We start from the raw sequence: 57,671 nt of genomic DNA on the forward strand, positions 1-57,671 counted from the left end.
ATCAAATCGCGGAAAAACTGGAAGCCATGATTGCCCGGGGCAGCCTCAAGCCGGGCGAGAAGCTCCCGGCCGAGCGTGAACTGGCCCACCGGCTGGAGGTATCACGACCGTCACTGCGGGAGGCGATTCAGAAGCTCAACAGCAAGGGGCTGCTTGAAACCCGGCACGGCGGCGGTACCACCGTCTGCGAATCACTGGAGCCGTCGTTTGTCAGTCCGCTGATTGCCCTGCTACGGGAGATGCCGGAATCACGCTTCGACGTGCTGGAGACCCGCCATGCCCTGGAGGGGACTGCCGCCTACTACGCGGCTTTACGCAGCACTAACGAGGACAAGGAGAAGATCAGACGCTGTTTCGACATAATGATCAGGGACCACGGCAACCCCGACCCGATGGACGAGGCGCGCGCCGATGCCGCCTTCCACCTGTCCATCGTGGAGGCGTCGCATAACCTGGTGCTGCTGCATGTGATGCGCGGATTGTTCACCCTGCTGCAGAGCAGTATTTCGCACAACCTGGACAAGCTTTACACCCTGCCCCGGGTGTTCGAGCCGCTGAGTCACCAGCATGAACGGCTGATGAACATGGTGATTGAAGGCGATGCGGAGAAGGCACGCCAGGCGGCCCAGGAACACCTGGTGTTCGTGGAGGAGTCGTTGCAGCAGATCGACCGCGAGGAGGTGCGCAAGCAGCGCTCATTGCGCGGTCTGTCAGCGTGAGATCTCAACTGTTTGGCAGTTGTTGAATAAACAAGCTACACGTTGGAGATGGTCCATTGTGCCTACCCTCTCCGACGATAGCGTGAGTTAACTTTTTTGATTCAAAATATTCAGGAGTCACTATGTCTCTGGCGAAGCACTACCCGGACAGGCCGGATAAGGTCTATTACTTCGGCACCTGCCTGATCGACCTGCTCTATCCCCAGGCCGGCCTCGCCGGCATGCAATTGATCAAGCGCGAAGGCGTCCAGGTAATCTTTCCACAGGATCAAACCTGCTGCGGACAGCCGGCGTGGAACTCCGGCTTCCGCGAACAGACCCGGGCAGTGGTACTCAATCAATTACGCTGTTTTCCCAAGGATTATCCCATTATCGTCCCCTCCGGCTCCTGTGCCGGCATGATGCGTCACCACTATCCGGAAGTGTTCAAGGGCTTGCCGGAAGAAGCCCTGGTTAACGACTTTTCCCAGCGGGTGTTCGAGCTGACCGAGTTCCTGGTCCATGTGCTGAAGATAGAGTTGCAGGACCTGGGGGAACCCACCAAAGTGGCCCTGCACACCTCCTGCTCCGCCCGTCGAGAAATGGGCGTCGCCGATGAGCACGAAACGCTGTTGCGCCAACTCGGCAATGTGCAGTTGGTGGAACAGGCACGCAAGGCCGAGTGCTGCGGTTTCGGCGGCACCTTCGCCGTCAAGCATCCGGACATCTCCGCCGCCATGGTGGCGGATAAGGCCCAGGCCATCACCGATACCGGCGCCGACCAACTGGTCAGTGGCGATTGCGGTTGCCTGATGAACATCACCGGACATCTGCAACACCAAGGCATCGGCCCCCAGGGCCAGCACATCGCCAGTTTCCTCTGGGAGCGTACCCATGCAGCAAAAAGCTGAATTCGACCAGCGCGTGCAGAAAGCGCTGAACAACCCGCAACTGCGCAGTAATTTCCGCATCGCCATGGATGGACTGATGGAGAAGCGGAGCAACGCCTTTCCGGACAAAGCGGCCCTGGAAACGTTGCGCATCACCGGATCAAAAATTCGCGCCAATGCCCTGGCCAAACAACCGGAACTACTCGAGCAGTTGGAAGCCAACTGCACCCGCAACGGTATTCAGGTGCACTGGGCCGAAACCCTGGAACAGGCCAACCGGATTGTGCTCGACATCATGGAGCGCCACCAGGCCAACCGCATGATCAAGGGCAAATCGATGGTTTCCGAGGAGATGGAGTTGAACCACTTCCTCGAGGCGCAGGGAAAAAACTGCATCGAATCCGATCTGGGCGAATACATTATTCAGTTGGACCACGAAACCCCTTCTCACATCATTGCCCCGGCGATTCACAAGAGCAAGCAGGAGATCGCCCGGCTCTTCAAAGAGAAACATCCTGATATCCCCTACAGTGAAGATATCGAGACCATGACCCGTAGTGCGCGAAAAGTCCTGCGCAGCAAATTCTTCGAAGCCGAAGTGGGGCTATCCGGGGTCAACTTTGCCGTGGCCGAGACCGGCACCCTCTGCCTGGTGGAGAACGAAGGCAACGGTCGTATGTGCACCACCGTACCGCCGGTACACATCGCCGTGACCGGCATCGAGAAAGTGGTGGAAAAGCTGGCCGACGTACCGCCACTGCTAAAACTGCTCACCCGCTCTGCCAGCGGCCAACATATCTCCACCTACTTCAATATGATCAGTTCACCGCGCAAACCGGGCGAACGGGACGGCCCGAAAGAGGTGCACCTGGTGCTGCTGGACAACCAGCGCTCCAAGATCTACGAAGATGAGGAACTGTTCGACAGCCTGCGTTGCATCCGCTGCGGCGCCTGCATGAACCACTGCCCGGTCTACACCCGTATCGGCGGCCACGCTTACGGCTCCCTCATTCCCGGGCCGATCGGCTCGGTAATCGAACCACAGAAATTCGGTCTGGACAACTTTGGGGTACTGCCCACCGCCTCCACCCTGTGCGGTGCCTGCGGCGAAGTCTGCCCGGTCAAGATTCCGTTGCCGAAACTGCTGCATCGTCTGCGCTATGAACAGGTGCGGGACGACCATACCGGTGCCACCAATGGACAAGGCTCACAGCGCTCCGGCAAAGAGGCACTGATCTGGAAACTCTGGAGCTGGGCCCATGCCAGCCCCACGATCTATCGCTCCGGCACCAAGCTGGCCACACTGTTGCGCGGTGTCGTCCCCAATAAACTCGGTCCCTGGACCCGTGTACGCACAGCCCCGAAGATCGCACCCAAATCGTTACACCAGCTGGCCCGTGAAGAGGGTTTCGACAATGAGTAAGGCACGTGACAACATCCTGGCCCGCCTGCGTGCCAAAAGCGACGAAAAAGCGCCGATTGACCTGGATCGTTCGTTGACATCCCCCGACTGGAACCGATCGGAGCGCATCGACCACTTTTGCCAGGCCATGCGCTCGGTGAGGACCGAAGTGCATCGGGTGAGCGAAGCCGATTGGGCAAAAAAGCTGGCTGAACTGGCGAAAGAGAAACAGTTGCGCAACCTGCTCTATGCACCGGCCGGACCGTTGGCGGAAAAGATCGAGGCGACCTGGAGAAACGGAGATGACCTACCGGAACTGGTCACCCGCGAAGTGGAGGTGGACGGCTGGAAAGAGGAGCTGTTTTTCGATATCGACGCCGCCATCACCTCGACCCGTAGCGGCATTGCCGAAGTGGGGGCGATGATTCTCTGGCCGACCCCGGAGGAACCGCGCACCTTTTCCCTGGTGCCGCCGGTACATATTGCGGTAGTGGAAGCGGACAAACTGCACAACACCTTTGCCGATGCCATCGCCGCCGAAGAGTGGGCGGCCGGCATGCCCACCAATGCCCTACTGATATCCGGTCCGTCCAAATCGGCCGATATCGAACAAACCCTGGCTTATGGGGTACACGGCCCGGTCGAGCTGATCGTGCTGTTGGTTGAGTAGATCGGTTTATCCATACGCCACCGTCCGGATCGGACGTGGCGTATCCGCAAGGCGGGCAAACGCCCGCCACGATTTTCACAAGGGCGATGCCATCCTGCACCGGATGGTGTAATCTTCGCGGATGCTCGAGACCGCACTAAGACAGGAAGTGGAAGCACTGACCTACCGATTACTGGCCACCGCCGGCGATCATTACCACAAAGATCCGGACCAGGTGATCATACAGTTCAATCTCACCGGCAAAGCGGCGGGGATGGCCCTGTTCCCACACCGCAGTACGCCCGTCATCCGTTATAACACGCTGCTTTTGATTGAAAATCAGGAAGATTTTCTGCGGCGTACCGTACCCCACGAAGTGGCCCACGTCGTTGCCCGCCGGTTTTTTGGTCAGAAGATCAAACCTCATGGCGCGGAATGGCGCGAGGTGATGCAACTGTTTGGAGCCGAGGCATCTCGCTGCCACAACTACGATATCAGTCGTGCCAGTCGCCGCCGACTGAAACGTTTCAACTATCGTTGCGACTGCCGCACCCATCGACTCAGCAGCATCCGCCATAAGCGGGTACTGCAGGGCCAGCAGTATCTCTGCATCGACTGTAAGCAACCGTTAGTGGCGTCTGTAGATCCAGAATAAATCGCATCACCCGGAATTCAAATCCACGCCATTCATAAAACAGTAACAACCAACACTTAGCCTTGCGCCTGTCAAAACAAACGACAGGTTAGAAAACAACGGCTATGCAATACTCCCTGGAAGAATACCTCTACCGAATCATACGCGAACGCTCACTGACCGTACTGTTCCAACCCATCGTTAATAATAAGAAGCAGGAAATTTTCGGATATGAAGCACTGATTCGCGGCCCTTCCGATACACCATTACATTCTCCAGTCACACTGTTTGAGACGGCGGCACGTTACGGCCATCTGGTCGAGCTGGAGGTGCTGTGTCGTGAGGTATCGATCCAACAGTTCGTGCGCCTCAACCTGGATGGCAAGCTGTTTCTCAATACCAGTCCGGAAAGCCTGTTTCAGCCAAACTTTCGCACCGGCTCCACCCTGGACATTCTCAAACACGTGGGGTTGCCGCCGGAAAAGGTGGTTATCGAGCTGACCGAGCAGTTCCCGACAGAAAACTATGAAGCGATCCGCGAAGCCAAACACCACTATAAATCGATGGGGTTCGAGATCGCCATCGATGATCTGGGGGCCGGATATGCCGGATTGCGCATGTGGTCGGAACTACGCCCCGATTATGTGAAGATTGATCGTCACTTCATGCAGGACATCCATGAAGACAGGGTCAAGCAGGAGTTTGTGCGCTCTATTAAAAATATTGCCCGCGGACTCAATTGCAAGGTTGTAGGAGAAGGCGTCGAGACCGCCGACGAGTTCCGCTGCGTGGCCAAACTGGGTATTGAATTCTTCCAGGGTTACTATTTTGCACGACCGGCACAAATCCCTGTCACCACCCTCGCCAAGAGCGCCTTCACTCAAACGCCGCACGACTTGCTACAGACAAATCGCCGCAGCTTTTTCACCACTACCATCAGCGACCTATTGCAGAGCGTTCCCGGCATCGCCGCTACCACCAGCATCGAGGAGAGCGCGCAAATATTCCAGATGGCCCCGCAATTGGAGAGTCTGCCGGTGGTGGACAACCAACAGCCGCTCGGACTGGTTAGACGCAACAACCTGATGAATCTCCTGCTTACCCGCTATGGCCGTGAATTGCACGGCAAAAAGCCGATCGTGCAATGTCTCGATCACAACACCCTGATGTTGGAGACAAGCTTACCGATCGAGCAGGCAAGCGGCCTGATCAGTGAACAGATGAAACAGAACAAGGAGTTGGAGTTTATCATCACCGAGAACGGGAGTTACCTCGGCGTCGGTTCGGTTATTGATCTGCTCAAGGTTATCACCGAGATGCAGGTACGCAGCGCCCGCTATGCCAACCCCTTGACCCTATTGCCTGGAAACGTACCCATCTACGAAGAACTGGATCATCTGCTGCGCGAACAGCAGGAGTTCGTTGTCTGTTATTGCGACCTGGACAATTTCAAGCCGTTCAACGACAAGTACGGTTATGAAAAAGGAGACCAGGTAATTAAGGACCTGGCTGACATCTTGCGATCAGAGGTCAAACATGAGCAGGATTTTATCGGTCATATCGGTGGCGATGATTTCATCCTGATTTTTCAAAGCGACAATTGGCAAACCCACTGCCAAGCCATCTTGCGCCGCTTTGAAGAGAGGGCCCCCGTCTATTACAGCCGCGAGGATATTTCTCAGCAAGGTATCTGGTCCCAGGATCGGGTCGGAAAATACCGTTTCTTCCCACTCCTGACACTCTCTATCGGCAGTGTGGTGCCCGATCCCGCCGCCTGCAAAAGTCACCATGATGTGGCATCGCTGGCCAGTTGCGCCAAACGTGAGGCAAAGCAGTTGCAAGGAAACAGCCTGTTCATTGAACGTCGCCGCCGTCCCAACAACCCACATCTACATCATGCTGTGGCTTGAACGACACCACGCCGGATACCCATCGATCCGGATATAAATCGGCAATCACGGTAATGCCCTTGTCACAGGCCACCGCTATAACTAACCCCGTATCACTCACCACAACTCCGCTTTGGAGCACGCTATGAATCGCTTTAAAAATCTCACCTTGCGTTTTCGTTTGATGGCCGGACTCGCCTCCATTGTCACCATTATGGGGGTAGTGGTTCTGATCAATATTATCCAGATCAATCGCAATCAAACCCTTACCGAACGGATGGTGGAGACCCAGGCGCCGCTGGTTCAGGCCAGCCTGAAATTGAAAGCGGGTATCGATGCTTCACTCGCCTCGCTGCGCGCCTGGATGCTACTGGACGACCCGCAATTCATCGCGGTGAGAAAAAACGTGCTCTCGGAACAGATCAACCCGGCCCTGGAAACACTGCAAACACTGGCATCAGGCGAGGATCCGGTCATGCAGGAACAATTGGACGGCATCAACCACCAACTCGATCTCTTGATGGAGATACTTGGGCGGATCGAATCGACCGCCCACAGCGCCGAAAATATCCCGGCCCTGAGTAAATTCAAGGAGGAGGCGGAGCCGTTGGCGGATATCATGTCGGATAAGATCGCCAGGATGATCGATCTGGAAAAATACATGGAATCGAGCAAGCTGCGCAAACAGGTGTTGGCCAACATGGCTGAAGTTCAAGGCAGTCTGGTATTGACCCTGGCTAACATCCGCGCCTTCCTGCTCACCGGTGATAAAAAATTCAGCGACAAAATTGAAGTTTACTGGCAACGCAACACCACCCGCTTTCAGGAGTTGGGCATGGCGGACGTGATGTTCAATGCCGAGCAAGCCGAAGAGTGGAAGGCATACCTCAAGGCTTATCGCGCGTTTCGTTCACTCCCTGATGAGATCATCGAGCTACGTCGCAAGAAGACCTGGAACCAAGCCAACTACTGGATGAGTCACGATGCCATTCCGGCCCAGCATGCGCTGGAAGCACAACTGAGCGCCCTGTCCCAACGACAAGAGCAACTGCAGTGGGCGGGTACCGCCCAGGTAATGGAAAACAGCACGCAGATGGTAACGACAAACTGGATCCTGTTGGTGCTCGGTGCCCTGCTGGCGTTACTGGTCGGCGTGTCGGTCAACCGTAGCGTACTAGGTTCGATTCGTCGGCTCTCCGATACCATTCTGCAAGTGGAACAGTCCGGTTCACTCTATCTGCGCGCTGCCGACGACAGCCGGGATGACATCGGTGCGGCGGCCAAGGCGTTCAACAGCCTACTTGACTCTTGGCAGCAGGTGATTATTACGGTTAACGGTTTTGTTGAGCATCTGGTCAGTGATATCGCCCGCTCATCCGATACCAATAACCGTACGCTGGAAAATATGAGCGAACAGCGGCAGAAGTCCAAATCCATCGCCTCGGCGCTCACCGATCTGCAAGGCAAAATCGATCAGGTGACGGAAAACGCCGAACTGGCCGCCTCTGTCAGCGGTCAGGCGGACCGCGATGCGGTCGAGAGTGTCGCCATTATAGAAAAAACACGTGAAGTGGTGGTCGATCTCTCCAATGAGATGGCACAAGCCCATGATGAAGTGAACAAGCTATCCAAGGATAGCGTCGAAATCGAAAACATCCTCAAAGTGATTCAAGAGATAGCCGAACAGACCAACCTGCTCGCCCTGAACGCCGCCATTGAGGCGGCCCGCGCCGGAGAGGTGGGACGAGGCTTCGCCGTGGTCGCCGACGAAGTACGCACCTTGTCTAAACGCACTCACGATTCCGTCCATCTGGTACAGAACACCATCAATAAGATCCAAAAACGTATTGTTACCGTGGTCGGATCCATTGACCGGAGTCAGCAGCGCATGACGCAGGCGGTGGAGCAGACCGGCAGTACCGAAGCGTCACTCAGACGTATCGCCACCGGCATCGCGACTCTATCGTCCATGAACAGCGATATCCTCGACGCGGTCACCCATAAACAGGCCGTCGCCGCCGTGATCAACCACGATGCCCTGGATATCTCCCGTTTCGCCGACCAAACGGTGGATCAGGCGCGCCAGGCGGTTGAAGCCGGCACCAGTCTCGCCAATCTCTCCTGGGAGCTCAAGCGACTGGTCGCCGGATTTTCAGTCGGCAGCCAACTGGAAACCGCCAGCCCGGTGATTCGATTAACCGGGAACGGTTCGGCCGATTCTGAAGCGGAACCCTCGGAACACCCCGATACAGACGAACTGTTCGACTACCCGTCCACCCGGCTGTCGGCTTAACCTGTCAGTCTGTCACAAACCCTTATGAAACCTGCCTCCCGCCTGATACAACGCGTTTGACACTCCGGCTCATTCGGCTATAGTCGGCGTCTGGAGTGAGTCTCATACCGTCCATCCGGTGGAGTCAGACCGCGTGAGAATGCAAAACAAATTGACCGTGACCTTACTGATTGTCGGTTTGCTGAGCGCCGGCACGGTGGGCGGTGTCGCCTACATGATTCTCATGCGCGGTTTCGAACAGGCGATCATGGACCAGGCCTACGTCAATTTCAGCAGCGATATCCAAGACTATCTGGAAAAATATGGCAGCTGGGAGAACGGAAGCCGCCAGGAAAGATTTCCAGATTTCGTTCGCCAAAAGCGCAACGTGCCCCGATTACCTCCGATGCCTCCATTTCGTAGACCGGCATCAGAACCGTTCCAAACAGCTAGCGATCAGCGCAACAGCCCCCCATTCCCACCGCTTCGTGGACCGGCGCCAGAACCGTCCCCGCCGGTTATCGATCGGCGCAACCAACCCCCCTTCCATTTTCTGGTCCTGGATCCATCCGGTATCGTACTCACCGGCTGGGAGGATTATCCGACCGGCTCACAGGCGCCGCCAGCCGTCGTGAAGCTTACCCGCCCCATCAAGGTCCGGGGAGAGGTGCGCCTGCTGATTGCCCCCCTCGGAGAACCGATATTGACGCCAAGCGACCACGGTTATCTCGAAGCAATGCGGCAGGCACTGCTCATCGGCATCACTGTGGCCTTTATACTGGCACTATTGATTGGCGTTATCACCGGAAACCGTATCAGCCGAACACTGCGTCTGCTCACTTCGGCTATCCGTTCGATGCGTAAAGACCGAGAGGCCGAGCACCCGGTACCGATCACCTCCGATGATGAGCTGGGTGAACTGGCCCGCGCCTTTAACCAAATGAACAGTGAACTCAGCCGGGCGCACCGGGAACTGCGTGAATCATCCGAACTGGTACAGAAACAGGCCGATGCGTTACGCGAACTCAGTATCAAAGACCCACTGACCCATCTGTTCAACCGGCGCCATTTTGACGAACAGGCACATAAACTATACGAGCAATCCCGGCGTTACGGCCATCCCATGACGGTCATGGTGGGCGATCTGGATCACTTTAAGCAAGTCAATGACCGGCTCTCCCACGCTGTGGGTGATGAAGTCTTGCGCCAGGTGGCCAAGCTGATAGGCAAAGGCGTTCGAAAGAGCGATGTGGCCGCCCGTTACGGCGGTGAAGAGTTCGTGATACTTTTCCCGAATTCAACCCTGAAACAGGCCGCACACTGTTGTGAAGCGCTCAGACACAATATCGAAAGCCATCCTTGGCACGACATCGATCCCGGGCTGAAAGTAACCATTAGCATGGGCTTATCAGACGATCTGACCCTGAACAGTGTTGAAAAGATGATTGCCCAGGCCGATGAGCGGTTGTACGCGGCCAAGCATGGCGGGCGCAATTGCATCATCCCGGTCATCGCCGCCGCCTAAGTTACTCGACCGAACGGACACAACGGGCGTAATTGCGGATACGCACCTGATCCTTTTGCCCACCCAACCCCTCGCTGTATCGAGCCGGATCACCGCTTTTCGGGTCACTACGCTGAGCCCCGGCACCGTGCACATCGACACCGTCCACCGATATACATTTGCCAAAACAGAGATAGATGGCCTGGCGGGTATTCTCTCCGTGCGTCGTGGAAGTCCAGAACCAACCCTTTCGATCCTGCTGCCGAAAAAATGCCGGATCGATGGCCGGGTCGTGATAACGGTAATCAACAATACTCTGCAGCTCCTTGGCATTCGGCAATCGCCAATCCCGATATCCGGCAAACGATAGATTCTCGCAATAGGCCAGCGAATCTTTCCAGAGACGCGGCTTACCGTCATCCTGCTGCTGCCACATCAGCCCGGAGGCTTGATCCGTTACGGTGCCATTCCGGTTATCCTGCAGTCGATTGGCGCCCCACTCCTGGCCCCGTACGCAACGATAAAACAGCCCCTGTCGTCCAGCCGTCGGAGCCTGCTTGATGCGTCCATCCAGGAAATTGAAGAAGAAAGCGGCCTCCACCCCTTTACGATCCCAGTGATCGCCGGTATATCGGGTCACCGACCAGGTCTGCCCCATCATGTCGGTATGGTGGGTGGCGGCAAAGCGATCATGCTCAAGCAACGAAGCATCCGGCTCATGGATTTCAAATAACGGATCAAGAAATGGCCGGCGTCCGGTGGCGCCAGCAAAATCGGCGATGGAGTACAGCTCTTTGATATTGGGCAGTCGCCAGTCGGTGTGTCCACCCAGATTGAGCGATTCACACTGCGCCTTGGCCGACGACCAGCCAAGGCGTTTGGCATGGTGTGCCTGCTGCCAGGTCAGGCCGGTAATGGGGTCGGTGACAGTGCCATCGCCATTATCCCGGTAGCCGAGTCTGACCCCACTGTAGTGGGCATCCTGGCCGTAGAACGGCTCACCGGGTGCAGGACAGGGAATGACGCCCTGGTTGTCAAAACAACTGCCCTGGCCGGTATCCGGGATACGGCTCTTGACCGATACGGCAGCGGCATATTCCCGGTCAATATCGACTGTCTCCGGCAATGGCATCATCCCCCGACGCCCACCCCTATCCTGGGTGGGCGCCCGCCCGCCCGGCGGTCCATCCTTCGGCACACACACCAGCTGCGGCTCCCTCATCTGCCGACAGACACCGCTGACGGTGCCATGAGGAGCGGTAAAGCGGCAGGCCTCCCCGCTCTGCGCGCTGCTGCAAGCCGTCAAGGCTTCCGGCGGCGGGCCACCACGCATCGGCTGTTGTGCTGAGGCGGAATGCATCACTATCCATAAAAAGCCAAGACCCATTATTCTTTTCATTTTTTAAATCCGATTATTTTATTTGAAAACCAACAGCCATCCGGTCATCGATACCCCCTGTGCCATCTTAGAGACGGATGCCATCTATACTGTTCAGTTAAGGGAATCACACCGTTGTCTCCTCACAGGGATTATTATCGAAAGGCATGATGACTGGAACCGGCACACACATCTCTTCGCCCCTACTGGCACTGTTGGCACTGCTCCTTCAAATAGGACTCGCGACAGCTGATGACACGGACATTGACCAAGTCGAAATCCGTCGCATGCTGCAGGAACAGCTTATTGCCGGCGAATTGCAACAGATTCAACCCACACCGGACTGGCTTAAACTGCGGCAGATTTACCACAACTACGGGGGCCAGCTACTGTGGCATGCCGCCTCCGGTCAGATCAGTCTCGCCGGCGCCGAACTGCACCGTTTTATTGCCGAGTCGGCCACGCTGGGGTTGGAACCACACCTGTACCATGCCACAGATTTTTCCGATCAGCCATTCACCACGTCTCGACAAGTAGTGCTCAATGACCTGCTACTGACTGATGGTTTCCTCAAATTGAGCGAAGCCCTCGCCCAAGGGCAGCTCGATCCGGGCAGGGTGGACCCGCTATGGAAAATACCGGTCGAACGGATCGACAATATCAAACTGCTTGACCAGGCGGTCATCGACTTGAATCCATCCGCCGTACTCAACTCCCTGATGCCACAAGCCCACGGCTATCAACAGTTGTTGCAAGCGCTGTCAGACTACCGCCACCTGGCCGATCAGGGAGGCTGGTCGACGCTACCCGATGCCCCACTGATACGCCCGGGAGATCATCACGATCTGGTTCCACTACTGCGCCAGCGGCTGGTTGCCTCGAATGAACATGGGGATGAAATACCTGATGATCCCCGCTTCTATGATCCCTCACTGCAGCAGAGCATTGAGCGTTTTCAACGCTCTCACGGCCTCAAGATGGATGCCATCATCGGCCCGCACACCCGGGCGGCCATGAATGTCTCCGTCGAGCAACGGATTGCCCAGATCGCATCCAATCTGGAGCGCTGGCGTTGGTTGCCGCAGCAGCTTGGCGATCGCTATATTCTGGTCAATATCGGCGGTTATCTGATGCAACTCATCGAGAATGATCAAATACGACTGGAAAAAAAGGCCATCATCGGCCGACCGAAACGGACAACCCCCTCATTCGCCACCCGGGTCACCCACTTGGTGTTGAATCCGACCTGGACCGTACCAAGACGTATCGCCGTGGAGGATCTCCTGCCTGAACAGCGCCGCGATTCCGAATATCTACTGCGCAAAAACATACAGATCCAGCAGCGGGAGGGAGATCAGTGGGTCGAGCAAGATCCGGCCATGATCGACTGGGGTCAGTACAGCAAATACCACTTCCCGTTCCGGCTACGCCAAAGCCCCGGCGACGGCAATAGCCTGGGACGAATCAAATTTCACATGCCCAATCCGTACGATATCTATCTGCACGACACACCGGCACAGGGACTGTTCGCCTACCCCGTCAGGGATTTCAGTTCCGGTTGTGTACGGGTGCATGAAATAAGCGATCTCGTTCACCAACTCATACCGGAAGATGACATCGACACGACAGTACAAATCGCCGAGCAGTTGGAATCGCGGGAAACCCAATACGTAAAACTTGCGCACCCCATCGATATCTTCCTGGTCTATTTCACCGCCTGGGTGGATACCACCGGACAAATACAGTTCCGTCCGGACATCTACGATCTGGACCGGCCACTTATTCTCGGCCTGCAACAGCTGCACTTGCAGCAGGCGAGTCAATTGGCCCACCATGATCCGGAAAAAAACACCCTCTCCGATTGACCTCCATTCCTCGATCAGCCTCCCATCCCGACCGTGACGCCCCTCACACGGCTGGTAATAAGCCTCGGTTTCATATAGCATTTACCGAATTTTTTGGATATAAGCCTGGGAAGTCAGCCGTATTCGATTGGGGAACCCGGCAATACAATGCAGCTAAAAACGGACAACAAAGAACACCGCACACCTACACTCAGTCGACGCGGCTTCCTTAGAGGCTGCGCGGCAGCGGCCGCCACCTTTGTCTTGCCCGACGCCTTTGCCAGCATCAATAAACATCCGGAACGCCGTTTGACACTGCACCACCTGCACACCGGTGAGCGAAGCCGCATCACGTACTGGGCCGACGGATCCTACGACCGCCAGGGACTTAAAGAGATCAACCACCTGCTGCGCGATCACCGAACAGGTGATCAACACACCATGGATCCCCACCTGTTCGACTTGCTCTATTCCATTCAGGACCGCATCGGCTGCCGCGGTGAATTCCAAATTATTTCAGGCTACCGCTCACCCAAAACCAACCGGATGCTGCGCAAAAACAGCAGCGGGGTAGCCAAACACAGTCTGCATATGGATGGCAAAGCTCTCGATATACGTCTTGCCGGTTGCGATCTGAAACATCTTCACCGTGTCGCCAAATCGCTCAAAGCCGGCGGCGTCGGTCTCTACGCCCAATCCAACTTCGTGCATGTGGATACCGGGCGGGTACGCTACTGGTAAGCCGGGCTTAACAATCCGGTTTCCCGATCACTTTTCCGAAAGCCCGTCCCCATACAGCCGTATCAGTTCCCGTACGCGTTGTTTGTTAACCCCCGCATCGCTATAGCCGACCCGTGAAGCGGACCGAATATGAATCTGCCTCTGATCCCTGTCGACGCGGATTTCCAGGTCATCCACAAAGCGGAATACGGCTGAGATAAAAGTTACCGCCAGATAACTGTCTTGCTCGGTCTGTATCGCCCCCCCCATCTTACTGATGATATTTTTTAACCGGGGCAACGGATCGAACACATCGGAAGTGATGGAAATGGGTTCAATATAGTGCTTACTGTCTGCGGCATATTCGCTGCAGACACAGTTTGGTTTATCCGGGCATCTGGAGAGTCTTCCATTTGCCAATCCAGCCGCCGTCCCAGACCCGGAGATAATACCCAGGATGAAAAAGAATACGATACCGGCGACGACCAGTGACAGCAGAATTATCAAGGTTGTTTTCATATCGATCCCTGCTGAACGCCGGGCCTGGCCTACTACTAATTGAATCTCTGCGCCCGTGCTTTGCCACCAGCCTACGCAACTCTCATATATATATCCATCCGCTCAATCCATGTCGTTAACCGAGATAGCTTCCCAAATACGACAGCGGCATGACACGGATGTCATGCCGCAATAAATGCTGAACAGCCAAGATCGGGGAACCAGATCCGCCCAACAACTTGGGCGGACACTCTCGCTAAACTATTTCTTATTCACGTGTCCATTGGCCTTCCCCATCGTTCCTGCAGCCGCCGTATTGGAAACCGTTGCCGAAGAACCGGCTGCACTGCCGGGGATATAGCCGTTTTTATTGGCGGCGGACGCATAACTATTAGCACTTTTACCGGAGAAAGCTTTGCCGTTTTGTTTGCCATGGCTAGCTTGCTGAACCGATCCACCATTGGCGGTTACAATACCACTGCCCTGCCCCTTGCCACTGGATATATAGCCATTGCCCCGCGATTGAACACCAACGGAAGTGGATTTGGGTGGATGGGAGGGGATATAGCCATTGCTCTTGACCGCGGATGATTCCGTTGTGGCGGGTAGCGTAGTGGCAACCTTTCCTTTGCCCATCAGCTGTCCGACTGACATATCGTACTCACGGGCGATCTGCCCCCACCCCATACCCTCGGCACGCATTGCCAGGATACCCTCTACCGGTTGACCATTGATTTCGCCCCCGACCAATACCGCGGAAAGCTCTTCGTTGGTGGGCTGGGTAATGCCCATCTGCTTCAACGTGGACTCGGCCAGACTCAACGTCAGTTTGACATTGCCATACCCCATGGTCCCGGTGGGGGGCTCTATCTGGGTAGCGGTAGTTTCCGCATCGGATGAGAGACTGAAAGCGGTGCCCTGACGTAAACCGGAAACCACTTCTGCGGCCTGCTCTTCGCTACCGAGAAACTCGGAATACCGCTGACTCAGTGCCCCTTCGGTCTGGGAAGAAGTGCCAACCGTCGTGGAGGCATCCGCTGTATCAACCGTCGTCTCAATAGTAGTGGTTGTGTCAGTAGTGCTGGTGTCAGTAGTGGTCGTCTCATCAGCCAACAGTGGGCCTGTCACGACAAAAAACGAAGCAAGTGTGAAAAAATGGATGGAATGTTTCAACCGCTTATTCATAATTCATCTCCTGGATTAACCACCGGACAACACACGCTCTGTTTGCAAAACGATTTCGGTGGCCGTTGCGCTGTCTTTTAAGACACCTTCACTGGCTACGGCACGCATCTGCGTGGTTCGCTTTGTCAGCGGCTCAAGTCGCACTTCGATATCACGCTTATTGGCCGAAGCCAAAATGATCCGCTCACCCTTTTCATTGGTACTGCGGCTATCCACTTTGATTCCCATATCCTTCATGGCGCGCACCGCCGCCGTTTCAACCGACTTCATGGGGGCGGTGAACGTCTTATAAATCATCCCGCCCAAGGTATGGTTAACGCCGACGCCCGCACCAATGGAAGCCGCCGTCAGGGTGATAGGGTCACACCCGTTAATCCCGAAAGCACAAACAAGTACAATTGCGGGTTTGGTAATTCGTTTAAGTAAGTACAAGTCACTACACCTTATCAATCTGGTTGGATTACAATTTAACGCTTATCTCTATAGCCTATCACTATATTGGTAGCCATTATTTTTACATTGTGTGAAATAGCTACGATTCCTGATAATAAACGCGATGTGCCCGTAAAAACCGTCATCCCCCCGCTCCGGCACCTCTGATTCCATTTCCGGCTATTATAAATATCGTCTTAATCGCTCTACGGGCGGTGAGCCCACTAAAATCCAGCCAGACCACTTCTACATAACCAATTAATTTAATTATATTTTTTATTTCGCCCAGCCCGGCTTCATCTGCTAACATGCTGTTAATGGGAACGCGCTGCGGGTTTGCAGTACCTTCTTGGAATTTCTGTTTTTCACCCGGGACGTTATATGTCGTGGCAACGATTTATCCTGGATAATGAGATCTTCATCCGTCTCGGATGCTTTTTTGGCATACTGCTGTGGATAGCCCTGTGGGAGATTCGCTCGCCACGCCGAAAACTCAGTCAACCCAAAGCACGGCGTTGGCTGCACAATCTCGGACTCACTGTGCTCAATTCGTTACTGTTACGTTTGCTGTTCCCGGCTGCGGCGGTTGGCATAGCGGTTATTGCCGAACAAAAGGATTGGGGGCTGCTTAATTACTACCCCGTCCCACCGCTGCTTTCAGTGCTCCTGAGCATCATACTGATGGATGGGGTGATTTATCTACAACATGTGATGGTACATGCCATCCCCCTGCTGTGGCGGCTGCACCGGGTACATCATGCCGATCTGGATTACGATGTCACCACCGGTGCGCGTTTCCACCCGCTGGAGATTATCCTCTCCATGTTGATCAAATTTGCCACTATCCTGTTGCTGGGCCCCCCAGTGGTGGCCGTCATCCTGTTTGAGGTGTTGCTGAACGCCACCGCCATGTTCAACCATGGCAATCTGCGGTTGCCGGAAAAGGTCGACCGGATTGTTCGGTTGTTTTTGGTCACACCGGATATGCACCGGGTGCACCACTCCATTGAAGACGATGAAACCAACAGCAATTTCGGTTTCAGCCTGCCCTGGTGGGATCGCCTGTTCGGCACCTATAAAGCACAGCCGAGGGCCGGACACGAAGGGATGACCATTGGTATTGAACGATTCCGCGACCCCGCCAAGGTGGAACGGTTGCCCGGCATGCTCATGCTGCCGTTTTCCGGTGACAGCACCGGTTACACGATCAATCGGCGCAGTTGGAAAAAAGAACCCTAGACGTAGGCTACTGTTCCAACGCCTGCAGGATGTCACCCTGCAAGTCGGCGACATCCTCAATCCCCACCGAGAGGCGTAGCAACCCGTCACGCACACCCATGTCGGCACGCTGTGCCGGGCTCAGGTGGCGGTGGGACGTGATCGCCGGCGCACAGATACTGCTCTCCACGCCACCCAGGCTCAAGACGGGCGCTATCAGCTTGAGGTTGCGTTGAAAGCGTAGCGAATCGATCGCATCGTCCGCCAGTTCGAACCCCAACATGGCCCCGTAACCGTTCATCTGGGAGCGGGCGATGGAGTGACTTGGGTGACTCGGCAGGCCCGGATAATAGACGGCGGATACGGCATCCAGTGATCCCAGAAACTCAGCCAGCGTCGCGGCATTTTGTGTCTGTCGCTCAACCCGCAAAGCCAATGTCTTCAAGCTGCGCTCCAGCAGCACCGCATCCTGGGCATTGAGGCAACCGCCAAAGTTAAGGGCTAAGGCTCGGATACGGTCGACAAGTGCCTGCGAGCCCAGTACCGCACCACAACTGAGATCGCTGTGCCCGGCCAGATACTTGGTACCGCTGTGGATCACCAAGTCGATACCAAGAAGAGAGGGATTCTGGTTGATCGGTGACGCGAAGGTGTTGTCGACGACCGTAACCATACCGCGCCGTTTCGCCGTGGTGGCAATCGAACGCAGATCCACCACCGTCAAAAGCGGATTAGTGGGCGACTCCAGATAGATCACCCGGGTATCGTCGCGAACCGCCGCAACGATGGAATCGGCATCCGAGGCGGCCAGGGTATAGCGGATGCCCAGTCGCTCAAACTCCTTCATTACCAAATTGAACGTGCCGCCGTACAGCTGATCCTGCAATACCACATGGTCGCCAGACGAAAGCAGGGAAAAAAGCGTGGTAGAGATCGCCGCCATGCCGGAGCCAAACAACAACCCCGCTTCCGTCTGCTCCAATGCGCAGAGCTTGGCCACCACGACATCCTGATTCGGTGTATTGAAATAGCGTGGATAGGGTTGCTTGTCGGAATCGAGATAATGATACGCGGTCGACGTGTAGACAGGGGTATTGATCCCCGTCACCTCGATCGCCCCACCGCTTCCTCCGTGTACACACTGGGTATTCTTATTCACGTCGGCACTCCTTTATCCGTAGTTAACTAACGGTATGTCAGCGTAGCTGATTGCTGTCGAGCTGTTGTGCCAGGGGTAATGAGCGTCTCCAAAAACGACGCAATCCCCCTCGGTCCACCTGATAGCGGTATCCGTTGCAGGGATAGAGTTGCAGGGCGTGGAGCCGTTTGGCCTTGATAGCATCGGCCAGCGGCTGCATCCAGTTTTCAAACTGAAGCACCTGATCTTTCCACCCAAAGGGATCGGCACAGAGCACTGAACGCTGAAGACGATCGTAACAGACCAGCAACTCGCCGTGCCGATCGAGCAGTTCCTCTGACCGCTCAGGCAGCGGTAGAGGGGGTGACCCGGCATACATGGCCAAACCCCGCAACAGAGGCGTATCGCCATATACCGTGGTTAAATGGGTCTGCACCGGTTGACTGAGCTTCCCACCACCGGACAACCAAAGTCCGCTAACCGGTCCCTTTCCCGCGTCTTCACGGCGGCTATTGATATCCGCCGCGTAGAACAGCATCTGGATCTCATTCAGTACGCCGTGCCAGCGGATCCCTTGCTCGCCTTCGGGTAAGAACATATCCATGTTGCGGCCAAATACATCGGCCAGTTCGTAGGTCTTCAGGCTGGGTGTGGATGGGAGTGAAAAATACCAGCGATGGGGATGCCGCACCTCTACCTGCCACCCCTCCTCGGTAAAATGGCTGTTGAAGAGTTGAGCAAACGCCTGCGCTTCTTCCGCGGTCAATTGCAGGTCTTCTGCATCAAACAACAGCAGACGGTCCTGATCGGGGCGCAGATAAACCGGCGTCAACTGCAACCAGTAACGGTCATCCGCATCGCCACCATCGCCCAAACGGCGATAGGCAGCCGTGGGTAAATTTTCCCGCTCCTCGACGGTGATGCCAAACAGTCCGCAGAGTACGGATTCAACATCGGTGCCGCCATAACTTGTAACCCGGCTACGACTGAGCAACCGCTCAAGGATCGGACATGGCAGCGGATCACCCAGCTGACTGAAGGTCGGCATCGGCCCCAACAGACCGGGAACCACCAGATGGATTGTGTGTAGATCTGTAGCCATAGCGGTTAACAAATTAAAAGGCCGTGGATCAACGTCGAATGCAACGTCCTATCCACGGCTGCAAAGGGAACCGAGATTCTCAGCCTTCGAGTTGCTCCATGCGAATACGCATGACCGGGCCGGTTACCGAAGCCAAGTCTTCGATTCGGCAAATCGCCTCATTCATCTGCCGCTCCAGCACTTCGTGGGTCAGCATAATGAGCGATACCTGGGTATCCCCCTCGGCCGGCTCTTTCTGCTGAATGGCCTCGATACTGATGCCACTGTCGGCCAAAATGCGCGTAATCTCCGCCATCACGCCCAACTTGTCGGCGACTTGCATACGCAGATAATAAGCGGTCTCCACATCCTCCATACCCAGGATCGGCAGGTCGGAGAGCTCTTTCGGCTGGAATGCCAGGTGGGGCACTCGATTCTCCGGATCGGTTGTCAGGGCCCGCACCACATCCACCACATCGGCCACCACGGCCGACGCAGTCGGTTCCGAGCCGGCACCGGCGCCGTAATAGAGCGTCGGCCCAACGGCATCTCCCTTCACCAGCACTGCGTTCATTACCCCGTCCACATTGGCGATCAGTCGCCGCTCCGGAATCAGCGTCGGATGCACCCGCATCTCGATGCCCTTGTCCGTTTTATGGGCGATGCCCAGATGCTTGATCCGGTAACCCAACTCGCTGGCGAACGCCACATCCTGACGCTCGATACGGGTGATCCCTTCGGTGTAGGTTTTATCAAACTGCAGAGGAATACCGAAGGCGATGGAACTCAGTATGGTCAGTTTGTGGGCTGCGTCGATCCCTTCCACATCAAAGGTGGGATCGGCTTCGGCATAACCCAGTGCCTGAGCCTCGGCCAGCACATCTTCGAAGTCCCGGCCCTTGTCGCGCATCTCACTGAGGATAAAGTTGCCGGTTCCATTAATGATGCCCGCCACCCACTCGATCTGGTTGGCCGCCAACCCTTCACGGATAGCCTTGATAATAGGAATACCACCGGCCACCGCCGCTTCGAACGCCACGGTAACCCCTTTTGCCTGGGCGGCGGCAAAGATCTCATTGCCATGCAGGGCGATCAGCGCCTTGTTGGCGGTCACCACATGTTTGCCGTTCTCGATCGCCTGTAATACCAGCTCCCGGGCCGGCGAATAACCGCCAATCAACTCAATGACAATCTCGATATCGGGGTTGTTTACCACCGCAAAGGCGTCATCCGTCACATCGATCTGATCCAATCCGTCGATCACCTCGGCATTGTATTCACGGGCCGCCGCCTGAGTGATCTGGATACCCCGTCCGGCCCGCCGGGCGATCTCCGCCGCATTGCGGGTCAGCACGTTGACCGTACCGCCACCGACCGTACCCAGACCCAATAAACCTACTTTGACCGCTTCCAAACTCTCTCTCCCAATCTTCTGTTCACTTCCCGACAGACCACTGCCTGGAAAACGCTTATTCTACCGTTTCTCTGGCGTCCTTGCGGATCATCTCTCGGATGCCGCGGATCGCCTGCCGAGTTCGATGTTCATTCTCGATCAAGCCAAACCGTACATAGTCGTCTCCGTGCTGGCCAAAGCCGATGCCGGGAGCCACCGCTACCTTGGCGTCCTTGAGCAGTTTTTTGGAAAACTCCAGCGAACCCATGGCCAGGTACTGTTCCGGAATCTTGGCCCACACGAACATGGTCGCCTTGGGGCGTTCTACCGGCCAGCCAGCCGCATTCAGACCGTCGCACAGCACATCGCGACGCCGCTGATACATATCGCGAATCTCTCTCACGCACTCCTGCGGGCCTTCCAGCGCCTGGATCGCCGCGACCTGGATCGGCGTGAACATGCCGTAGTCCAGGTAGGATTTCATACGCGCCAGCGCCGCTACCAGAACCTGGTTGCCGCACATGAAACCGACACGCCAACCCGGCATATTGTAGCTCTTGGAGAGCGAGAAGAATTCGACGGCAATCTCTTCCGCCCCTTTTACCTGCAGAATGGACGGGGCCACATAACCGTCGAAAGCGATATCCGCATAAGCCAAATCATGCACCACCCAGATATTGTTCTGGCGTGCGATCTCGATCACCTTCTCAAAAAAGTCCAGTTCGACGCACTGGCCGGTCGGATTGCCGGGAAAATTAAGCACCAGCATCTTCGGCTTGGGCCAGCTATCGGTGATCGCCTCCTCCAGCTTATCGAAGAAATCGACCCCCGGTACCAGCGGCACATGGCGGATATCCGCACCGGCGATGACAAATCCGTAGGGGTGGATCGGATAAGCCGGATTGGGCACCAGCACCGAATCCCCCGGTCCCAGACAGGCCAGCGACAGATGGGCCAGCCCCTCTTTCGAGCCAATAGTGACGATCGCCTGGGATTCCGGATCGAGTTCTACGTCGTAGCGCTGCTTATACCACTTGGTAATCGCGCGCCGCAGCCGGGGAATGCCCCGGGACATGGAGTAGCGATGGGTATCCTTGCGCTGAGCCGCCTCCACCAGTTTGTCCACAATGTGTTGCGGGGTGGGTTGATCGGGATTGCCCATACCGAAGTCGATAATATCCTCGCCCCGCGCTCGCGCCGCGGCTTTCAAATCATTGACGATATTGAAAACATAAGGCGGCAGGCGCTTGATTCTGGGAAACTCTTCCATCTCGGGCGTTGACACAGGGACCTCGTATACTTCAATGATAGGGTGGCTGGAAAAAAGGGTTTAACGTAACCGAGCGGTTACAGCCATGTCAATGTAATAAACCGACGGCAAATGAGAATTTATTCTTTTTGCAGGGAGACCGACAGACTGTTATCTTTCCCGCATGAAATTCTCCGTCGCAGACCAGTCAAACGGCAATACCATTCACGCTTACACCGATGAGAGCGTGGTAGTGAATGGGGTTAGCTTCTCCAGCAGCCTGGTGATCATGGCCGACCGCATTATCCCCGACTGGCGCCCGGACTCCTTCCAATCGCTGTGTGAAGAAGATTTTCAAGCCTTTGTCGAGATGGGCCCCGACCTGATCGTACTGGGCACCGGACCGCGCCAACAGTTTCCCGATCCGCGTCTTTATCGTTCACTGATCGATGCCGGCATCGGAGTTGAAGTCATGACCACCCCGGCCGCCTGCCGTACCTATAACATCTTGACTTCGGAAGGTCGTAAAGTGATCGGCGCCCTGCTGTTCAGTTAGCGCCGCTGAGACGACTCAGCCACCACCCCTCTATTTCGGATCAGGAGTCCTGATGAATCAGATCTTCTTTGAACAACAGCCGGTCACGCCCTCCAAAGTGATCTGTATCGGCAGAAACTACGTTGACCATGCAAAAGAGTTGAACAATGAGGTCCCCACCTCACCGGTCATTTTTATCAAACCCAACTCCGCCATCAGCCAAGAGCTGTATGCCGGTGCCGGTTCACCGCTCCATTACGAAGGTGAAATCGCCCTGCTGATCATGAACGGCGGCATCGCCGGCGTCGGGTTTGGCCTTGACCTGACCAATCGGGAGATCCAGGGTGAGTTGAAAGCCAAGGGCTTGCCGTGGGAACGGGCCAAAGCGTTTGACCGAGCGGTGGTATTCAGTGAGTTTGTCAGCCTCTCCGACCCAATCGAGTCGCTACGCCTGGAGTTGCACATCAACAACCAACTAGTGCAACAAGGGGGTTATGAATTGATGATCTTCAAACCGGATTTTCTCCTGCAGGAGATCGCCCGCAGCTTTACCCTGGAGGATGGCGATATCATCATGACCGGGACCCCGAAAGGGGTCGGTGCCTTTCACCGGGGGGACCGCTTCAAGGCCACCATCCTGGCCGGCGATAAGCCGCTGGTTTCGCGGGAATGGACCGCCCTTTAGCAAGTGATCCTGACATGCCATCTGACGACATAATAGAGCGTTATCCGCTACCGGGTATCCAGGCAATTCTGGAAAAGCTGCCACATATCGAAGCATTGGGACTGAAGACCATTGAGTTGAACCGGGGTTCATGCCTGTTCGAGATTCAATATGCCCCCCACCTGGTGGGCAACCTGGAGACCGGTGTGATCCACGGTGGCGTTATCACTACCCTCATGGACAGCGCTGGCGGCGCGGCCGCTTTTACCGTGGCACCGGCCGGCGCATCGGTCGCCACACTGGACCTGCGCATCGATTACCTAACCCAGGCGGAGCCGGAAAAATCCATTCGCGGTTATGCCGAGTGTTACCGTCAAACCAAGCATGTGGTATTCGTAAAGGGACACGCTTATCACGACTCACCGGATGAACCGATCGCCCATTTTGTCGCCAGCTTCATGGTTGGTTCAGTAGGATTTGCGCCTGATGCACAGCAGTGAAACGCCCCTGTTTGAACAAGTGATGGCACTGAAAGCGGCCGGTGAATTCGCCGCCATCAGTGCCCTGATTCCCTACAGCGCCTTTGTCGGTTTTGAACTGGTCTCGGATGGACAGGGACTGCTCACCATTCTGCGCGGCAAGCCGAGTAATATCGGTAACACCACCATTCCGGCGGTACATGGCGGCGTAGTCGGGGCCATGCTGGAGCACGCCGGGGTGATGCATATCATCCACGAGTGCGACATCCGTCGTTTTCCCAAAATCATCAACATCTCGGTAGACTATCTGCGCCCCTGTATCGGCAACCGGGATACCTTTGCCCGCGGTTACCTGATCAAACAGGGAAAAAGTGTCTCCAACGTTCGGGTCGAGGCTTGGCAGGATGACCCCCAGCGTCCGGTGGCGGCCGCCCATGCCCATTTCATGATGGGATGAGATTTATTGCGCCAGGTCCGCAGGTCGTCACCTGGGGTGGGCACACTTTGTGCCCAGGCGGAAGGTGCGGCGCGGTGTAAAAAAGGTAGGTACAGACTAGGCGCCCATCCTACCAAACGCCGTTACTGATTGTTGTGCAGGCCAATCACCACATCGGCCGATGAGCTCTCGCCCTGTTTGGCCGTATCATTGCGGATCAGCTCCAGCTGTTCCAGATATTGGGGACTGACATCGCCGGTCACATACTGGCCGTCGAAGACCGCCGTATCGAATCGTTTGACCACCGACTTGTCCTCTTTCTTGACCGCCGAGATAAGATCTTCGATATCCTGGAAGATCAACCGGTCAGCACCGATGATCACCTGTACCTCTTCCACGGTACGATTGAAGGCGACCAATTCATGGGCCGACGGCATATCGATACCATACACATTGGGGTGCTTGACCGGCGGCGCGGCTGAGGCGAAATAGACCTTGGCAGCGCCGGCCTCCCGCGCCATCTGCACGATTTGCTGCGAAGTGGTGCCACGAACAATGGAATCATCCACCAACAGCACCCGTTTACCCTTGAACTCGGAATCGATGGCATTCAGTTTCTGCCTGACCGATTTTTTACGCACCTGCTGTCCAGGCATGATGAAGGTACGGCCGATATAACGATTCTTGATAAAACCTTCGGCATACTCCACGCCCAGCGCATTGGCCAAAGCCAGGGCCGCCGTACGGCTGGTATCGGGAATGGGAATGACCACATCGATATCGTGATCGGGCCAGATGCGTTTGATCTTGCCAGCCAGCTTGGTCCCCATGCGGGAGCGTGCCTTGTGGACAAAGATGTTATCGATAATGGAATCGGGTCGGGCAAAATAGACAAATTCGAAAATGCACGGGGTGTGCTCGGTATGGGCGGCACACACGCAGCTATGCAGTTTGCCGTTCATATCGATAAATATCGCCTCGCCGGGGGCCAGGTCGCGGACCCGCTCAAAATCCTGAGAATCCAGCGCCACGCTCTCGGAGGCGATCATGTACTCGGTGCCGTGGTCGGTCTCCCGCTTGCCGAACACAATCGGACGGATTCCGTTGGGATCCCGGAACGCTACCATGCCATAACCGATGATCATGGCCACGGCGGCATAGCCGCCGCGTGAACGTCGATGTACCGCGGCCACCGCTTTGAATACGTCCTTTTCATCGATGCGCAGTTTACCCAAGCTGTGCAATTCATGAGCAAATACATTCAACAGCACTTCCGAATCGGATGAGGTATTGATATGACGCAGATCTTCGCGGTAGAGATCCCCCTTGAGTTCATCGGCGTTGGTCAAATTGCCGTTGTGTGCCAGGGTGATGCCGTAGGGTGAATTGACGTAGAAGGGTTGCGCTTCGGCGGAGGAGGAGCTGCCGGCGGTGGGATAACGGACATGACCGATACCCATATTGCCTTTCAGGTTGATCATGTGTTCGGTCCGGAACACATCGCGAGCCAATCCATTGTCTTTGCGCAGATGGAGTTTCCGGCCATCCATGGTCACGATTCCCGCCGCATCCTGTCCACGGTGCTGTAAAACAAGCAGAGCCTCATAGAGCGCCTGGTTTACCGGGTTATAGCCAAAGATTCCGACAATACCGCACATGATCTATCTACCCTTGAGAGTCGTCATGATCGCTGATCAGCGACCTAAATAAATTTAAACTTCTCGCCAATATCCGCAGGCAGCAACTGTTTCAACCAGACTGCAAGCTCCTGGAAATATCCGATCAATTGTGACTCCTTCCACCAGGGATCGTTTGGAAAAGGGGTTAACCCTGCCAAAAGTACCAGTATCGCTACCAGTATAGCTCCCCGTGCTGCTCCAAACAGAATTCCGATGAGCCGATCTGTACCGCTCAATCCGGTCTTGTCGACCAGCTGTCCCACCAGAAAATTAACCAGCGCCCCAAGCATGAGGGTCGCGATAAAGAGAATCAGAAAGGCGGCGCCCAGACGTACCGAAGGCACGGTAAACCAGTCGAGCTGCAACGCCAACTCACGAAAGAAGGTCCAGGCGACCCAGAAAGCGAGCACCCAGGCGGCCAGTGACAGCGCTTCCCGCACAAAGCCACGGATCAGACTGATCACGGCAGACAGGCCGATGATGCCGAGAATGACGAAATCAATCCAGATCATTCAGCGGGTCACACGGCGGCTGGGTCGAGACGTTAAATTCATAGAGGAATTTTGTCTTTGAAAACGCGCGATTTTATCAGAGGTGCATGGGTATCAGAAGCGATTAATACCCGGATCACTAATGATATGCCGGCCGATCACGGATAGGAAATAACCTTACCTTTTAAATTCAGCGACTTAAGATCTTTATTTAAACTGAGCAACATCTTGTCCGCAAGTTTGCGATCCACTTCCGGACCGACCTTAACCCGAAACAGGGTCTTACCGTCCACCTCTGCCTGCTCCATGAAAGCGGCATATTTCATCTCGCGAATCTGCTGCACCAGTTTTTCCGCATTCTCCCGACTGGAGAAGCTGCCGACCTGTATGACCCAGGCGGTGAGCCCCACTCTCGGTTCCACAGGCGTCGGTTTGGATTCAGCCATACCGCTATCCGCGGGTTGTGGTGAAGACTCGGTCTTGGCGGTGACCGCCGGGGCGGGCGGTGGCTTCAGCGGCACAATCTCCTGACGGTGCGAAGCCGGGGGTACGGAAAGCTTCTCATCTTCGGCCGGCACCACCCGGGAAGAGAAGTCGCGTTCGGGTTTGGGCGGAATATTGGTTTTGTAAATACCGGTTTCAATGACCGGTTCATCTTCCAATAACATCGGCACAAAGATCACCACCAGCGATACCAGTACCGTCGCCCCCACCAAACGTTTTTTCAATCCTTCATCCACGTCGCATACCCTTTGCCGATCCCGAGGTAGGTTCCATTATAGGGATGGATACAGTCACCATTCCAGACCTTGAAACGAATTGTCCGCTTCCCATTATTGATTACCCCTACTCATACCAATGGCAATACACCGCCGACCACATAGAAGGAACCGAATGCGACAATCCGGTCTCCTTCTCCGGCAACCGCTTTGGCGGCGGCAAATGCGGCCGTAGCGCTGTCAAAACAGTACCGATGCGCCTCCGCAATGCCTTGCTCCTGCAAACGCTGCTCCAGTTGCGGCAGAGAAGCGGCACGCGGTGCATCCAGCGCAAACAGATACCAGTCATCGATCCGCGGGGCCATAATCTGTACCACCTGATCGATCTCTTTATCCGCCAGCATGGAGAACAGAGCGATAGTCCGGCCATGACAAAACATGTCCCCCAGATTGGCCGACAACGCCCGAGCCGCCTGGGCGTTATGCGCCACATCCAGCACCACCTGCGGATCGCGACCGATTACCTGATATCGACCGGGCAGTTGGGCCTCTTGTAACCCGATACGCACGGCACGCTGATCCAGTGGCAAGCGATCACGTAATGTCTCCAGTGCCATCAGGACGGCCGAGGCGTTCTGCAATTGGAAATCGCCGCGCATAGTGGGTAACGGCAGGGAGTGGCGCGGATGTGTCGCATACAGCCAATCCCAGCCCTGATCCTGCCGACGCCATTGGTAATCCCGGCCGGCCAGCAGCAGTTGCGCCCCCAGTTGCGCTGCGGTCTGCCGGATCGAGTCCGGCATATCACTGCCTGCGAAGACGACCGGTCGACCGGCGCGCATGACACCGGCCTTTTCCCGACCGATCTCTTCCCGGGTACTACCCAGCCAATCACCATGATCGATATCCACGGTGCTAATTAGGGCGACATCGGCGTCGATGATATTGACCGCATCCAGTCTTCCGCCAAGCCCGACCTCCAGCACCACCACATCCAGCCCGGCAGCGGCAAAAAGATCCAGCGCGGCCAGGGTGCCAAATTCGAAATAGGTTAGCGTGGCATCGCCCCGGGCTTGATCAACCCGCTCAAAGGCGGCACAAATCTGTTCATCGGACACCGGCTCGCCATCTATGACGATACGCTCGTTGTAACGCACCAGATGGGGCGAGGTATAGCAGCCCACCCGATAACTGGCTGACCGCAATATCGCCTCCAGGAAGGCGACACAGGAGCCTTTGCCGTTTGTCCCCGCAACGGTGATTACCGGACACGTCAACGGCTGGGACTGCAGCCGTTGCCAAACGGCGGTAACCCGCTCCAAACCCAGCTCAATCTCTTGGGGGTGCAGCGTATTCTGCCAGTTCAGCCAGTCTTCGAGATTATCAAAACGCATAGGGATATCTGTCTGTAAACGGTTGCGGAGCGGGATGAAATCTGAACCGCCAAACTGTAGCTTGGGATAAGCCTGCGCCCCCAACGGGTGGCATGTGTCTATGCCAGGATGCTGGTGGCGTTCCTCACGCCGATCTACGGTCTTCTCTACTCTTCCGTCCCGACCGCCACCTCGGTGGCTTCGCTCTTGGCCACCGGTTTTGGTTGATGTGTCAGGATACTCAACAGATCAGCCAACTTGTCGCGCATTTCCCGCCGGTCAATGATCATATCCAGTGTACCGTGCTCCAGCAGGAACTCACTGCGCTGAAAGCCTTCCGGCAACGTTTCCCTTACCGTCTGCTCAATCACCCGGGGACCGGCAAAGCCGATCAGGGCATTTGGCTCGGCCACGTTCAGATCACCCAACATGGCAAAACTGGCTGAAACGCCGCCGGTAGTGGGATCGGTCAATACCGAGATATAGGGGATGCCCTGTTCCCGCATCTTGTGCAGCGCCGCGCTGGTCTTGGCCATCTGCATCAGCGAGAACAGCGACTCCTGCATACGGGCACCACCGCTGGCTGCAAAGCAGATAAAGGGGATACGCTGTTCAAGCGCCACATTCACCCCCCGAACGAACTTCTCACCCACCACGGAGCCCATGGATCCCCCCATGAAGCTGAACTCAAAGGCAGCCGACACTACGTCCAACCCCTTCAGGGTGCCCTGCATCACGATCAACGCATCCTTTTCACCCGAGCTCTTCTGCGCCTGGGTGATGCGATCCTTGTACTTTTTGCTGTCCTTGAACTTTAACGGATCGGTCGGCGACAGATCCGCGGCGATCTCACGACCGGACTCCGGATCCAGGAAGGCCGCCAAGCGTTTGCGGGCACCGATCCGATTGTGATGGCCACACTTGGGGCAGACATCCAGGTTGCGCTCCATCTCAGCACGATAGAGGACGGCCCCGCAGCCGGGGCACTTGGTCCACAGCCCCTCTGGCACAGCACGCTTGCTACCGCCTTCCGTACGGATACGGCTCGGCATCAATTTTTCAAACCAACTCATGGTTATATCCCGTTTGTTCTCTTGAATCCTGCCGATCGGTCAGTCGTGCTCGACTCCGCGGCTTTTCAGTTAAATCAGATCAATCGCGTGCCGCATCGAGGAGAGGATCTGGGCGATGGCCGGTGCAATTTCTTCCGGCGTCTCACGTAGCTCTTCCATCCGCTTGACCAACACGCTGCCAACAATCACCGCGTCCGCCACCTGCGCCACCGCCTGCGCCGTATTGGCATCCTTGATGCCAAAGCCGACTCCGACCGGCAGGCGGGTGTGCTTGCGAATCTGGGCAACCTTGGCCGCCACTTCACCTACCGCGAGATTGGCGGCACCGGTAATCCCTTTTACCGACACATAATAGACAAAGCCACTGGCCGTATCACAGATTCGCTGCATGCGATCTTCGGTGGTGGTGGGCGCCATTAAAAATATGGGGTCGATCTCCCTCGGTCGTAGCGATGACAACAGGTCATCGGCTTCCTCCGGTGGCAGGTCCACCGTCAGCACACCATCCACGCCCGCCTCCTCGGCGGCCAGGGCAAAGACTCCATAACCCATCACTTCGATCGGATTCAGATAACCCATCAATACGACCGGTGTCACCGTATCCTGTTCACGAAACTTATGTACCATATCGAGCACATCACGCAGGCTGATCCCGTGTTCCAGGGCGCGCTCACTTGCGCGCTGGATCACCGGCCCATCCGCCATGGGGTCCGAGAACGGCACACCCAACTCGATAACATCGGCCCCCGCCTCCACCATCGCATGCATCAGCGGCACCGTTACCCCCGGCCCCGGATCACCGGCAGTAACAAAGGGGATCAGGGCAACGCGCCCACGCTCGTCCAGTTGCTTGAAACGATCACTGATTCTGCTCATAGCTTTAATCCATCCAGTGCCGCCACGGTATGCATATCTTTATCACCGCGACCAGAGAGATTGACCAAAACGGTCTGCTTGTCATCCATATCACGAGCCAATTTCAGCGCATAGGCGATGGCGTGACTCGACTCCAAGGCGGGAATGATGCCCTCTACCCGGGTCAGGGTATGGAAAGCCGCCAACGCCTCGCTATCGGTAATGGCGACATAGTGCGCCCGCCCTACATCCTTCAGCCAGGCGTGCTCGGGGCCAACCCCCGGGTAATCCAAACCGGCCGAGATGGAATGGGTCTCGATAATCTGTCCATTGGGATCTTCCATCAGATAGGTGCGATTACCATGCAGAATACCGGGGGTGCCGGCACAAAGCGGCGCGGCATGCCGGCCCGAATCGAGTCCGTCACCGGCCGCCTCGACACCGTATATGGAGACCGAGGTATCGTTGAGGAACGGGTAGAACAATCCGATGGCATTGGAGCCACCGCCGACACAGGCCACCAGCGCATCGGGTAGCGCCCCGGTCTGCTGCTGCATCTGGCCCTTGGCTTCGCGTCCGATTACCGCCTGAAAATCCCGTACCATGGCCGGATAGGGGTGGGGACCGGCAACCGTGCCAATGATATAGAATGTATTATCGATATGGGTCACCCAGTCACGCATAGCCTCATTCAAGGCATCCTTGAGCGTTTTGGAGCCGGATGATACCGACTCGACCCGAGCGCCTAGCAGTTTCATGCGATAGACATTGGCTTCCTGGCGGGCAATATCCACCTCGCCCATATAGACCACGCACTCCAACCCCAACCTGGCCGCCACGGTGGCGGTCGCCACGCCATGCTGACCGGCGCCGGTCTCGGCAATGATGCGGGTTTTGCCCATCCGTTTGGCCAACAGCGCCTGCCCGATGGTGTTATTCACCTTGTGTGCACCGGTATGGTTGAGATCCTCACGTTTCAGGTAGATCTGCGCACCGCCGTTTTCCCTACTCAGCCGCTGTGCGTGATAGACCGGTGAGGGGCGTCCCACGTAGTTGGCCAAATCGGCATCCAGTTCAGCCAGGAAGGTCGCATCCTGCATATACTTTTCATAGGCTTCACGCAGCTCTTCCAGCGGTTCCATCAGCGTCTCGGAGACGAACAGCCCCCCATACGGACCAAAATGCCCACGGGTATCCGGCATACTGGTGAAATCAATCGTTTTATCGGTTGGCACGCTCTACTCCTCGCATGAATGCCCTGATTTTCGCTTCATCTTTAATCCCTTTGTTCTGCTCCACGCCACCGCTGACATCGACAGCGTACGGACCGACCTGGCGGATGGCGCTCTCAACATTGTCGGCGGATAAACCACCCGCCAGAATTATCCTGCTGCGCATTGCTTCCGGTATACGCACCCAATCGAAGGTGTTGCCGGTGCCACCCGGCTTGCCCTTCTGGTAGCTATCCAGCAGCAGAGCCGAAGCACTGCTGTACAGGTTTTCCAGATCAAGCAAGTCCACGTCCGGACGCATGCGTACCGCCTTGATATAGGGACGGCCGTAACGGGCACAGGCTTCCGGGGACTCGTCTCCGTGGAATTGCAACAGATCCAGCGGGACCGCTTCCAGCACCGTGACCAACTCATCGGCCGATGCATTCACAAACAGGCCGACGGTCGTCACAAAGGGTGGCAGACTCCGGATAATTTTTGCCGCCTGCGCAACCGTGACCGCGCGGGGACTGGGCGCATAGAACACCAGGCCGATGGCATCCGCGCCCAGCCTGACGGCCGCCAGCGCATCCTCCGTACGTGTAATGCCGCAAATTTTGACCCGGGTTCTCATAGAACGAATAACGATACAGGATAGTGCCTGATTGAGGAAGATTTTACCTGCCATCCGTACAGAAAGCCGCTAAAAAGGTGTCAATTTGTGCTGTTCAGTCTGCACCCACCGCATCCCGTACCAGATCGAATTCTTCGGGATATTCCACATCGACCAAATAGAGTCCTTCCGATGGAGCAGTTACCCCCCCAAGAGTGCGATCTCTGAACTCCAATACCTCCCGGCTCCAGGATTCCGCCTGCTCCCCTTTGCCGATGCTGATCAACACTCCGGCAATATTGCGCACCATGTGGTGTAGAAAGGCGTTGGCCGTCACCTCGATCTGGATCCTCTCATCCTGCCTACTCACCACCAACCGGTCTATCGTTCGGACAGGACTCTTGGCCTGGCAGCCGACCGCACGATAGGAGGAGAAATCATGTGTCCCGATCAGATGCCGGGCAGCCGCCTGCATACGCGACGCATCCAGGGGTTGGTGAATCCAGACCGCCCGGTTTCGCCAGATCGCAGAACGGGTGGAGCGATTGAGAATGAGATAGCGATAACTGCGGCTGGTGGCGGAAAATCGCGCATGAAACGAATCCGGCACCTGGCGGACCCAATTGACATTGACGTCGTCCGGCAGATTCACGTTGGTCCCCAGCAGCCAGCCACGCAGAGAGCGTACCGACGAGGTGTCGAAGTGAATCACCTGCCCCTCGCCATGCACACCGGTATCGGTTCTTCCGGCACAATGCGTACGCACCGGATGGTCCGCCACCTTGCTTAGCGCCGCCTCGATCATCTGTTGAACCGTGCGCACACCGGATTGCTGCAACTGCCACCCGTGAAACGAGGAGCCGTCATACTCGATGCCCATTGCCAAACGCATGCTGTTGCTGCCCTCGGGATAGCGGTTATACAAGAAGGATAATTTGGTGCGGTATCTTACTCGAAAAAGCCTTATTCGGCCCGTACCGTTTCCGGGCCCATTAACAGGCCCGAATAAGAGTGCCGGTTAGTATTCCGCAGCCATAATGAAAGAAGGCGCACCAGGGTGCGCCTTCTTTTTCCCGACATCGAATAGATCAGGAGAGCTGATCCAACAGCTTTTGCGCCTCCGCCTGCTGCCCTTCATTACCCTCGCTCAACACCTCTTCGAGGATACTTTTGGCGCCTTCCGCGTCATCCATATCCACATAAGCGCGGGCCAGATCCAGCTTGGTGTTGATCTCGTCGGTCAAATCGCCCTCTTCTTCCAGCTGGATATCGGTCCCATCCTCCTGGTCCAGGTCATCCAGGGAGAACGACTCGTCCAGTTCCAGCGGTTTATCGGCATCCTCTTCACCCAGCTCGAGTGAATCGTACATCTGTGAATCGGTCCCTTCCAGCGACAGCGAGTCGCTGAAATCAAGCACCGTATCCTCAAGCTGTTCGGCCTCGGATTCGGCATCCGACTTCAAATCCTCCATCTCGGCGCTCTCCAGCGGATCCTCAATGGAGAAGGCACTCTCTTCATCCAACAATCCTTCGGTGTCCAGATCACTGAGGGTGAGATCGGTGTCGGCCGTATCCTCGTCCACGCCATCGCCCGTCACCAGCGTCAGGTCCGTATCGGCATCCAGCGCGAGATCCTCTCCCTCGTCAAGCGAGAGCATCTCAACCTCGTCATCAGCCACACTGGCCGGTGCATCGGCGCCTTCAGGCTCAAATCCCAAATCGGTACTGATCTCATCCAGATTGGCCTTGAGCAACTCGCTATCCAGCGCCAGATCATCCAGATCGTCCAGCCCGGAGAATTCAGAGTTATCCCCCATATCCAGAGCACTGACCGACTCCAGCTCCTCCGTGGCATCCTGGTCGATCAGGTCGACAGTGCTAGAAGCTTCATCCAGATCGAGTCCATTATCCAAACCCAGCTCGCTTTCCAACGAGGCTAACTCGTCATCATCCAGCTCAGACTCACTGGACTGTCCACCACCGGCGAACAGGGCGTGACCCGCGGCCAACTGCGCACCCATGGTGACCACTTTTTCCCAAGCTGCCGGATCTTTCCGATCCAGACCTTCGGCAGAAGCGTTTTCCGCCAGCGTGACGAAGGCATCCTTATCCTTTGTCGCATAGAGAATTTCAAATAATTTGTGCTTCAGTTCGCTCCGCTCTGGCGATTTATCGATCGCCTGGCGAATCAGTTCCTCCGCCTGTTGATACCGACCGTAGGCGATGTAGACATCGGCCTCCGCCAGCGGATCCACTTCACCGGTTTCATCCTGCAGGGCATCGATATCGCTTGGGGAGAAATCGCTCAGGAACGAAGTCTCTTCCGTGGGATGGGTAACCGGCTCTTGGCTGGCATCATCCATCACCTGCTCGGAATCACCCTCGTCGATCGTGCTGATCAGGATGCTCTCCTGGAAATCCGCGCTACTGGAACGACGGCGGCTGATCGCAACCCACAGCAGTGCCAGCAGCACCACAATACCGGCCACCGCCACACCCAGCATGGTGGTGTCACCGGTAATCATATCCAGCAACCCTTCTTCCTTCGCAGGTGCCGGCGCCGGTTTGGCGGCGGGTTCGGGTTTCGGCTCGACTGCGGCAGGTGCCGATTCCGGCTGGGCAGCCATTTCCGGTTTGGCCGCCTCCTCTTCCATAACCGGAGACGCCTCATCCTCCGCCACAACCGGTGCGGTCTCCTGCTGGGCAGCCGGTTCACTGGTCTCCGGCTCCATCATCGCCGGCTTTTCGGCTTCTGGCGTCTCACCCTCGGCAGGTGTTGCCATGCCCTCGGACCCGGCCATAACCGGTGATTCTTCGCCCGCTGCTTCCCCACCCTCGGCTATGACCGGCGCTTCGCCTGCCGTGTCCGGGGTTTCGGCTACGCCCGCCTGCAACCGGGACAGTTGCTCGCTCTTCAAGCTGAGAAGGCGCTGCAGATCTTCCAGTTGGGATTCGAGATCCTCAACCCGCGAACGGACTGTCTCCGCCTCCTGCAAGGCCGCCTCTTTGGCCTCCTGTGACGCCATCAGCTCTTGTTTCAGTTGTTCAACAGCCTCTCCCTCGCTGGTCCCTTCACTGGGACCGGCTGCCCCTTCACCGCTGGGACGGGCGGAGGCAATCTTCAGCTCCGCCGCGGGCTCTTCAGCCGGGGTTTCGGCCGGCTGACTCGTCATCGGTTGGCTGGCTGTTCCTTCGTCTGCGGTCATTTCAGACGGCTTGCTGTCGGCCTGCCACTCTTGTAACTGCTCGCGGTAGGCAAGCGTCGCTTCACGACGAGACAACTCCTGCACTTCATCCGCCTTCGGAATGCGCAGGATCTGGCCGACCTTGAGGTTATTGATATTCTGATTGATGAACGCCTGTGGATTGGCCCGCTGCAGCGCAATCATCATCTGTTCCATGCTGGCGCCTTCGGTCCTGACCTGCTTGGCAATTCCCCACAGGGTATCATTGCGCTGGGTTGGACCGTATTCACCGACCTGGCTTCCCGCGCTTCGCATCCCTTCGGCAGGCATGGTTGAACGCGCGGCGGGGGGGGTGGAGCGGGGAGCCGGAGCGGCTGCCTGGCGGCTGGGCGCGCGCTGCATGGGCGCCTGCTGTACCGGGGCGGGGCGCCGTCCCAGGGTAACAGGCGGGTCCAACAGCACTGTGTACTCGCGTAACAACTTGCCTTTCGGCCAGTTCACTTCTATCAGGAAATTCAGGAAGGGTTCACGAATCGGATCACGACTGGAGACACGGATAACGGGCTTGCCATTCGCGTCCTGCTCGGCCTTGAAACGGAGCTTGCTGAGGATAAACGGGCGCTCGATCCCGGAACGGCGAAACGCATCCGGCGTGGCCAGGGTCACCTTGATATCAGCAATTTCATCCTGATCCACCGATAACAGATCGATCTCCGCATCGAAGTACTGATTCAATGCAGAGTTAAGATGGATACTCCCCAGACCTACCGCATAGGCGCTGAGCGGTGATATCCCCATTACCAAGGCCATAGCCAAGGATAATTTACGAACCATGTCTCCCCCTTCCATACCCGCTTTCCTTAATTGTCAGATAGGAAAATCCGGTAAATACCCACAACATAGAATGGACTTAATATTTGTTGCCTAACTATAGCTTACAAATAGTCTTTTTCCAAAATTTCAGCAATCTGAATAGTGTTAAGTGCCGCACCCTTTCTCACATTATCTGACACAATCCACAAATTGAGCCCTCGATGATGGGAAATATCCTCCCTAATCCGCCCAACAAAGACCCCATCCTGGCCGGCAGATTCGGTGACTGGCGTGGGATATCCGCCCTCGATCGGCTCATCCACCAACACGATACCCGGTGCATTGCTCAAAATTTCCCGCGCCTGGTCCGCACCGATCTTCTCCCTGGTCTCGATATGCACCGCTTCCGAATGGCCAAAAAATACCGGCACACGAACCGCCGTGGGATTAATCTGCAGGGCATCGTCACCAAGAATCTTGCGGGTCTCCCACACCATCTTCATCTCTTCCCGGGTATAGCCGTTGTCCATAAACTGGTCAATCTGCGGCAATACGTTGAAGGCGATCTGTTTGGGGAAAACATGTGGCTTGATGGACTGCCCATTGAGCAACCTGGCCGTCTGGCCCGCCAGCTCTTCGATCGCCCGGTGTCCTGCACCGGAAACGGATTGGTAGGTACAGACGTTAATGCGCTCGATCCCCACCGCCCGATGAATCGGCTTCAGGGCCACCATTAACTGGATTGTAGAACAGTTGGGGTTGGCGATGATGCCACGTTTCCGGTAATCGGTAATCCGCTCCGGGTTTACCTCCGGAACCACCAAGGGAATTTCCGGGTCATAGCGGAATTGGGAAGTATTATCGATACAGACCGCACCTGCCTCCACCGCTTTCGGTACATACTCGGCCGAAACGGCCGCTCCAGCCGAAAACAGGGCAATCTGCACCTTGGAAAAATCAAACTCTGCCAGATCCTGTACTGACAGGTGCTTCTCGCCATAGGCAACACGTTTGCCGACCGAGCGCTGACTGGCTAGGGCGTACAGCTTGCCGACAGGAAACTGGCGCTCTGCCAGAATCGCCAGCATCGCCTCTCCCACAGCCCCGGTCGCACCCACTACTGCGATATCCACTTTTTTATCCGTCATTAACCCTCACCCATACAAAAAAAGGAGCTGACCCAGCCGCCTATCATGCCGCTGGGCCAACTCCCGGTCTGTCGTTTTACGTTAGATCAGTCCTGGAGCAGGATGCGCAACATACGACGCAGCGGTTCCGCCGCCCCCCAGAGTAACTGATCACCGACGGTAAATGCCGAGAGGTAATCCTCACCCATGGCCAATTTGCGCAGACGGCCGACGGGTACGCTCAGGGTCCCGGTCGCCACCGTCGGCGTCAACTCCTGAACGGTACGTTCCCGATCATTCGGTATCACTTTGACCCAGTCGTTGGCCTCCGCCAACATACCCTCGATCTCATCCATCGGCAGATTCCGCTTCAGCTTGATGGTCAGGGCCTGACTGTGGCAGCGCATGGCGCCGATACGCACACAGAGTCCGTCAATCGGTATCGGGTTCGCCTCACGTCCCAGGATCTTGTTGGTCTCGGCGCCACCCTTCCACTCTTCCCGGCTCTGGCCGTTGGGCAGCTGGGTATCGATCCAGGGGATCAGACTGCCGGCCAGCGGTACCCCGAAGTTGTCGGTGGGAAACGCCTCGCTACGCATGGCGGCCGCCACCTCCCGATCGATATCCAGGATAGCGGAAGCCGGATCGGCCAACAGCCCCTCAACCGAGGCGTGCGCTGCGCCCATCTGACTCAACAACTCGCGCATGTTCTTGGCGCCGGCGCCGGAGGCCGCCTGATAGGTCATGGCGGTTGCCCACTCAATCTGGTCGGCGTTGAACAGGCCACCCAGGGCCATCAGCATCAGGCTAACGGTGCAGTTGCCGCCGATGTAGTCCTTAACCCCCCTGGCCAGTCCGTCCTTGATCACCTGGCGGTTGACCGGGTCCAGGACGATGATGCTGTCATCGTTCATGCGCAGTGCCGAGGCGGCGTCTATCCAGTAGCCGCTCCACCCCGCCTGACGCAGCTGCGGGTAGATTTCCTTGGTGTAGTCGCCGCCCTGGCAAGAAACGATGGCATCCATCGCCTTCAGTTCATCAATACGGGTGGCATCCTTGAGTGCGGGTATCGGCTTGCCGATGTCGGGGCCATCCTGCCCCACTTGCGAAGTGGTAAAGAAGACCGGCTCCTCGATCAGATCGAAGTCTTTCTCTGCAAGCATCCGCTCCATCAGGACCGAGCCCACCATGCCACGCCAACCGACAAAACCTACCCGTTTCATTGCTTTCACCTGTATAAATACAAAAAATTCTAATCAAACCGTACGCCTGCCCGCTTTGGGAAGGGGCCAGAGTCCGGCCGCAATAAGCAGTGGGCAAGACCTACCGCCGGTGCGGCCAGACTCCGACCCCCTAGCGTAATCCAGCCCGGCTTATAGTATAAATCTCTCGCCAAGACGCCAAGCTCGCTAAGAAAACAAAACCTGCATCCTTCATGTAACATCAGACCCTGGTAAATGTCATGGCCTGAGGTCCACGCCAATTCCCCGGATTTTTATGCTTTGCGAACTTTGCGCCTTTGCGAGAACAATCGAGCGCGACTTACCTGGCCCGCAATGCGGCCACCACCGCGTCGCCCATCGCCTCGGTGCCCACTTTCTGAGTGCCCTCGGAGTAGATATCCGGGGTGCGCAAACCCTGATCCAGGGTTTTGTTCACCGCCCGTTCTACCCGGTCTGCCATGGCATCCTCATCCAGCGAGTAACGCAACATCATAGCCACAGAGAGAATGGTGGCCAGCGGATTGGCCACGCCCTGACCGGCGATATCCGGTGCGGAACCGTGGATCGGCTCATACATACCCTTGCCGTTCTCATCCAGCGAGGCGGACGGTAGCATACCGATAGAACCGGTCAGCATGGAAGCACAATCGGAGAGAATATCGCCAAACATATTGGTGGTAACCATGACGTCGAACTGCTTCGGCGCGCGTACCAGTTGCATGGCCGCGTTATCCACGTACATGTGGGAGAGTTCGACCTGCGGATAGTCTGCACCGACCTTGATCGCCACGTCGCGCCACATCTCGGTACACTCCAGTACATTGGCTTTGTCCACCGAACAGACCCGCTTATTGCGTTTCATGGCGATATCCATGGCCACGCGGACAATGCGATCCACCTCGGATTCGCGATAAATCAGGGTATTGAACCCCTCCTTCTCACCGTTCTCCAGCTCGCGTACGCCGCGCGGCTGACCGAAGTAAATGCCACCGGTCAACTCGCGTACGATCATGATATCGAGACCCGACACCACTTCCGGACGTAAGGTAGAGGCATCCGCCAATTGCGGATAGAGAATGGCGGGACGCAGATTGGCGAACAGTCCCAGCTCCTTACGAATACCGAGCAGACCCTTCTCCGGGCGCACTGAGATATCCAGCGGCTCCCACTTGGGACCACCCACGGCGCCCAACAGTACCGCATCGGCTTCCTTGGCCAGATTTAGCGTCGCCTCAGGCAGCGGATGGCCCGCCGCATCGTAGGCGGTACCGCCGATCAGCGCTTCATCCATCTCGATATCCAGCCCGTAATCGTCGCGCAGGCATGCCAGCACCTTAACCGCCTCGGTGACAATCTCCTGACCGATCCCATCACCCGGCAGTACCAGAATATTTTTACTCATGTTGTTATTAACCTATGTCTATGGTTCAACGATGCCGACAATCATTCGGCATCAAACTTCTCGCGTATCAGGCATCACCGAAGATCCACGGCGCCTTGGTCCGACGCTGCTGTTCAAAGGCGGCGATCTCGTCGCTATGGCGCAGGGTCAGACCGATATCGTCCAGCCCTTCCAGCAGACACTGCTTACGGAACTCATCCACTTCAAAGCCGATCACTTCACCATCCGAATGCGTCAGCGTCTGGGCCTGCAGGTCCACAGCGATCTGCAGTGCCTCATACCCGGTCGCCCTGGCAAACAGGCTATCTATCTGCGCGCCGCTGAGACGGATCGGCAGGATACCGTTCTTGAAGCAGTTGTTGAAAAAGATATCGGCAAAACTGGGCGCCAGGATCACCTTGAAGCCAAAATCGGCCAACGCCCAGGGGGCGTGTTCACGGGAGGAACCGCAACCGAAGTTATCCCGGGCCAGCAACAGCTGGGCACCGGCATAACGGGCGTCGTTGAGTACAAACGACTCGTTCAACGGCCGGTTGCTGCAGTCCATATCAGGCTCACCGTGATCCAGGTAACGCCATTCATCGAACAGATAGGGGCCAAAACCGGTACGTTTGATCGACTTCAGGAACTGTTTCGGAATAATGGCATCGGTATCCACATTGGAGCGATCCAACGGAGCCACCACACCGGTAAATGTCTTAAAAGCTTCCATCAGAGCCCCCTCACATCAACAAAATGACCCATTACGGCCGCCGCCGCGGCCATAGCCGGACTCACCAGATGGGTACGTCCACCCTGTCCCTGGCGCCCCTCGAAATTGCGGTTCGAGGTGGAGGCGCAGCGCTCGCCCGGTTTGAGCCGGTCCGCATTCATCGCCAGGCACATGGAACAGCCGGGTTCACGCCACTCGAAACCGGCCTCAATGAAGATTTTGTCCAGGCCTTCCGCCTCAGCCTGCTGCTTGACCAGACCGGTACCCGGCACCACCAGTGCCTGCACGATATTGGGCGCCACCTTGCGGCCCTTCGCCACTTCGGCGGCCGCTCGCAGATCCTCGATCCGGCCATTGGTGCAGGAACCGATAAATACATGATCCGGTCGAATTTCCACCAGCGGCGTGCCCGCTTCCAGTCCCATATACTGCAGGGCGCGACGCATGCCTTCCGCCTTGGTCGGATCTTTCTCTTGATCCGGGTCGGGCACGATACCGTCTACCGGCAGCACCATCTCGGGCGATGTGCCCCAGGTCACCTGGGGCTGGATTTCAGCGGCATCGATACGCACCACGGCATCATATTCGGCCCCGGCATCGGTGTGCAGGTCGCGCCAAGCCGCTTCGGCCTGATCCCACTGTGCACCCTTGGGTGCAAAGGGGCGCCCTTTTAGGTAGTTAATGGTGGTGTCATCCACCGCCACCAATCCGGCCCGTGCACCCGCCTCGATCGCCATGTTACAAACGGTCAAACGGCCTTCCATGCTCAGGGCGCGAATCGCTTCCCCACCGAACTCAATCACGTAACCGGTACCGCCGGCGGTTCCCAGGACACCGATAATCTTCAGCACGATATCCTTGGCGGTCACGCCGGGACCCACCTGGCCGTCAACGCTGACCAGCATGGATTTGGATTTCTTCTGAATCAGGGTCTGAGTAGCCAGTACATGCTCCACCTCAGAGGTACCGATACCAAATGCCAAAGCGCCAAAGGCACCGTGGGTGGCCGTGTGGGAGTCGCCGCAGACGACCGTCATACCGGGTAAGATCAGCGCCTGCTCGGCACCCATCACGTGCACGACACCCTGGCGCACATCGGACATGCCGAATTCGGTAATGCCGAACTCTTCGCAGTTGCGGTCCAGCGTCTCCACCTGTAGACGGGCGATCGGGTCATCGATACCGTTGGCCCGGCCTAGGGTCGGCACATTGTGATCCGGAGTCGCAATGGTGGCGCTTGTGCGCCAAGGTTTACGCCCGGAGATCCGCAGCCCCTCAAAAGCCTGGGGTGATGTCACCTCGTGCACCAATTGCCTATCTATATATAAGAGCGTGGTGCCGTCCTCGTCGGTCCGTACCACATGCTCTTGCCAAATCTTGTCGTAGAGTGTTTTTGCGCTCATCGTTCTGCCACCTAATGAATGGAGCTGAAAGCATAAACCCCGATCAAATATAAAACAAATTCATCTTTTTTATGTTTATAATTCTTTATAGGAATATAATATGCTGCCGGCCGGAGCCGGTATGCATTCCCACGCAGAGCGTGGGAACGAGAAAAGCACTGAGACCGGCAGGTTGGTTTAGCGGCGCACGGGCACTGCGCACCCAGGCGAGTGAATCGGACACATCTACAGGAATTTGCATGGAAATTAGCTCACTGAAGGCTTTCCTGGCAGTGGCGGAGAGCGCCTCTTTCTCCCTGGCCGCCGAACAGTTGCACCTGACTCAACCTGCCGTGAGCAAGCGTGTCGCATCGCTGGAAGAGGAGTTAAACACACGCCTGTTCGATCGCATCAGTCGCAAGATCAGTCTCACCGAGGCGGGCAGACAGTTGCTGCCCCGGGCTCGTCAAATGCTCTATGAGCTGGAGGATATCCGTCGCAGCATTTCCAACCTGACCGGCGAAGTGAGCGGCAAGTTAACCATGGGAACCAGCCACCATATCGGTCTACGACGATTACCACCGGCACTCAAACGTTATAGCCGACGCTATCCGGAAGTCCAGCTGGATATCCGCTTTATGGATTCGGAGACCGCCTGCAGCGCGGTGTTGCAGGGCGACCTGGAGCTAGCCATCGTCACCCTTCCCACTGAACCGATCGCCAACCTGACGACCCGCCCTATCTGGCATGATCCGTTACGCTTTGTCGTCTCGGCCGAACACCCGCTGGCCCGTCGTCGTCGGGTCTCCCTGGTCGATCTGATCGAGCATCAAGCCGTACTGGTAGCAAAAGGCACCTATACCCAGCGGATATTGGAGCAAGCCCTGCAACCGCTGGGGCTCGACCTGAAGATCGGCATGGCCACCAACTATTTTGAGACGCTGAAGATGATGGTTTCCATCGGCCTCGGCTGGAGCCTACTGCCGGAAACCATGACCCACGATCCGGAATTGAAGGTACTGGATATTTCTGAACTGCAACTGAGCCGAACCCTGGGAGCGGTCACCCACACCAATCGCTCGCTCTCCAACGCCGCACAGGCCATGGTGGATGCCTGCCTGGAAGATGCTGTCTTACCCGGGGATAGAGCACGGTAAACCATGCCCTCAGCCAACCGTCGTAGGGACAGACCCTCGTGCCGGCCATACGCCTCAACGACCAAGACATCGCAAAGGTCTGAGGGTCACCCCGCCGGACTGTTCTTGGTGCACCAGACCGCGGCTTCAAGACGGGTTCGCAGGTTCAGCTTCTTCAGTAAGTGTTTGACGTGTACTTTGATAGTGCCCTCGGCAATATCCAGCTCCCGGGCGATCTGCTTATTACTCATGCCGGTGGCGATCAGGTCGAGGATCTCCTCCTCGCGGTTGGTCAAGCCGGCTTCATTAGGTGTTTTGGGGCGCCCATCCTCACGTAACGCCCTGGCCAGCAACTCTGTCAGGCTGTCGGTAATCGCCAGACGGCCGGAGGCGGCAATCTGAATATGTTCCAACACGCTTTCCGGCTCCATATCTTTCAACAGATAACCATCTGCTCCCAGGCGCAGGGCGGCGGTGACGTCACTCTCGTTATTGGAGACGGTCAGCATCACCACATAGCTTTCCAGATCGGTTTGCTTTAGCGCCTTAAGGGTTTCCAATCCATCTATCCCTTTCATATTGAGATCGAGCAGGATCAATTCCGGCTTCAATTCTAGCGCCTTCGTCAATCCCTCCTCTCCCGATGAAGCCTCTGCCACCAGTTGCAATTCGGCATCCATGCCAATCAGGTCCGCCAGCCCTTTCCTAAATAACGGATGGTCATCAATGATCAGGATTGAAATCGGTTTTGTTTTACTCATAACTCTATGGAATCCACCTTTTCGTCGATCTCACCATGCCCCATCGTCTCTTGCCCCCGCTTATGCGCAGCGAATTCAAATACCACCTGGGTGCCACTCTCCGGTAGGGTTTCAACAGTCAGCGAGCCACCCAGGCTTCTAACCCGTTCATCCATAATGGCAAGTCCGTAGTGGCGCGCCCGCTCCGGTGAGGCGGGAATACCGCATCCGTCATCCTGTACGCATACCCGTATCGGTTCATCTTCACCACCACTCAAGATAACCCGTGCGGACTTTGCCCCGGAATGGCGAATCACATTTGACAGGGCTTCACGGATCACTTGCAGAACATGAATCTCTTCGTTTTCGCTGAGCTGCAGACCGTGCAAATCGAATTCCAATTGGATATCGATCTCACTGCGCCCACGAAACTCATTGACCGTATCTTCCAGTGCCTGCAGCAGACCTCTGCCATCCACTTTGAGACGGAAGGTAGTCAACAACTCCCTGAGTTGGCGATAGGCGCTACTGAGTCCTTCGCGAATCTCTTGCACCACATTCTGGATAGTCTCCTCATCGCGTGACTGCTTCAGTGCCATGTCCAGGCGGCTGACCTGAATTTTCAGGTAAGAGAGCGACTGGGCCAGCGAGTCATGCAACTCACGAGCGATAACACCGCGTTCCTCATATAGTGCCAAACGTCGATTGTAGGTGGTGCGATAGGCCACACTGATGGCCGCACCGATATGGTCCGCCACCGCCTCCAGCAACTGCTTTTGCCACACCTTGAGCAGGGTGCCCTCCGGGATAGCGATAAATAGAATACCATGTTGCTCATCCTGATCCCGTATCGGTATCGACAATACCCGGCGTACCGAATGGTCTGACTCTTGCCACTCCTTAATCTGCGTACCCTGCTGATTCATGCAGGATAGACACTCTTCCTGATTGCAGACCGTCGTGCCGGCGAAATTGCTGGAAGCCAGGGTAAACACTTCATCCCCCATCGATTTTGCCAAACAGATATTACCCGGACCGAAACCGACCACCTTCTCGATATCTTTCAGTAACTCCTCGTACATCTTGGGCGCGATATGGGTATCACTGAGGCGGCGGGTAGTCTTATAGAGCAGCTCCAGCGACCGGTTGCTGCGTTCCAGGTCAGCCGTCTTTTCCCGTACTCGATCTTCCAGATCGGCATACATTTTGGATAGGTCGTCCGCCATGCCGTTAAAGGCACTGCCCAACTGCCCCAATTCATCATTTTGTTGATGTTTGACGCGGACGGAAAAATCGCCCCGTCGTGCATGCTGGGCGAAGCGCAATAGATCCCGTAGCGGCGGCAATACCACCGCCTGCACCAGGTACATGGTGTAGAACACCATACCCAGAGTAAGAAACATGGAATTGATCTGAATAACGCGTAGCCAGCGTATTTTCGACTCTGCCCCCTCTTCCAACAGTCTGACCAAGTGGTCGATGTCCGCCACAAATCGATCGACGATCGAAACATACCGCTCCCGAATATTCTTCTGGGTGGCAATCCAAAGCTGGCGGTCATCGGCATTGGCGGGGGCGTACGCATGACCCTGAGGTGCCACCATACTGACATAGACCGTCAGCACCGGCTTGATCTTCTTATGCCACTGCTGATTGATGCGGTTGTAAGCTTTTCGCAGCGGATGGTCTGGGGCATCCGGCAACACCGTCGTCAGCCGCGGGCTGACCAGCCGCTGCTCAAACTCATCAACCAGCTGATCGGTCAGTTTCCAGTAGTTTTCGGCATCGATGTCCGATTGATAGACCAGACGCGTGGCGATGCGGTAGGACTGCATGCGCAGCGTGCCGGCCTGGTTGATGGCGGCAGCATGTCCCTGGGTCATCTCTTCAATAATGATGGAACCCAGCATGGTCAGAAAACCAAGCAGGAAGATGATAGCCATGGAGATACCCATGCGCAGGACAATCGAATTTTTAAACTGCTGAGCCATGGACCGATATTATCTTCTCCAGCGGACAGCACCAAGGTCTTTAGCAGTACCACCTTAAATTTTAAACGGTTAATCGAGCACTACGCCCCGCACCTCGTTTAAATATTTTACCCTTTACTTTCATAGACTTTCTCCATCTACCCCTTCTACCTCTTTAGTGGTATTCCGAGCCGCTTCAGCCAATTTAACCCCACTTCCACAACCGTTATATAGGTATAGACTTCGCCCCACATTCCTCATGAGTGGGCTGTTTCTTCTCAATAATTTGTAATCACAGGTATTGAAAAACATGGCTAGTCAGCAAAGAAAAGCAATATCCGTGCTGAGCATGAATACCATCGCCTTTACTGCTTGTTTCGCGGTCTGGGTGATGTTCTCCATCATCGGCATCCCCATCAAACAACTACTCACCCTGAACGACACGCAGTTCGGTCTGCTGATTGCCACACCCATTCTGACCGGTTCCCTGGTCCGCCTGCCGGTCGGTATGCTGACCGACAAGTTCGGCGGACGTATCGTCTACTTCGTACTGATGTGCGCCATGCTGATCCCGCTCTGGTTTATCGGCAGCGCCACCCGATATTGGCAGTTCCTGGTTCTGGGTCTGTTTGTCGGTATCGCCGGCGCCTCCTTCTCTGTCGGTATCGCTTACACCGCTCGCTGGTTTCCCAAGGAGAAGCAGGGCTTTGCCATGGGTATCTTCGGTGCCGGTAACGCCGGGGCCGCACTGACCAAGTTCGTCGCCCCCACGCTGGTGGTCTCCTACGGCTGGACCATGGTGCCCAAGGTCTACGCCGTCGCCATGGCGGTGGTGGTAATCCTGTTCTGGATGTTCACCTATGAAGATCCCGATCATAAGGTGTGCAAAAGTATTACCGTCAAGGAACAGCTCCAAGCATTAAAGGATCCCCGGGTATGGAAATACTGCCAGTACTATTCGCTGGTATTCGGCGGTTTTGTCGGCCTCTCCTTGTGGATGACCAAATACTATATCAGCGAGTATGGCTTCGACCTGACCCATGCCGCCCTGCTGGCCGCTGTGTTCGTTCTACCCTCCGGTGTTATCCGCGCCCTCGGCGGCTGGTTCTCCGACAAATACGGTGCCTACAAGGTGACCTGGTGGGTCATGTGGATCTCCTGGATCTGCCTGTTCATGATGTCCTACCCACAGACCATACTCACCATCAAAACCATTAACGGTCCGCTCACTATCGACCTGGGCCACAACGTCTGGTTCTTTACCACCCTGTTGTTCATTGTCGGTATCGCCTGGGGCTTCGGTAAGGCATCCGTATTCAAGTTCCTGTCGGACGAGTATCCCGACAACATCGGTGTGGTCTCCGGTATCGTCGGCCTGGCCGGCGGCATGGGCGGCTTCCTGCTGCCGATCATGTTCGGCGCCATGAAAGATCTCACCGGCATCAATTCCACCGTGTTCATGCTGCTCTACGGCGCCACCTGCGTCTCTCTGATCTGGATGCACTACACCTTCGCCAAGGAGCATCAGGAACAGGATATGGAGATCGCCAAAGAACATGCGGTAGACGAGTACGTACGTTCCCACGAAAACCCCGAAGAGTACGCCGCCGCCAAGGCTGCCGTGGAACAGGCTCACCTGCTGGAAGAGCTGATCGCCAAGTACACCGAATCGAAACAGAAGGCAAAGCTGGAGGCTAATGACATTCGTCTGGATCAGCTGAAGGCGGCCGCCGTGGACACCCTTGAGTAACACCCAAAGCACTAAAAGATAACGATTAAGTAGTAACAATCTTATTAAGAGAGGCAATTATGTCTGATTTACAAAAATGGGATGTGGAAGACACCCAATTCTGGGAGTCAGAGGGCAAGCGGATCGCCAACCGCAACCTCTGGATCTCAATCCCCAGCCTGCTGTGCGGCTTCGCCGTCTGGCTCTACTGGGGTATCATCACCGTACAGATGCTCAACCTGGGCTTCCCGTTCGCCAAATCCGAACTGTTCACCCTGGCGGCCATCGCCGGTCTGACCGGTGCCACGCTACGTATCCCCAGCAGCTTCTTCATCCGTATCGCAGGTGGCCGTAACACCATCTTCTTCACCACCGCACTGCTGATGCTGCCGGCTATCGGTGCCGGTATCGCCCTGCAGGACAAGACTACCCCGCTGTGGGTATTCCAAGGCCTGGCCTTCCTGTCCGGCTTCGGTGGTGGCAACTTCGCCTCTTCCATGTCCAACATCAGCTTCTTCTTTCCCAAACGCCAGCAGGGTCTGGCACTGGGTCTGAACGCGGGTCTGGGCAACGCCGGTGTGACCACCATGCAGATCCTGGTTCCGCTGGTGATGACCTTCGGCATCTTCGGTGGTGAGCCGATGATCCTGGAGAACACCTCCGGGACCCTGATCGGCAAGATTCCGGCCGGCACCGAGAGCTACATCCACAACGCCGGCTATGTCTGGTTGCTGCTGTTGATCCCACTGGCGTTTGCCGGCTGGTTCGGTATGAATAACATCCGTACCGATGATGTTTCACCCCACATTGGCTCCCCCTTTGGCGCCATGACCAAGATCACCGGTATGTTGCTGATCGGCTTCATTACCGCCGCCGTCGGTCTCTACATCATCCTGCCGGCACCCACCGGTCTGGGCGCACCCGGCTGGGCCAAGTGGCCAGTCATTGCCGGCATCCTGTTCGGCACTGTCATGTTGATGAAGCTGATCCCCGGCGACATCAAGCCGAACCTGCAGCGTCAGTTCAAAATCTTCAGCAACAAACACACCTGGATCATGAGCGTCATCTACACCATGACCTTCGGCAGCTTCATCGGTTACTCAGCCGGTTTCGCCCTGGCCATCAAGGTGGTATTCGGTTACCAGCACCTGTTGGTCGACGGTGTGCTGACCCACAACACCGCCAACGCCAATGGCCCTTCGGCCCTGATGTACGCCTGGATGGGCCCCTTCATCGGCGCCCTAATCCGTCCGGTCGGCGGCTGGATTGCGGATAAGGTCGGTGGCGCCAAGGTGACCCAGTTGGTCTCTATCGTCATGATCGGTAGCGCGCTGGGCGTGGCTTACTTCCTCAAGGCCGCTTATGCGTCCGCTACCCCGGAAGAGTTTTTCGTACCCTTCCTGATCCTGTTCCTGGTGCTGTTCGCGGCTACCGGTATCGGTAACGGCTCCACCTTCCGCACCATCGCCATGGTGTTTAACAAAGAGCAGGCGGGCCCCGCTCTGGGCTGGACTTCCGCCGTTGCCGCTTACGGCGCATTCATTATTCCGAAGGTGTTCGGTGAGCAGATCAAACTGGCCACCCCGGAATACGCCCTGTACGGCTTCGCCATCTTCTATCTGGTTTGTCTGATCCTCAACTGGTGGTACTACCTCGGCCCGAAGCGTGAGTACGACAATCCATAAGCATTCAGGCTGATCATCTGAGTTAAAAGGGTCTGGAGCAGGCCCACCATCCACACGTGCTTAGCTCATGCGGATACTTACCCCCCAATCCGGGCCTGCTCCAACTTAACACTGTTTTAGTAATTAGCACGTTGATGCAACATGCTTAAAGGAGATACACAATGAGCCACTTTCTTGACCGCCTGAGGTTTTTCAAGAAGGTCCAGGGGACCTTCTCCAAGGGCCACGGTATAGTGACTAACGAAGATCGCCAGTGGGAGGATACCTATCGTAACCGCTGGCGCCATGACAAGGTGGTCCGTTCCACCCATGGCGTGAACTGTACCGGTGGATGTTCTTGGAAAATCTATGTCAAGAATGGTCTGGTTGCCTACGAAATGCAGCAGACCGATTATCCGGAAACCCGTCCCGATCTGCCCAACCACGAGCCTCGTGGCTGCCAGCGCGGCGCCTCTTTCTCCTGGTATCTGTATAGCCCGCACCGGATCAAGTATCCGCTGGTACGCGGCCGTCTGATCGATCTCTACCGTACCGAGCGCAAAAGTGGCAAGGACCCGGTAGAAGCTTGGGAAGCGATCCAGAGCGATCCGGCAAAACGCAAGAGCTACACCGCCGTACGTGGCCTGGGTGGCTTCGTTCGTTCCAATTGGGAAGAGCTGACCGAAATTATCGCAGCCGCCAACGTTTATACCATTAAGAAATGGGGTCCGGACCGCATCTACGGTTTCTCCCCCATTCCCGCCATGTCCATGATCAGTTATGCAGCCGGCTCCCGCTATCTGTCATTGATCGGCGGCGCCTGCGGCTCCTTCTACGACTGGTATTGCGATCTCCCCGCCGCCTCCCCACAGGTATGGGGCGAGCAGACCGACGTGCCGGAAGCGGCCGACTGGTACAACTCCAAATACATCATCATCTGCGGCGCCAACCTGCCGATGACCCGTACCCCGGATGCACATTTCGCCATCGAGTCCCGTTACAACGGCACCAAGGTGGTCTCCATGGCACCGGACTATGCCGAGTTCGTGAAATTCGCCGATCTCTGGATGCCGGTTAAACAGGGTACCGACTCCGCCGCCTTCATGGCCATGGGTCATGTAGCGCTGAACGAGTTCCACATCAAGAAACAGGACCCCTACTTCCAGGAGTATGTCCGCACCTACACCGATATGCCGATGCAGGTGATGCTGCGTAAAGACGGTGACCGTTATGTGTCCGGTCGTTTCCTGCGTGCTACCGACTTCGACAACAACATGGGCGAGTCCAATAACCCGGAGTGGAAGACGGTCGTCTATGACACAGCCAGCAAATCCTTTGTCGTGCCAAACGGCTCCGTCGGTTTCCGCTGGGGCGAGGAAGGCAAGTGGAACCTGCTGCCGAAGAACGCCGCCAACCAGGAAGATATCGAAGCCGAGCTCACCTGTATCGACAACCGTGACGACGTGGTCACCGTGGCCTTCCCTCACTTCACCGAGGGAGAGGATGACACCCTGCTGCGCAACATCCCGGTGCGTAAGCTGAAGCTGGCTTCCGGTGAAGAGGTGTATGTCACCTCCGTATTCGACCTGATGGTCTCCCAATACGGTATCGATCGCGGCCTGGGCGATAACCTGGCCACCTCTTACGACGACGAGACCGTCGCCTACACCCCGGCCTGGGGCTCCAAGGTCACCGGCATCAAGACCGCCGACCTGATCCGCACCGGCCGTGAGTTCGCCGAAAACGCCTCCAAGACCCGTGGTAAATCCATGGTCATCATGGGCGCCGCCATCAACCACTGGTACCACAACGATCTGGGCTATCGCTCGATCATGAACATCCTGCATATCTGCGGCTGTGTGGGTCAGTCCGGTGGTGGCTGGGCACACTACGTGGGCCAGGAAAAGCTGCGTCCGCAGGCCGGTTGGGCACCGATCGCCTTTGCCCTCGACTGGCACCGTCCGCCACGTCACATGAACAGCACCACTTACTGGTACTTCCATACCGACCAATGGCGCTATGAGAAGGTCGAGGCCGACAACATCCTCGGTTCCACCGCCACCGCCAAGTACCGCGGTTACCAGATCGCCGACTACAATGCTGTCTCCCAGCGACTGGGCTGGTTGCCGTCCGCACCACACTTCAACAAGAACCCGTTGGAGATCGTCAAGGCAGCGGAAGCGGCCGGTGCTACCGACGAGGCCGGCGTGGCCCAATACATGGCCGAGCAGTTGAAGAGCGGCGACATGGCGTTCTCCATCGAGGATATCGATGCGGAAGAGAACCATCCTCGCAACCTGTTCGTCTGGCGCGCCAACCTGATCGGTTGTTCCGCCAAGGGTCATGAGTACTTCCTCAAGCATTTGTTGGGCGCTCAGAACGGCGTGATGCAGGAAGGCACCGAAGGGGTCAATTGCAAAGAGATCAAGTGGCGTGAACAAGCCCCGGTGGGCAAGCTGGACCTGATGGTGGATATCAACTTCCGCCTTAACTCGACCGGCGCCTACTCGGACATCATCCTGCCGACCGCCACCTGGTACGAGAAGGCCGACCTTAACACCACCGACATGCACCCGTTCGTGCATCCGCTGGGCAAGGCGGTCGATCCGGCATTCGAGTCCAAGTCCGACTGGCAGATCTTCAAGACCATCGCCAAGAAGTTCTCCGAGATCGCCGACAAGCACCTCGGCACCGTCAAGGACGTGGTCTCCCTGCCAATGCAGCACGACTCCCCGATGGCCCTGGCCCAGCCCTATGGCGAGGTCAAGGACTGGAAGCGCGGCGAGTGCGACCTGATCCCGGGCAAGACCGCACCGCTGTTCAAGGTAGTGGAACGCGATTACGCCAACACCTACAAGAAGTACACCTCGGTGGGCCCGCTGATGAACAAACTGGGCAACAACATCAAGGGTCTGGACTGGAACACCGATCTCGAAATCGATCAGCTGAAGGTCCACAACGGCGTGATCACCGAGGAGGGTATCTCCCAGGGTCGTCCGTCACTGATGGAAGACGTGCAAGTGTGCGACACCGTGCTGCAGATGGCACCGGAAACCAACGGCGAGGTGGCCCACAAGTCCTGGTCCGCCCTGTCCAAGAAGACCGGCATCAACCACAGCCACCTGTACGAAGGCCGTCACGAAGAGAAGATCCGTTATCACGACATCGTGGCACAACCGCGCAAGATCATTACCGCACCGACCTGGTCCGGTATCGAATCCGAAGAGGTGAGCTACAACGCCTGTTACACCAACATCCATGAGCACATTCCGTTCCGTACCCTGACCGGTCGTGCCTCGTTCTATCTCGACCACGAGTGGATGCTGGACTTCGGCGAGGGTCTCTGCTGCTTCCGTCCGCCACAGGACTTGGGCGCGCACACGAATCTGCCCAAAGAGCTGGCGAAAAAGCTGGAAGGCAAGAAGACCCTGACCCTGAACTGGATCACCCCGCACTCCAAGTGGGGCATCCACTCCTCTTATCAGGACAACCTGCGCATGCTGACCCTGTTCCGCGGCGGCCCCTACTTCTGGGTCAACGAGGACGAGGCCAAGAGTATCGGCATCAAGGACAACGACTGGGTCGAGGCGGTCAATGCCAACGGCGCCACCGTAGCCCGTGTCGTCGTCAGCCAGCGTGTACCGAAAGGCATGGCCATCATGTACCACGCCCAGGAGAAGAACGTGAACGTCCCGGGTTCCAACACCACCGGTAAACGTGGCGGCATTCTCAACTCGGTGACCAAGGTAGTGATGAAACCGACCAACATGATCGGCGGTTACGCCCAGCTCTCCTACTCCTTCAACTACTACGGGACGGTAGGCAGCCAGCGTGACGAAAACGTCATCGTGCACAAGATCGAAGATGCCGATGTGAACTGGTTAGAGGGTGATCTGACACCGGAACGCGAGGCTCAACTGAATCCGGAAGGAATCAACAACTGAGTCTTTGAATCGCAACCTGCGGGGTGGCAACACCCCGCACCCGGTGGAAAGAATATTGAGGAATAAAAGATGAATATACGTGCACAAATTGCAATGGTCCTGAACCTGGACAAGTGCATCGGTTGCCACACCTGTTCTGTAACCTGCAAGAACATCTGGACCAACCGTAAGGGTGTCGAGTACGCCTGGTTCAACAACGTCGAATCCAAGCCCGGTATCGGTTTCCCCAAAGAGTGGGAAAACCAGGAGAAGTGGAAAGGCGGCTGGAAGAAAGAGAACGGCCAGCTGGAACTGAAGGCCGGCGGCCGCATCAGCAAGTTGCTGAACATCTTCGCCAACCCGGACATGCCGGAGATCGACGACTACTACGAGCCGTTCGACTACGACTACCCCAAACTGCAGAACAAGCCCCTCTCCGAGGCGGCCCCGACTGCCCGTCCGCTGTCCCAGATCACCGGCGAGCGGATGGAAAAGATCCAGTGGGGTCCCAACTGGGAAGACGATCTGGCGGGTGAGTTCGAGAGCCGCTCGGTGGATCAGAACTTCAAGGGCATCCAGAAGCAGATCTACAAGGAGTTCGAAAAGACCTTCCACATGTATCTGCCGAGACTGTGTAACCACTGTCTGAATCCGGCTTGTGTGGCCAGCTGTCCTTCCGGCGCCATCTACAAGCGTGACGAGGACGGTGCCGTGCTGATCGATCAGGATCGCTGCCGCGGCTGGCGCATGTGTGTCAGCGCCTGCCCGTACAAAAAGATCTACTTCAACTGGGAGTCCGGCAAATCCGAGAAGTGTATCCTCTGCTATCCGCGTATCGAGTCCGGCATGCCGACCGCTTGTGCCGAGTCTTGCGTCGGTCGTATCCGCTATATGGGTGTGGTGCTGTATGACGCCGACAAGATCAGCGATGCCGCTGCCGTAGCCGGAGAAAAGGATCTGTACAACTCACAGATGAACATCTTCCTCGATCCGAACGATCCGGAAGTGATCCGTCAGGCGCAAGAACAGGGCATTCCGGACACCTGGCTGGAAGCGGCCAAGCGTTCGCCGGTGTACAAGATGGCTATCGAGTGGAAGATCGCCTTCCCGCTGCATCCGGAGTATCGCACCATGCCGATGATGTGGTACGTGCCCCCGCTGTCACCGGTACAGAGCCAGATCGACCAGGGTACCCTGCCGACCGAAGCCGATGGCTGTATCCCCAAGGCCGAAGCACTGCGTTTCCCGGTCCAGTATCTCGCCAACCTGCTCACCGCCGGTGACGAGAAACCGATAGTCAGTGCCTTGAACCGTCTACTGGCGATGCGCAGCAACCAACGCTCCAAGAATGTGGAGGGCACCACCAATACGGCAGCGCTGGAAGCGGCAGGCCTGACCGAGGCGCAATCTGACGAGATGTACCAGATGCTCGGTATCGCCAACTACAACGACCGTTTTGTCATCCCGACCGCCAACGAGGCGCTGGCACAGGAAGATCCCTATGCCTTCCAGGGTCAGAACGGTTTCTCCGCGGGCAACATCAGCTCCCAGGGCAGCGACGGCGGCGAAGGGTTCACTCTGTTCCCGACTCCGCGCAAGCGTACCCACACTCCGCAGGGCATTCAGCCGCGGAAAAAAGATACGGTTTAACGGGAGACAAAACGATGCTTATCTACAACATCATGGCCCGACTGCTCGATTATCCGGATGAAGAGCTGATGGAAAACCTGCCTGAGATCATCGACGCCATCAAACAGGATGACGCCATTGGTCCACAGGAACAGGAAGATCTGCTCAATCTCATCTCCTGGATAAACATGCACGACCTGACCGGCCTGCAGAGCCAATATGTCCAGACTTTCGATATGGTTCCGGAGCACGACCTGCACCTCACCCATCACCTGTTCGGTGATGACCGGGGTCGGGGTCCTGCCCTGATCGACCTGTCTGAGTACTACAAGGCCAGCGGCCTGGAAGTAGAGGGGAAAGAGATCCCCGACTTTCTGCCGCTGATCCTGGAGTATGTCTCCACCCTGGATGACCTGCAGGCGCGGGTCTTCCTGGGAGACGCCAGCAAAGTATTGAAGGTGATTGGCGACAATCTGGAAAAGGCCGAGAGCCCCTACGCGCGGATTCTTCGCATTGTTGAAAACCGTGGACATCTGGCCCAAGCAGCCTGAGGAGCGTTTTGAATGACACTGAATAACTTCTTTTTTGGGGCTTACCCCTATCTGGCCGGTACCATCTTCCTGCTGGGAAGCTGGCTCCGTTTCGATCGTGAACAGTACACCTGGAAGGCCGATTCCAGCCAGTTGCTGAGCAGCAAGAACATGCGCATTGCCAGCAACCTGTTTCACGTCGGTATCCTGGCGGTCTTTTTCGGCCATCTGGTCGGCATGCTGACCCCGCACAGCTGGTTCCTGGCGTTGGGTATCTCCGATACCACCCACCAGTACATCGCCATCTATGCCGGTCTGATCTTCGGCAGCCTGTGCCTAATCGGTGCCCTGATGCTGCTGTTGCGTCGTCTCAACGAGCCGCGCGTCCGTGCGGTGAGCCGTCAGCGTGACACCTTCATCATCGGCTGGCTGCTGGCTACGGTTGCCCTGGGCCTGAGCACCACAGTCATCTCCTTTGAACACGCCTCGCATGGCGATGCCGGCACCATGATCGCCCTGACCGAATGGGTGAAGAGCGTCGCTACCCTGAGCGTAGACCCCAGCTTGATCAAAGATGTCAGTTTCATCTTCAAGCTGCACATGTTCTTCGGCATGACGGTGTTCCTGCTGTTCCCGTTCACCCGTCTGGTCCATGTCTGGAGCGTACCGCTGAGCTATGTCAGTCGCCCCTACCAGATCGTACGGTTGAAAAAGATCCGCATGAACTGAGTATTGGGTTATATCCGGTGCTGAGGTACGCTTGCCCAGCCAAAAGAGTGCGCTGAGACGCATCCAGGAGTAGGTACCCTCAGGCTACGACCGGACAAAAGCAGTAGTAAAGAGGGGGCATTGGCCCCCTCTTTTTTCGGAGGTTAACAGATGAAAACAAACCCTTTTGCCATACGCACCGAATATGTCACGGTGAACGATCAATTGATCGCCACCGACCAGGAAGGCTATATCCAGGACATGGACGAATGGTCCGAAGGATTTGCCGTGGCACAAGCTGCAAAAGAGAACTTGACGCTGACGGATGAACACTGGGACGTTATCCACTTCATCCGCCATTATTACCAGGAGCACCATGTCCAGGCCCAGGTGCGGGACATGATCAAACACTTCAAGAAGGTCTGGGGCAGTGATCGGGGGAATAACCGCTATCTGCACGATATCTTCCCGATGGGCGGCCCACAAAAACAGGGCAACCGGTTGGCCGGTATCCGTAAAACCAAGGGCGAACATTGATCGGTCTCCGTCCCGGTCCGCGCTACACCGCAACTTGAAGGTTTGAAGCGTGCTCCCTGAACGATAATCCAGTGGGTGGATTAGCAGCAAGGCAGCCATGACATTTACCGATACCATCAAGCAAACCATCACCCAACTGGGTGCCGATCTGGTCGGCATCGCCGATGCCGACCCCTTGCGGGCGCTGAAGACCGATCCCCCCGACCTGCTGCAACCCTATACCCGAGCCGTCGCTATCGCACTACGCGTTCCCAACGATGTATTCGAAACCATCCAGGAGCAACCCACCCCCATCTACGCCACCGCCTATCAGGCATCCAACCGGATCCTGGATGAGATTGCCCTGAAAGCGGCGAATCATCTGCAGCACAGCGGATATCGCGCTCTCCCCGTGCCGGCGGCCCAGATCCTGGACCGTCAGAACTGGTACGGTGCCATTAGCCACAAGGCCGTCGCGCGCCTAGCGGGCCTCGGCTGGCAGGGGAAGAACCTGTTGCTGATCACCCCGGAGTACGGTTCCCGGGTGCGGCTGGTTACGCTGCTCACCGATGCACCGCTGGCGGTGGATGCACCGATCGAAAATCTCTGCGGCAAATGCCGGCTCTGTGTCGACGCCTGCCCGGTGGATGCCATCCACAACGTCAACACCGACTCCCACTACAGCAGCCGGGAAGAAGCCATCGACCTGCAGCGCTGTGCCGAAAAAGTGACCGTCGAATTCGCCGGCCTGCCACACATCGGCGCCCCCATGTGTGGCATCTGCATCAAAGTATGCCCGTTTGGACGCCGTATCAGGCGTGTCGAGGAGGCCTGAATCGGCGATTCCCGGCAAACGCCGGTTGATTTTGCAATCCGCCCGTCGATAATGCACGAAGTCTTCAGGCCGCGAGAGCCCTGCTCCTGCATCGACCCCGGGTAGTTATCGGTTGAATAAAAACGTAATACTGCTGGCGCTTTGTCAGGCCCTGCTCACCACTGGCAACGTGTTGCTGGTGTCGGTGAACGGCCTGGTCGGTCGTCTCATTGCGATTGATCCGGCCCTCACCACCCTGCCGGTGG

General features: G+C 56.6%; 50 protein-coding genes (2 of these 50 cut by a window edge). 25 read left to right on the forward strand and 25 right to left on the reverse strand.

The annotated features are described in order from the left end of the window. From ACQY5R_RS09460 to ACQY5R_RS09495, 8 genes are all read left to right on the forward strand, one after another. Positions 1-719 carry the 3' portion of an FCD domain-containing protein gene (locus tag ACQY5R_RS09460; protein ID WP_428607412.1) on the forward strand. It extends 22 nt beyond the left edge of the window, so 719 of the gene's 741 nt are visible here — the last part of the coding sequence; the start codon falls outside the window, past its left edge; it ends in the stop codon at positions 717-719. A 122-nt stretch (positions 720-841) separates the two neighbouring features. Further along, entirely contained in the window at positions 842-1,609 is a 768-nt protein-coding gene (locus ACQY5R_RS09465; RefSeq protein WP_428607414.1) for a (Fe-S)-binding protein, read from the forward strand. Beyond that, the gene (locus ACQY5R_RS09470) at positions 1,593-3,011 is read left to right on the forward strand and encodes a LutB/LldF family L-lactate oxidation iron-sulfur protein (RefSeq protein ID WP_428607416.1); all 1,419 of its coding nucleotides are present in this window, start codon (positions 1,593-1,595) and stop codon (positions 3,009-3,011) included. The genes ACQY5R_RS09465 and ACQY5R_RS09470 overlap by 17 nt, the downstream gene beginning before the upstream one ends. Further along, complete coding sequence (locus tag ACQY5R_RS09475; RefSeq protein WP_428607418.1) at positions 3,004-3,660, forward strand: LutC/YkgG family protein; 657 nt, start codon at positions 3,004-3,006, stop codon at positions 3,658-3,660. Before ACQY5R_RS09470 ends, ACQY5R_RS09475 begins: the two co-directional genes overlap by 8 nt. A 121-nt stretch (positions 3,661-3,781) precedes the next feature. Then, on the forward strand, positions 3,782-4,294 hold the full coding sequence (locus ACQY5R_RS09480; RefSeq protein WP_428607421.1) for a SprT-like domain-containing protein: 513 nt from the start codon (positions 3,782-3,784) through the stop codon (positions 4,292-4,294). A gap of 104 nt (positions 4,295-4,398) precedes the next feature. Beyond that, entirely contained in the window at positions 4,399-6,183 is a 1,785-nt protein-coding gene (locus tag ACQY5R_RS09485) for a GGDEF domain-containing protein (RefSeq protein ID WP_428607424.1), read from the forward strand. A gap of 124 nt (positions 6,184-6,307) precedes the next feature. Beyond that, on the forward strand, positions 6,308-8,455 hold the full coding sequence (locus tag ACQY5R_RS09490; RefSeq protein WP_428607426.1) for a methyl-accepting chemotaxis protein: 2,148 nt from the start codon (positions 6,308-6,310) through the stop codon (positions 8,453-8,455). A gap of 139 nt (positions 8,456-8,594) precedes the next feature. Continuing rightward, on the forward strand, positions 8,595-9,959 hold the full coding sequence (locus ACQY5R_RS09495; protein ID WP_428607428.1) for a diguanylate cyclase: 1,365 nt from the start codon (positions 8,595-8,597) through the stop codon (positions 9,957-9,959). A gap of 1 nt (position 9,960) precedes the next feature. Here ACQY5R_RS09495 and ACQY5R_RS09500 read toward each other — a convergent pair whose 3' ends face one another. Then, the gene (locus ACQY5R_RS09500; RefSeq protein ID WP_428607431.1) at positions 9,961-11,337 is read right to left on the reverse strand and encodes a DUF1566 domain-containing protein; all 1,377 of its coding nucleotides are present in this window, start codon (positions 11,335-11,337) and stop codon (positions 9,961-9,963) included. A 146-nt stretch (positions 11,338-11,483) separates the two neighbouring features. Between ACQY5R_RS09500 and ACQY5R_RS09505 the strand changes: the two genes are divergently transcribed. Together ACQY5R_RS09505 and ACQY5R_RS09510 are read left to right on the forward strand one after the other, a co-directional pair. Beyond that, complete coding sequence (locus tag ACQY5R_RS09505) at positions 11,484-13,181, forward strand: L,D-transpeptidase family protein (RefSeq protein WP_428607433.1); 1,698 nt, start codon at positions 11,484-11,486, stop codon at positions 13,179-13,181. A 147-nt stretch (positions 13,182-13,328) separates the two neighbouring features. Further along, the gene (locus ACQY5R_RS09510) at positions 13,329-13,901 is read left to right on the forward strand and encodes a YcbK family protein (RefSeq protein ID WP_428607436.1); all 573 of its coding nucleotides are present in this window, start codon (positions 13,329-13,331) and stop codon (positions 13,899-13,901) included. Positions 13,902-13,928: 27 nt separating this feature from the next. Here the strand turns inward: ACQY5R_RS09510 and ACQY5R_RS09515 are convergent, their stop codons facing one another. The 3 genes from ACQY5R_RS09515 to ACQY5R_RS09525 all read right to left on the reverse strand — a co-directional run bounded on the left by ACQY5R_RS09515 (position 13,929) and on the right by ACQY5R_RS09525 (position 15,995). Continuing rightward, on the reverse strand, positions 13,929-14,399 hold the full coding sequence (locus tag ACQY5R_RS09515; protein ID WP_428607438.1) for a DUF1499 domain-containing protein: 471 nt from the start codon (positions 14,397-14,399) through the stop codon (positions 13,929-13,931). Between the two features lie 240 nt (positions 14,400-14,639). After that, complete coding sequence (locus ACQY5R_RS09520; RefSeq protein ID WP_428607440.1) at positions 14,640-15,563, reverse strand: hypothetical protein; 924 nt, start codon at positions 15,561-15,563, stop codon at positions 14,640-14,642. A gap of 15 nt (positions 15,564-15,578) precedes the next feature. Then, entirely contained in the window at positions 15,579-15,995 is a 417-nt protein-coding gene (locus ACQY5R_RS09525) for a DUF3568 family protein (RefSeq protein WP_428607443.1), read from the reverse strand. A gap of 381 nt (positions 15,996-16,376) precedes the next feature. Here ACQY5R_RS09525 and ACQY5R_RS09530 point away from each other — a divergent pair, with 381 nt between their 5' ends. Then, positions 16,377-17,234 carry a sterol desaturase family protein gene (locus ACQY5R_RS09530; protein ID WP_428607446.1) on the forward strand — a complete coding sequence of 286 codons (858 nt, stop codon included), beginning with the start codon at positions 16,377-16,379 and terminating at the stop codon, positions 17,232-17,234. 7 nt (positions 17,235-17,241) lie between these two features. On the opposite strand, the gene ACQY5R_RS09535 is transcribed toward ACQY5R_RS09530, so the two are convergent. The 4 genes from ACQY5R_RS09535 to alaC all read right to left on the reverse strand — a co-directional run bounded on the left by ACQY5R_RS09535 (position 17,242) and on the right by alaC (position 22,095). After that, positions 17,242-18,372 (reverse strand): trans-sulfuration enzyme family protein, encoded by a 1,131-nt coding sequence (locus tag ACQY5R_RS09535; RefSeq protein ID WP_428607448.1) that lies wholly within the window; start codon positions 18,370-18,372, stop codon positions 17,242-17,244. Positions 18,373-18,409: 37 nt separating this feature from the next. Continuing rightward, complete coding sequence (locus tag ACQY5R_RS09540) at positions 18,410-19,453, reverse strand: hypothetical protein (RefSeq protein WP_428607450.1); 1,044 nt, start codon at positions 19,451-19,453, stop codon at positions 18,410-18,412. A 79-nt stretch (positions 19,454-19,532) separates the two neighbouring features. Beyond that, the gene (locus tag ACQY5R_RS09545) at positions 19,533-20,846 is read right to left on the reverse strand and encodes a homoserine dehydrogenase (RefSeq protein ID WP_428607453.1); all 1,314 of its coding nucleotides are present in this window, start codon (positions 20,844-20,846) and stop codon (positions 19,533-19,535) included. A gap of 55 nt (positions 20,847-20,901) precedes the next feature. Next, positions 20,902-22,095: an alanine transaminase gene (gene alaC / locus ACQY5R_RS09550; protein ID WP_428607602.1), complete on the reverse strand. Its 1,194-nt coding sequence runs from the start codon at positions 22,093-22,095 to the stop codon at positions 20,902-20,904. A gap of 163 nt (positions 22,096-22,258) precedes the next feature. Between alaC and ACQY5R_RS09555 the strand changes: the two genes are divergently transcribed. The 4 genes from ACQY5R_RS09555 to ACQY5R_RS09570 are packed head-to-tail and all read left to right on the forward strand — an operon-like array spanning position 22,259 to position 24,209. Beyond that, entirely contained in the window at positions 22,259-22,630 is a 372-nt protein-coding gene (locus ACQY5R_RS09555) for an Mth938-like domain-containing protein (RefSeq protein WP_428607455.1), read from the forward strand. 52 nt (positions 22,631-22,682) lie between these two features. After that, on the forward strand, positions 22,683-23,294 hold the full coding sequence (locus ACQY5R_RS09560; RefSeq protein WP_428607457.1) for a fumarylacetoacetate hydrolase family protein: 612 nt from the start codon (positions 22,683-22,685) through the stop codon (positions 23,292-23,294). A gap of 14 nt (positions 23,295-23,308) precedes the next feature. Next, a complete protein-coding gene (locus tag ACQY5R_RS09565) occupies positions 23,309-23,773 on the forward strand; it encodes a PaaI family thioesterase (protein ID WP_428607459.1) in 465 nt (154 codons plus the stop codon). Continuing rightward, a complete protein-coding gene (locus ACQY5R_RS09570) occupies positions 23,760-24,209 on the forward strand; it encodes a PaaI family thioesterase (protein WP_428607462.1) in 450 nt (149 codons plus the stop codon). The genes ACQY5R_RS09565 and ACQY5R_RS09570 overlap by 14 nt, the downstream gene beginning before the upstream one ends. A 122-nt stretch (positions 24,210-24,331) precedes the next feature. On the opposite strand, the gene purF is transcribed toward ACQY5R_RS09570, so the two are convergent. The 15 genes from purF to leuC form a co-directional block, all read right to left on the reverse strand. Beyond that, positions 24,332-25,846, reverse strand: coding sequence for an amidophosphoribosyltransferase (gene purF / locus ACQY5R_RS09575; RefSeq protein WP_428607464.1), 1,515 nt, complete (start codon positions 25,844-25,846; stop codon positions 24,332-24,334). Positions 25,847-25,890: 44 nt separating this feature from the next. Continuing rightward, the gene (locus ACQY5R_RS09580) at positions 25,891-26,379 is read right to left on the reverse strand and encodes a CvpA family protein (protein ID WP_428607467.1); all 489 of its coding nucleotides are present in this window, start codon (positions 26,377-26,379) and stop codon (positions 25,891-25,893) included. Positions 26,380-26,516: 137 nt separating this feature from the next. Next, positions 26,517-27,086, reverse strand: a complete 570-nt coding sequence (locus tag ACQY5R_RS09585; protein ID WP_428607469.1) for an SPOR domain-containing protein — start codon at positions 27,084-27,086, stop codon at positions 26,517-26,519. Between the two features lie 122 nt (positions 27,087-27,208). After that, on the reverse strand, positions 27,209-28,471 hold the full coding sequence (gene folC / locus ACQY5R_RS09590) for a bifunctional tetrahydrofolate synthase/dihydrofolate synthase (RefSeq protein ID WP_428607472.1): 1,263 nt from the start codon (positions 28,469-28,471) through the stop codon (positions 27,209-27,211). A gap of 146 nt (positions 28,472-28,617) precedes the next feature. Continuing rightward, positions 28,618-29,523: an acetyl-CoA carboxylase, carboxyltransferase subunit beta gene (gene accD, locus ACQY5R_RS09595; RefSeq protein WP_428607473.1), complete on the reverse strand. Its 906-nt coding sequence runs from the start codon at positions 29,521-29,523 to the stop codon at positions 28,618-28,620. Positions 29,524-29,592: 69 nt separating this feature from the next. Continuing rightward, positions 29,593-30,399 carry a tryptophan synthase subunit alpha gene (gene trpA / locus ACQY5R_RS09600; protein ID WP_428607475.1) on the reverse strand — a complete coding sequence of 269 codons (807 nt, stop codon included), beginning with the start codon at positions 30,397-30,399 and terminating at the stop codon, positions 29,593-29,595. Beyond that, entirely contained in the window at positions 30,396-31,580 is a 1,185-nt protein-coding gene (trpB, locus tag ACQY5R_RS09605) for a tryptophan synthase subunit beta (protein WP_428607605.1), read from the reverse strand. Before trpB ends, trpA begins: the two co-directional genes overlap by 4 nt. 19 nt (positions 31,581-31,599) lie before the next feature. Continuing rightward, positions 31,600-32,223 carry a phosphoribosylanthranilate isomerase gene (locus tag ACQY5R_RS09610; protein WP_428607607.1) on the reverse strand — a complete coding sequence of 208 codons (624 nt, stop codon included), beginning with the start codon at positions 32,221-32,223 and terminating at the stop codon, positions 31,600-31,602. A gap of 94 nt (positions 32,224-32,317) precedes the next feature. Further along, positions 32,318-33,094, reverse strand: coding sequence for a tRNA pseudouridine(38-40) synthase TruA (gene truA, locus ACQY5R_RS09615; protein WP_428607478.1), 777 nt, complete (start codon positions 33,092-33,094; stop codon positions 32,318-32,320). 196 nt (positions 33,095-33,290) lie between these two features. Continuing rightward, positions 33,291-36,221, reverse strand: coding sequence for a FimV/HubP family polar landmark protein (locus ACQY5R_RS09620; RefSeq protein WP_428607481.1), 2,931 nt, complete (start codon positions 36,219-36,221; stop codon positions 33,291-33,293). Positions 36,222-36,322: 101 nt separating this feature from the next. After that, positions 36,323-37,348, reverse strand: coding sequence for an aspartate-semialdehyde dehydrogenase (locus ACQY5R_RS09625; protein WP_428607484.1), 1,026 nt, complete (start codon positions 37,346-37,348; stop codon positions 36,323-36,325). Positions 37,349-37,434: 86 nt separating this feature from the next. Beyond that, a complete protein-coding gene (gene asd, locus ACQY5R_RS09630) occupies positions 37,435-38,550 on the reverse strand; it encodes an aspartate-semialdehyde dehydrogenase (RefSeq protein ID WP_428607486.1) in 1,116 nt (371 codons plus the stop codon). A 319-nt stretch (positions 38,551-38,869) separates the two neighbouring features. Beyond that, on the reverse strand, positions 38,870-39,952 hold the full coding sequence (gene leuB / locus ACQY5R_RS09635) for a 3-isopropylmalate dehydrogenase (protein WP_428607489.1): 1,083 nt from the start codon (positions 39,950-39,952) through the stop codon (positions 38,870-38,872). A gap of 67 nt (positions 39,953-40,019) precedes the next feature. Continuing rightward, on the reverse strand, positions 40,020-40,664 hold the full coding sequence (gene leuD / locus ACQY5R_RS09640; RefSeq protein WP_428607491.1) for a 3-isopropylmalate dehydratase small subunit: 645 nt from the start codon (positions 40,662-40,664) through the stop codon (positions 40,020-40,022). Then, complete coding sequence (gene leuC, locus ACQY5R_RS09645) at positions 40,664-42,067, reverse strand: 3-isopropylmalate dehydratase large subunit (protein WP_428607494.1); 1,404 nt, start codon at positions 42,065-42,067, stop codon at positions 40,664-40,666. Before leuC ends, leuD begins: the two co-directional genes overlap by 1 nt. Positions 42,068-42,306: 239 nt before the next feature. Here leuC and ACQY5R_RS09650 point away from each other — a divergent pair, with 239 nt between their 5' ends. Next, the gene (locus ACQY5R_RS09650; RefSeq protein WP_428607496.1) at positions 42,307-43,203 is read left to right on the forward strand and encodes a LysR family transcriptional regulator; all 897 of its coding nucleotides are present in this window, start codon (positions 42,307-42,309) and stop codon (positions 43,201-43,203) included. 86 nt (positions 43,204-43,289) lie between these two features. Here ACQY5R_RS09650 and narL read toward each other — a convergent pair whose 3' ends face one another. Next, positions 43,290-43,943 carry a two-component system response regulator NarL gene (gene narL, locus ACQY5R_RS09655; protein WP_428607499.1) on the reverse strand — a complete coding sequence of 218 codons (654 nt, stop codon included), beginning with the start codon at positions 43,941-43,943 and terminating at the stop codon, positions 43,290-43,292. Continuing rightward, positions 43,940-45,913, reverse strand: coding sequence for a histidine kinase (locus ACQY5R_RS09660; RefSeq protein WP_428607502.1), 1,974 nt, complete (start codon positions 45,911-45,913; stop codon positions 43,940-43,942). Before ACQY5R_RS09660 ends, narL begins: the two co-directional genes overlap by 4 nt. A 289-nt stretch (positions 45,914-46,202) precedes the next feature. On the opposite strand from ACQY5R_RS09660, the gene ACQY5R_RS09665 reads away from it, so the two are divergent. From ACQY5R_RS09665 to ACQY5R_RS09705, 9 genes are all read left to right on the forward strand, one after another. Further along, entirely contained in the window at positions 46,203-47,642 is a 1,440-nt protein-coding gene (locus ACQY5R_RS09665; RefSeq protein WP_428607505.1) for an MFS transporter, read from the forward strand. A gap of 59 nt (positions 47,643-47,701) precedes the next feature. Then, the gene (locus ACQY5R_RS09670; RefSeq protein ID WP_428607508.1) at positions 47,702-49,306 is read left to right on the forward strand and encodes an antiporter; all 1,605 of its coding nucleotides are present in this window, start codon (positions 47,702-47,704) and stop codon (positions 49,304-49,306) included. Between the two features lie 161 nt (positions 49,307-49,467). Beyond that, the gene (locus ACQY5R_RS09675) at positions 49,468-53,229 is read left to right on the forward strand and encodes a nitrate reductase subunit alpha (protein WP_428607510.1); all 3,762 of its coding nucleotides are present in this window, start codon (positions 49,468-49,470) and stop codon (positions 53,227-53,229) included. A 69-nt stretch (positions 53,230-53,298) separates the two neighbouring features. Then, positions 53,299-54,858 carry a nitrate reductase subunit beta gene (narH, locus tag ACQY5R_RS09680; protein WP_428607513.1) on the forward strand — a complete coding sequence of 520 codons (1,560 nt, stop codon included), beginning with the start codon at positions 53,299-53,301 and terminating at the stop codon, positions 54,856-54,858. A 14-nt stretch (positions 54,859-54,872) separates the two neighbouring features. Next, entirely contained in the window at positions 54,873-55,388 is a 516-nt protein-coding gene (gene narJ, locus ACQY5R_RS09685) for a nitrate reductase molybdenum cofactor assembly chaperone (protein ID WP_428607516.1), read from the forward strand. Between the two features lie 12 nt (positions 55,389-55,400). Next, positions 55,401-56,096, forward strand: a complete 696-nt coding sequence (gene narI, locus ACQY5R_RS09690) for a respiratory nitrate reductase subunit gamma (RefSeq protein WP_428607519.1) — start codon at positions 55,401-55,403, stop codon at positions 56,094-56,096. Positions 56,097-56,246: 150 nt separating this feature from the next. Next, positions 56,247-56,612: a TusE/DsrC/DsvC family sulfur relay protein gene (locus ACQY5R_RS09695; protein WP_428607522.1), complete on the forward strand. Its 366-nt coding sequence runs from the start codon at positions 56,247-56,249 to the stop codon at positions 56,610-56,612. Positions 56,613-56,709: 97 nt separating this feature from the next. Continuing rightward, the gene (locus ACQY5R_RS09700) at positions 56,710-57,426 is read left to right on the forward strand and encodes an epoxyqueuosine reductase (RefSeq protein WP_428607525.1); all 717 of its coding nucleotides are present in this window, start codon (positions 56,710-56,712) and stop codon (positions 57,424-57,426) included. Between the two features lie 112 nt (positions 57,427-57,538). Beyond that, positions 57,539-57,671, forward strand: partial view of an MFS transporter gene (locus ACQY5R_RS09705; protein ID WP_428607528.1) — the 5' portion only. It continues 1,037 nt past the right edge of the window; the window shows 133 of its 1,170 coding nt (coding positions 1-133); it begins with the start codon at positions 57,539-57,541; its stop codon lies beyond the right edge, outside the window.

The sequence above is a fragment of the Sedimenticola sp. genome, assembly GCF_050289425.1.
Lineage (GTDB): Bacteria > Pseudomonadota > Gammaproteobacteria > Chromatiales > Chromatiaceae > Sedimenticola.

Excerpts from the sequence above, each read along its gene's own strand:
- ACQY5R_RS09580 (WP_428607467.1), bottom strand. The coding sequence starts at position 26,379 with ATGATCTGGATTGATTTCGTCATTCTCGGCATCATCGGCCTGTCTGCC.
- ACQY5R_RS09675 (WP_428607510.1), top strand. The coding sequence starts at position 49,468 with ATGAGCCACTTTCTTGACCGCCTGAGGTTTTTCAAGAAGGTCCAGGGG.
- narI (WP_428607519.1), top strand. The coding sequence starts at position 55,401 with ATGACACTGAATAACTTCTTTTTTGGGGCTTACCCCTATCTGGCCGGT.
- trpA (WP_428607475.1), bottom strand. The coding sequence starts at position 30,399 with ATGAGCAGAATCAGTGATCGTTTCAAGCAACTGGACGAGCGTGGGCGC.
- ACQY5R_RS09665 (WP_428607505.1), top strand. The coding sequence starts at position 46,203 with ATGGCTAGTCAGCAAAGAAAAGCAATATCCGTGCTGAGCATGAATACC.
- narH (WP_428607513.1), top strand. The coding sequence starts at position 53,299 with ATGAATATACGTGCACAAATTGCAATGGTCCTGAACCTGGACAAGTGC.
- ACQY5R_RS09700 (WP_428607525.1), top strand. The coding sequence starts at position 56,710 with ATGACATTTACCGATACCATCAAGCAAACCATCACCCAACTGGGTGCC.
- ACQY5R_RS09620 (WP_428607481.1), bottom strand. The coding sequence starts at position 36,221 with ATGGTTCGTAAATTATCCTTGGCTATGGCCTTGGTAATGGGGATATCA.
- ACQY5R_RS09505 (WP_428607433.1), top strand. The coding sequence starts at position 11,484 with ATGATGACTGGAACCGGCACACACATCTCTTCGCCCCTACTGGCACTG.
- ACQY5R_RS09540 (WP_428607450.1), bottom strand. The coding sequence starts at position 19,453 with ATGGCTACAGATCTACACACAATCCATCTGGTGGTTCCCGGTCTGTTG.
- ACQY5R_RS09510 (WP_428607436.1), top strand. The coding sequence starts at position 13,329 with ATGCAGCTAAAAACGGACAACAAAGAACACCGCACACCTACACTCAGT.
- ACQY5R_RS09500 (WP_428607431.1), bottom strand. The coding sequence starts at position 11,337 with ATGAAAAGAATAATGGGTCTTGGCTTTTTATGGATAGTGATGCATTCC.
- leuC (WP_428607494.1), bottom strand. The coding sequence starts at position 42,067 with ATGAGCGCAAAAACACTCTACGACAAGATTTGGCAAGAGCATGTGGTA.
- ACQY5R_RS09480 (WP_428607421.1), top strand. The coding sequence starts at position 3,782 with ATGCTCGAGACCGCACTAAGACAGGAAGTGGAAGCACTGACCTACCGA.
- ACQY5R_RS09625 (WP_428607484.1), bottom strand. The coding sequence starts at position 37,348 with ATGACGGATAAAAAAGTGGATATCGCAGTAGTGGGTGCGACCGGGGCT.
- ACQY5R_RS09695 (WP_428607522.1), top strand. The coding sequence starts at position 56,247 with ATGAAAACAAACCCTTTTGCCATACGCACCGAATATGTCACGGTGAAC.
- ACQY5R_RS09610 (WP_428607607.1), bottom strand. The coding sequence starts at position 32,223 with ATGAGAACCCGGGTCAAAATTTGCGGCATTACACGTACGGAGGATGCG.
- alaC (WP_428607602.1), bottom strand. The coding sequence starts at position 22,095 with ATGGAAGAGTTTCCCAGAATCAAGCGCCTGCCGCCTTATGTTTTCAAT.
- ACQY5R_RS09495 (WP_428607428.1), top strand. The coding sequence starts at position 8,595 with ATGCAAAACAAATTGACCGTGACCTTACTGATTGTCGGTTTGCTGAGC.
- narJ (WP_428607516.1), top strand. The coding sequence starts at position 54,873 with ATGCTTATCTACAACATCATGGCCCGACTGCTCGATTATCCGGATGAA.
- ACQY5R_RS09530 (WP_428607446.1), top strand. The coding sequence starts at position 16,377 with ATGTCGTGGCAACGATTTATCCTGGATAATGAGATCTTCATCCGTCTC.
- ACQY5R_RS09555 (WP_428607455.1), top strand. The coding sequence starts at position 22,259 with ATGAAATTCTCCGTCGCAGACCAGTCAAACGGCAATACCATTCACGCT.
- ACQY5R_RS09520 (WP_428607440.1), bottom strand. The coding sequence starts at position 15,563 with ATGAATAAGCGGTTGAAACATTCCATCCATTTTTTCACACTTGCTTCG.
- ACQY5R_RS09485 (WP_428607424.1), top strand. The coding sequence starts at position 4,399 with ATGCAATACTCCCTGGAAGAATACCTCTACCGAATCATACGCGAACGC.
- asd (WP_428607486.1), bottom strand. The coding sequence starts at position 38,550 with ATGAAACGGGTAGGTTTTGTCGGTTGGCGTGGCATGGTGGGCTCGGTC.
- folC (WP_428607472.1), bottom strand. The coding sequence starts at position 28,471 with ATGCGTTTTGATAATCTCGAAGACTGGCTGAACTGGCAGAATACGCTG.
- ACQY5R_RS09670 (WP_428607508.1), top strand. The coding sequence starts at position 47,702 with ATGTCTGATTTACAAAAATGGGATGTGGAAGACACCCAATTCTGGGAG.
- accD (WP_428607473.1), bottom strand. The coding sequence starts at position 29,523 with ATGAGTTGGTTTGAAAAATTGATGCCGAGCCGTATCCGTACGGAAGGC.
- trpB (WP_428607605.1), bottom strand. The coding sequence starts at position 31,580 with ATGCCGGATACCCGTGGGCATTTTGGTCCGTATGGGGGGCTGTTCGTC.
- ACQY5R_RS09565 (WP_428607459.1), top strand. The coding sequence starts at position 23,309 with ATGCCATCTGACGACATAATAGAGCGTTATCCGCTACCGGGTATCCAG.
- truA (WP_428607478.1), bottom strand. The coding sequence starts at position 33,094 with ATGCGTTTGGCAATGGGCATCGAGTATGACGGCTCCTCGTTTCACGGG.
- ACQY5R_RS09570 (WP_428607462.1), top strand. The coding sequence starts at position 23,760 with ATGCACAGCAGTGAAACGCCCCTGTTTGAACAAGTGATGGCACTGAAA.
- purF (WP_428607464.1), bottom strand. The coding sequence starts at position 25,846 with ATGTGCGGTATTGTCGGAATCTTTGGCTATAACCCGGTAAACCAGGCG.
- ACQY5R_RS09465 (WP_428607414.1), top strand. The coding sequence starts at position 842 with ATGTCTCTGGCGAAGCACTACCCGGACAGGCCGGATAAGGTCTATTAC.
- ACQY5R_RS09650 (WP_428607496.1), top strand. The coding sequence starts at position 42,307 with ATGGAAATTAGCTCACTGAAGGCTTTCCTGGCAGTGGCGGAGAGCGCC.
- leuD (WP_428607491.1), bottom strand. The coding sequence starts at position 40,664 with ATGGAAGCTTTTAAGACATTTACCGGTGTGGTGGCTCCGTTGGATCGC.
- ACQY5R_RS09515 (WP_428607438.1), bottom strand. The coding sequence starts at position 14,399 with ATGAAAACAACCTTGATAATTCTGCTGTCACTGGTCGTCGCCGGTATC.
- ACQY5R_RS09660 (WP_428607502.1), bottom strand. The coding sequence starts at position 45,913 with ATGGCTCAGCAGTTTAAAAATTCGATTGTCCTGCGCATGGGTATCTCC.
- ACQY5R_RS09470 (WP_428607416.1), top strand. The coding sequence starts at position 1,593 with ATGCAGCAAAAAGCTGAATTCGACCAGCGCGTGCAGAAAGCGCTGAAC.
- ACQY5R_RS09490 (WP_428607426.1), top strand. The coding sequence starts at position 6,308 with ATGAATCGCTTTAAAAATCTCACCTTGCGTTTTCGTTTGATGGCCGGA.
- ACQY5R_RS09560 (WP_428607457.1), top strand. The coding sequence starts at position 22,683 with ATGAATCAGATCTTCTTTGAACAACAGCCGGTCACGCCCTCCAAAGTG.
- ACQY5R_RS09475 (WP_428607418.1), top strand. The coding sequence starts at position 3,004 with ATGAGTAAGGCACGTGACAACATCCTGGCCCGCCTGCGTGCCAAAAGC.
- narL (WP_428607499.1), bottom strand. The coding sequence starts at position 43,943 with ATGAGTAAAACAAAACCGATTTCAATCCTGATCATTGATGACCATCCG.
- leuB (WP_428607489.1), bottom strand. The coding sequence starts at position 39,952 with ATGAGTAAAAATATTCTGGTACTGCCGGGTGATGGGATCGGTCAGGAG.